The 54,902-nt window shown below is 62.1% G+C and carries 59 protein-coding genes (1 of these 59 running past the window's edge); 20 read left to right on the top strand and 39 right to left on the bottom strand.

From position 1 onward, the window contains the following. The coding region (locus AC0L3P_RS00005) for a hypothetical protein (protein ID WP_473300729.1) at positions 1-238 on the top strand (238 nt) is incomplete at its 5' end. 178 nt (positions 239-416) lie between these two features. On the opposite strand, the gene AC0L3P_RS00010 is transcribed toward AC0L3P_RS00005, so the two are convergent. The 6 genes from AC0L3P_RS00010 to AC0L3P_RS00035 form a co-directional block, all read right to left on the bottom strand. Further along, positions 417-911, bottom strand: coding sequence for a hypothetical protein (locus AC0L3P_RS00010; protein ID WP_473300730.1), 495 nt, complete (start codon positions 909-911; stop codon positions 417-419). A 177-nt stretch (positions 912-1,088) separates the two neighbouring features. Continuing rightward, positions 1,089-1,820: an aspartate/glutamate racemase family protein gene (locus AC0L3P_RS00015; RefSeq protein ID WP_473300880.1), complete on the bottom strand. Its 732-nt coding sequence runs from the start codon at positions 1,818-1,820 to the stop codon at positions 1,089-1,091. 4 nt (positions 1,821-1,824) lie between these two features. After that, the gene (locus AC0L3P_RS00020) at positions 1,825-2,703 is read right to left on the bottom strand and encodes an ABC transporter permease (protein WP_354208594.1); all 879 of its coding nucleotides are present in this window, start codon (positions 2,701-2,703) and stop codon (positions 1,825-1,827) included. A 3-nt stretch (positions 2,704-2,706) separates the two neighbouring features. Next, positions 2,707-3,666 (bottom strand): ABC transporter permease, encoded by a 960-nt coding sequence (locus AC0L3P_RS00025; RefSeq protein ID WP_275174672.1) that lies wholly within the window; start codon positions 3,664-3,666, stop codon positions 2,707-2,709. 4 nt (positions 3,667-3,670) lie between these two features. Continuing rightward, the gene (locus AC0L3P_RS00030) at positions 3,671-4,960 is read right to left on the bottom strand and encodes an ABC transporter substrate-binding protein (protein ID WP_275174673.1); all 1,290 of its coding nucleotides are present in this window, start codon (positions 4,958-4,960) and stop codon (positions 3,671-3,673) included. A 42-nt stretch (positions 4,961-5,002) separates the two neighbouring features. After that, positions 5,003-5,989 carry an ABC transporter ATP-binding protein gene (locus AC0L3P_RS00035; protein WP_275174674.1) on the bottom strand — a complete coding sequence of 329 codons (987 nt, stop codon included), beginning with the start codon at positions 5,987-5,989 and terminating at the stop codon, positions 5,003-5,005. 265 nt (positions 5,990-6,254) lie between these two features. On the opposite strand from AC0L3P_RS00035, the gene AC0L3P_RS00040 reads away from it, so the two are divergent. Beyond that, positions 6,255-6,962: a GntR family transcriptional regulator gene (locus tag AC0L3P_RS00040; RefSeq protein ID WP_473300731.1), complete on the top strand. Its 708-nt coding sequence runs from the start codon at positions 6,255-6,257 to the stop codon at positions 6,960-6,962. A 40-nt stretch (positions 6,963-7,002) separates the two neighbouring features. Here AC0L3P_RS00040 and AC0L3P_RS00045 read toward each other — a convergent pair whose 3' ends face one another. Both AC0L3P_RS00045 and AC0L3P_RS00050 read right to left on the bottom strand, forming a co-directional pair. Further along, the gene (locus AC0L3P_RS00045) at positions 7,003-7,932 is read right to left on the bottom strand and encodes a Bug family tripartite tricarboxylate transporter substrate binding protein (protein WP_473300732.1); all 930 of its coding nucleotides are present in this window, start codon (positions 7,930-7,932) and stop codon (positions 7,003-7,005) included. Positions 7,933-8,095: 163 nt separating this feature from the next. Next, a complete protein-coding gene (locus tag AC0L3P_RS00050; protein ID WP_473300733.1) occupies positions 8,096-8,908 on the bottom strand; it encodes a helix-turn-helix domain-containing protein in 813 nt (270 codons plus the stop codon). 324 nt (positions 8,909-9,232) lie between these two features. Between AC0L3P_RS00050 and AC0L3P_RS00055 the strand changes: the two genes are divergently transcribed. Beyond that, complete coding sequence (locus tag AC0L3P_RS00055) at positions 9,233-11,002, top strand: CYTH and CHAD domain-containing protein (protein ID WP_354255062.1); 1,770 nt, start codon at positions 9,233-9,235, stop codon at positions 11,000-11,002. Between the two features lie 120 nt (positions 11,003-11,122). On the opposite strand, the gene AC0L3P_RS00060 is transcribed toward AC0L3P_RS00055, so the two are convergent. From AC0L3P_RS00060 to AC0L3P_RS00085, 6 genes are all read right to left on the bottom strand, one after another. Continuing rightward, positions 11,123-11,749, bottom strand: coding sequence for a transglutaminase-like cysteine peptidase (locus AC0L3P_RS00060; RefSeq protein ID WP_027518711.1), 627 nt, complete (start codon positions 11,747-11,749; stop codon positions 11,123-11,125). A gap of 331 nt (positions 11,750-12,080) precedes the next feature. Beyond that, the gene (locus tag AC0L3P_RS00065; RefSeq protein ID WP_007602573.1) at positions 12,081-12,692 is read right to left on the bottom strand and encodes a PilZ domain-containing protein; all 612 of its coding nucleotides are present in this window, start codon (positions 12,690-12,692) and stop codon (positions 12,081-12,083) included. A 68-nt stretch (positions 12,693-12,760) separates the two neighbouring features. Continuing rightward, entirely contained in the window at positions 12,761-13,927 is a 1,167-nt protein-coding gene (locus AC0L3P_RS00070) for an MFS transporter (protein ID WP_473300734.1), read from the bottom strand. 52 nt (positions 13,928-13,979) lie between these two features. Continuing rightward, entirely contained in the window at positions 13,980-15,227 is a 1,248-nt protein-coding gene (locus AC0L3P_RS00075) for an MFS transporter (RefSeq protein WP_473300735.1), read from the bottom strand. Positions 15,228-15,442: 215 nt separating this feature from the next. Then, positions 15,443-15,874, bottom strand: coding sequence for a P-loop nucleotide/nucleoside kinase family protein (locus AC0L3P_RS00080; RefSeq protein ID WP_473300736.1), 432 nt, complete (start codon positions 15,872-15,874; stop codon positions 15,443-15,445). 98 nt (positions 15,875-15,972) lie between these two features. Beyond that, positions 15,973-16,911 carry an acyl-CoA desaturase gene (locus AC0L3P_RS00085; protein WP_473300737.1) on the bottom strand — a complete coding sequence of 313 codons (939 nt, stop codon included), beginning with the start codon at positions 16,909-16,911 and terminating at the stop codon, positions 15,973-15,975. Between the two features lie 170 nt (positions 16,912-17,081). Here AC0L3P_RS00085 and AC0L3P_RS00090 point away from each other — a divergent pair, with 170 nt between their 5' ends. The 4 genes from AC0L3P_RS00090 (at position 17,082) to AC0L3P_RS00105 (ending at position 21,686) form a co-directional block, all read left to right on the top strand. After that, complete coding sequence (locus AC0L3P_RS00090) at positions 17,082-18,233, top strand: zinc-binding dehydrogenase (RefSeq protein WP_473300738.1); 1,152 nt, start codon at positions 17,082-17,084, stop codon at positions 18,231-18,233. 101 nt (positions 18,234-18,334) lie between these two features. Further along, positions 18,335-18,775, top strand: a complete 441-nt coding sequence (locus tag AC0L3P_RS00095; RefSeq protein ID WP_473300739.1) for a VOC family protein — start codon at positions 18,335-18,337, stop codon at positions 18,773-18,775. A 116-nt stretch (positions 18,776-18,891) separates the two neighbouring features. Next, on the top strand, positions 18,892-19,404 hold the full coding sequence (locus tag AC0L3P_RS00100; RefSeq protein ID WP_275174685.1) for a hypothetical protein: 513 nt from the start codon (positions 18,892-18,894) through the stop codon (positions 19,402-19,404). 311 nt (positions 19,405-19,715) lie between these two features. Beyond that, positions 19,716-21,686, top strand: a complete 1,971-nt coding sequence (locus AC0L3P_RS00105; RefSeq protein WP_473300881.1) for a DEAD/DEAH box helicase — start codon at positions 19,716-19,718, stop codon at positions 21,684-21,686. 78 nt (positions 21,687-21,764) lie between these two features. On the opposite strand, the gene AC0L3P_RS00110 is transcribed toward AC0L3P_RS00105, so the two are convergent. Beyond that, on the bottom strand, positions 21,765-22,028 hold the full coding sequence (locus AC0L3P_RS00110) for a hypothetical protein (RefSeq protein WP_473300740.1): 264 nt from the start codon (positions 22,026-22,028) through the stop codon (positions 21,765-21,767). Positions 22,029-22,154: 126 nt separating this feature from the next. Next, positions 22,155-22,661 carry a GNAT family N-acetyltransferase gene (locus AC0L3P_RS00115; protein ID WP_354058496.1) on the bottom strand — a complete coding sequence of 169 codons (507 nt, stop codon included), beginning with the start codon at positions 22,659-22,661 and terminating at the stop codon, positions 22,155-22,157. A 146-nt stretch (positions 22,662-22,807) separates the two neighbouring features. On the opposite strand from AC0L3P_RS00115, the gene AC0L3P_RS00120 reads away from it, so the two are divergent. Continuing rightward, a complete protein-coding gene (locus AC0L3P_RS00120; RefSeq protein ID WP_275168393.1) occupies positions 22,808-23,194 on the top strand; it encodes a COG4315 family predicted lipoprotein in 387 nt (128 codons plus the stop codon). Positions 23,195-23,207: 13 nt separating this feature from the next. Here AC0L3P_RS00120 and AC0L3P_RS00125 read toward each other — a convergent pair whose 3' ends face one another. Then, positions 23,208-23,762, bottom strand: a complete 555-nt coding sequence (locus AC0L3P_RS00125) for a PAS domain-containing protein (RefSeq protein WP_354208608.1) — start codon at positions 23,760-23,762, stop codon at positions 23,208-23,210. Between the two features lie 465 nt (positions 23,763-24,227). On the opposite strand from AC0L3P_RS00125, the gene AC0L3P_RS00130 reads away from it, so the two are divergent. Together AC0L3P_RS00130 and AC0L3P_RS00135 are read left to right on the top strand one after the other, a co-directional pair. Beyond that, the gene (locus tag AC0L3P_RS00130) at positions 24,228-25,064 is read left to right on the top strand and encodes a rhomboid family intramembrane serine protease (protein ID WP_473300741.1); all 837 of its coding nucleotides are present in this window, start codon (positions 24,228-24,230) and stop codon (positions 25,062-25,064) included. Positions 25,065-25,253: 189 nt separating this feature from the next. Then, entirely contained in the window at positions 25,254-25,682 is a 429-nt protein-coding gene (locus tag AC0L3P_RS00135) for a CBS domain-containing protein (protein WP_275168390.1), read from the top strand. 17 nt (positions 25,683-25,699) lie between these two features. On the opposite strand, the gene AC0L3P_RS00140 is transcribed toward AC0L3P_RS00135, so the two are convergent. Then, positions 25,700-26,743 carry a patatin-like phospholipase family protein gene (locus tag AC0L3P_RS00140; protein ID WP_354058503.1) on the bottom strand — a complete coding sequence of 348 codons (1,044 nt, stop codon included), beginning with the start codon at positions 26,741-26,743 and terminating at the stop codon, positions 25,700-25,702. A gap of 240 nt (positions 26,744-26,983) precedes the next feature. On the opposite strand from AC0L3P_RS00140, the gene AC0L3P_RS00145 reads away from it, so the two are divergent. Both AC0L3P_RS00145 and AC0L3P_RS00150 read left to right on the top strand, forming a co-directional pair. Beyond that, positions 26,984-28,057 (top strand): hypothetical protein, encoded by a 1,074-nt coding sequence (locus tag AC0L3P_RS00145; protein ID WP_275168388.1) that lies wholly within the window; start codon positions 26,984-26,986, stop codon positions 28,055-28,057. A 391-nt stretch (positions 28,058-28,448) separates the two neighbouring features. Next, positions 28,449-28,643 carry a hypothetical protein gene (locus tag AC0L3P_RS00150; protein WP_473300742.1) on the top strand — a complete coding sequence of 65 codons (195 nt, stop codon included), beginning with the start codon at positions 28,449-28,451 and terminating at the stop codon, positions 28,641-28,643. A gap of 78 nt (positions 28,644-28,721) precedes the next feature. Here AC0L3P_RS00150 and AC0L3P_RS00155 read toward each other — a convergent pair whose 3' ends face one another. Continuing rightward, complete coding sequence (locus tag AC0L3P_RS00155; protein WP_473300743.1) at positions 28,722-29,714, bottom strand: zinc-dependent alcohol dehydrogenase family protein; 993 nt, start codon at positions 29,712-29,714, stop codon at positions 28,722-28,724. Positions 29,715-29,818: 104 nt separating this feature from the next. Here AC0L3P_RS00155 and AC0L3P_RS00160 point away from each other — a divergent pair, with 104 nt between their 5' ends. Together AC0L3P_RS00160 and AC0L3P_RS00165 are read left to right on the top strand one after the other, a co-directional pair. Continuing rightward, complete coding sequence (locus tag AC0L3P_RS00160) at positions 29,819-30,670, top strand: LysR family transcriptional regulator (RefSeq protein WP_473300744.1); 852 nt, start codon at positions 29,819-29,821, stop codon at positions 30,668-30,670. 693 nt (positions 30,671-31,363) lie between these two features. Beyond that, complete coding sequence (locus AC0L3P_RS00165) at positions 31,364-32,149, top strand: DUF4145 domain-containing protein (protein ID WP_473300745.1); 786 nt, start codon at positions 31,364-31,366, stop codon at positions 32,147-32,149. Positions 32,150-32,190: 41 nt separating this feature from the next. On the opposite strand, the gene AC0L3P_RS00170 is transcribed toward AC0L3P_RS00165, so the two are convergent. Continuing rightward, on the bottom strand, positions 32,191-32,757 hold the full coding sequence (locus AC0L3P_RS00170) for a hypothetical protein (RefSeq protein ID WP_473300746.1): 567 nt from the start codon (positions 32,755-32,757) through the stop codon (positions 32,191-32,193). Next, entirely contained in the window at positions 32,758-33,537 is a 780-nt protein-coding gene (locus tag AC0L3P_RS00175; RefSeq protein ID WP_473300747.1) for a hypothetical protein, read from the bottom strand. A gap of 299 nt (positions 33,538-33,836) precedes the next feature. Here AC0L3P_RS00175 and AC0L3P_RS00180 point away from each other — a divergent pair, with 299 nt between their 5' ends. Then, positions 33,837-35,705, top strand: a complete 1,869-nt coding sequence (locus AC0L3P_RS00180; protein WP_473300748.1) for an acyltransferase family protein — start codon at positions 33,837-33,839, stop codon at positions 35,703-35,705. A gap of 175 nt (positions 35,706-35,880) precedes the next feature. Here the strand turns inward: AC0L3P_RS00180 and AC0L3P_RS00185 are convergent, their stop codons facing one another. From AC0L3P_RS00185 to AC0L3P_RS00200, 4 genes are all read right to left on the bottom strand, one after another. Beyond that, positions 35,881-36,057, bottom strand: a complete 177-nt coding sequence (locus tag AC0L3P_RS00185) for a DUF3606 domain-containing protein (RefSeq protein ID WP_204512989.1) — start codon at positions 36,055-36,057, stop codon at positions 35,881-35,883. 185 nt (positions 36,058-36,242) lie between these two features. Continuing rightward, positions 36,243-37,133 carry a non-homologous end-joining DNA ligase gene (gene ligD, locus AC0L3P_RS00190; RefSeq protein ID WP_473300749.1) on the bottom strand — a complete coding sequence of 297 codons (891 nt, stop codon included), beginning with the start codon at positions 37,131-37,133 and terminating at the stop codon, positions 36,243-36,245. Between the two features lie 499 nt (positions 37,134-37,632). Further along, the gene (locus tag AC0L3P_RS00195) at positions 37,633-37,887 is read right to left on the bottom strand and encodes a hypothetical protein (protein WP_473300750.1); all 255 of its coding nucleotides are present in this window, start codon (positions 37,885-37,887) and stop codon (positions 37,633-37,635) included. 383 nt (positions 37,888-38,270) lie between these two features. Next, a complete protein-coding gene (locus AC0L3P_RS00200; protein WP_473300751.1) occupies positions 38,271-38,519 on the bottom strand; it encodes a hypothetical protein in 249 nt (82 codons plus the stop codon). Between the two features lie 316 nt (positions 38,520-38,835). Here AC0L3P_RS00200 and AC0L3P_RS00205 point away from each other — a divergent pair, with 316 nt between their 5' ends. Then, positions 38,836-39,180 (top strand): response regulator, encoded by a 345-nt coding sequence (locus AC0L3P_RS00205; protein ID WP_473300752.1) that lies wholly within the window; start codon positions 38,836-38,838, stop codon positions 39,178-39,180. Here AC0L3P_RS00205 and AC0L3P_RS00210 read toward each other — a convergent pair. Then, complete coding sequence (locus AC0L3P_RS00210; RefSeq protein ID WP_473300753.1) at positions 39,177-39,521, bottom strand: response regulator; 345 nt, start codon at positions 39,519-39,521, stop codon at positions 39,177-39,179. The genes AC0L3P_RS00205 and AC0L3P_RS00210 overlap by 4 nt on opposite strands. Positions 39,522-39,685: 164 nt before the next feature. Here AC0L3P_RS00210 and AC0L3P_RS00215 point away from each other — a divergent pair, with 164 nt between their 5' ends. Then, positions 39,686-39,931 (top strand): hypothetical protein, encoded by a 246-nt coding sequence (locus tag AC0L3P_RS00215; RefSeq protein WP_473300754.1) that lies wholly within the window; start codon positions 39,686-39,688, stop codon positions 39,929-39,931. A 226-nt stretch (positions 39,932-40,157) separates the two neighbouring features. On the opposite strand, the gene AC0L3P_RS00220 is transcribed toward AC0L3P_RS00215, so the two are convergent. Further along, positions 40,158-40,322 carry a hypothetical protein gene (locus AC0L3P_RS00220; RefSeq protein ID WP_473300755.1) on the bottom strand — a complete coding sequence of 55 codons (165 nt, stop codon included), beginning with the start codon at positions 40,320-40,322 and terminating at the stop codon, positions 40,158-40,160. Between the two features lie 232 nt (positions 40,323-40,554). On the opposite strand from AC0L3P_RS00220, the gene AC0L3P_RS00225 reads away from it, so the two are divergent. Then, positions 40,555-40,842, top strand: coding sequence for a hypothetical protein (locus AC0L3P_RS00225; RefSeq protein ID WP_473300756.1), 288 nt, complete (start codon positions 40,555-40,557; stop codon positions 40,840-40,842). A gap of 112 nt (positions 40,843-40,954) precedes the next feature. Here AC0L3P_RS00225 and AC0L3P_RS00230 read toward each other — a convergent pair whose 3' ends face one another. Beyond that, entirely contained in the window at positions 40,955-42,088 is a 1,134-nt protein-coding gene (locus tag AC0L3P_RS00230) for a sensor histidine kinase (RefSeq protein WP_473300757.1), read from the bottom strand. A 138-nt stretch (positions 42,089-42,226) separates the two neighbouring features. Here AC0L3P_RS00230 and AC0L3P_RS00235 point away from each other — a divergent pair, with 138 nt between their 5' ends. Continuing rightward, positions 42,227-42,604: a response regulator gene (locus tag AC0L3P_RS00235; protein WP_473300758.1), complete on the top strand. Its 378-nt coding sequence runs from the start codon at positions 42,227-42,229 to the stop codon at positions 42,602-42,604. Between the two features lie 47 nt (positions 42,605-42,651). Here AC0L3P_RS00235 and AC0L3P_RS00240 read toward each other — a convergent pair whose 3' ends face one another. From AC0L3P_RS00240 to AC0L3P_RS00280, 9 genes are all read right to left on the bottom strand, one after another. Next, entirely contained in the window at positions 42,652-43,251 is a 600-nt protein-coding gene (locus AC0L3P_RS00240) for a hypothetical protein (protein ID WP_473300759.1), read from the bottom strand. Continuing rightward, complete coding sequence (locus AC0L3P_RS00245; protein ID WP_473300760.1) at positions 43,248-43,442, bottom strand: hypothetical protein; 195 nt, start codon at positions 43,440-43,442, stop codon at positions 43,248-43,250. Before AC0L3P_RS00245 ends, AC0L3P_RS00240 begins: the two co-directional genes overlap by 4 nt. After that, positions 43,439-44,155, bottom strand: coding sequence for an HK97 family phage prohead protease (locus tag AC0L3P_RS00250; RefSeq protein ID WP_473300761.1), 717 nt, complete (start codon positions 44,153-44,155; stop codon positions 43,439-43,441). Before AC0L3P_RS00250 ends, AC0L3P_RS00245 begins: the two co-directional genes overlap by 4 nt. A gap of 2 nt (positions 44,156-44,157) precedes the next feature. After that, positions 44,158-44,448, bottom strand: coding sequence for a hypothetical protein (locus tag AC0L3P_RS00255; protein ID WP_473300762.1), 291 nt, complete (start codon positions 44,446-44,448; stop codon positions 44,158-44,160). Positions 44,449-44,779: 331 nt separating this feature from the next. After that, entirely contained in the window at positions 44,780-45,118 is a 339-nt protein-coding gene (locus tag AC0L3P_RS00260; RefSeq protein WP_473300763.1) for a hypothetical protein, read from the bottom strand. A gap of 221 nt (positions 45,119-45,339) precedes the next feature. Then, positions 45,340-47,571, bottom strand: coding sequence for an AAA family ATPase (locus AC0L3P_RS00265; RefSeq protein WP_473300764.1), 2,232 nt, complete (start codon positions 47,569-47,571; stop codon positions 45,340-45,342). Beyond that, the gene (locus tag AC0L3P_RS00270) at positions 47,568-47,918 is read right to left on the bottom strand and encodes a hypothetical protein (RefSeq protein ID WP_473300765.1); all 351 of its coding nucleotides are present in this window, start codon (positions 47,916-47,918) and stop codon (positions 47,568-47,570) included. Before AC0L3P_RS00270 ends, AC0L3P_RS00265 begins: the two co-directional genes overlap by 4 nt. A gap of 384 nt (positions 47,919-48,302) precedes the next feature. Beyond that, positions 48,303-48,608: a hypothetical protein gene (locus AC0L3P_RS00275; protein WP_473300766.1), complete on the bottom strand. Its 306-nt coding sequence runs from the start codon at positions 48,606-48,608 to the stop codon at positions 48,303-48,305. Positions 48,609-48,905: 297 nt separating this feature from the next. Next, positions 48,906-50,156: a site-specific integrase gene (locus tag AC0L3P_RS00280; RefSeq protein ID WP_473300767.1), complete on the bottom strand. Its 1,251-nt coding sequence runs from the start codon at positions 50,154-50,156 to the stop codon at positions 48,906-48,908. A 669-nt stretch (positions 50,157-50,825) separates the two neighbouring features. Here AC0L3P_RS00280 and AC0L3P_RS00285 point away from each other — a divergent pair. Continuing rightward, the gene (locus AC0L3P_RS00285; protein WP_473300768.1) at positions 50,826-53,288 is read left to right on the top strand and encodes a putative bifunctional diguanylate cyclase/phosphodiesterase; all 2,463 of its coding nucleotides are present in this window, start codon (positions 50,826-50,828) and stop codon (positions 53,286-53,288) included. On the opposite strand, the gene AC0L3P_RS00290 is transcribed toward AC0L3P_RS00285, so the two are convergent. Together AC0L3P_RS00290 and AC0L3P_RS00295 are read right to left on the bottom strand one after the other, a co-directional pair. After that, on the bottom strand, positions 53,274-54,542 hold the full coding sequence (locus AC0L3P_RS00290) for a serine hydrolase domain-containing protein (RefSeq protein ID WP_473300769.1): 1,269 nt from the start codon (positions 54,540-54,542) through the stop codon (positions 53,274-53,276). The two genes, AC0L3P_RS00285 and AC0L3P_RS00290, sit on opposite strands and share 15 nt — an antisense overlap. 63 nt (positions 54,543-54,605) lie before the next feature. Continuing rightward, positions 54,606-54,902, bottom strand: partial view of a nitroreductase family protein gene (locus AC0L3P_RS00295; RefSeq protein ID WP_473300770.1) — the 3' portion only. Its footprint extends 267 nt past the window's final position; only the last 297 of its 564 coding nucleotides appear in the window; its start codon lies beyond the right edge, outside the window; it ends in the stop codon at positions 54,606-54,608.

A 54,902-nucleotide genomic window follows, 5' to 3' on the forward strand; every position in this document is an offset into this window, starting at 1 on the left:
GGGTCACGGCGGCCATTGGCGCGGCGGCGGTTTCTGGCCGGGGATCGCCATCGGGGCGGGTATTGCCGGCGCGGGTTATTACGGCGGCTCTTACGGCTACGGCCAACCATATTACGGCAATCCGTATTACTATGGTACCGGCTACGACGATGGCGGCTATGGCGGCTGCTACGTCGTGCGGAAGCGCGTCATGACGCCGTCGGGCTGGCGCATCCGCCCCGTGGATGTTTGCGAATAGGCGGCGGCGCCCGTTAAAAAACAAGGCCGTTGACGCAATATACCGTCAACGACCTTGCCAGCCCCGGACATTGAAATCGGCTCACGCCATCCGGTAACGGCGAGCATCGCTTGGAATCATACGGGCGAATGTGATCCAGTTCACAAGTCCAAAAATTTAAGGCGGCAGCGCCGGCTGCTCAGCCGCGCGAGCGCTTGCGTGCACTGGCATTGACACGATGCCGTGCAGGTTTCCTGCGGGTAACCGAGGGAGTCTCCGCCTCGGTTGCTCGGGCGCTGGCAAAGGATTGCCGCAGGCCGTCGATGGACTCGTTGAGTGTCGTGACCTGCTCGGACAGACGCTTGGTGTCGGCCTGCTGGAATGCGAGCAAGCGTTTCACACTCTGGAGCTGGTCTTGCACGACCTGGAGCTGGTCAATCGATTCCTGCTGGGTTGCCTCCAGCCCCTTGGTCTTCTCGACCAGCTGCTCGGATGCTTGTGCGGTGCGAGCCTGAAGCTGCCGCGACGCCACCACCCGGTCGGTCTCAGGGGCTGAGCCGGTGTAGGCGCGCCAGATCGCGATCGAGGTCACGCCGGCAATCAGCAGCAGGAGCGCGGCGGCGGTCAGCGCTATGGGCTGGGCGCCAAGGCGAAGGAGGGGATGGGACCGTGTGTCCTCTGCGAGATCGATCATCGCTGACAAAACCCAAATTGAAACTTGGTGAGTGGCGAAGACCGGCAACCCTGAGGCCGCCGGGGCGTCCCGAAAGCGTTACGTGTCGGCAAGGAATGGGACCAAAAAGAGGCCAAGAGCAAAAAAACCAGCAATCAGGATGCCTTAGGGCATCCGAGCGCCCGTCAGAGGCAGAGATCAGGGCTGAAACGGCGAAAACGGACCTGAATAAGTCTTCGATCGGGGCGCCGCATAGGGTCCGAGCCGGGAGGTTTTCAGTCCGAGTCGCACCAGTGATTCCGCCAAGGTCACCGCGGCGGCGACGCCGTCGATCACGGGCAGGCCGTGCGTGGCGGCGAGTTCATTGGCGAGATCGGCCATGCCGGCGCAACCGAGCACGATGACCTCCGCGCGGTCGTCGCGGATCGCGGCTGTGATTTCCGTGGAGATTTTTGCGAGCGCATCCGGGTTACGCTCCTCCAGCGCGAGCACCGGCACCTCGGCGGCGCGGACGCGGGCGCAGCGTTCGGCGAGGCCGTATTTCCGCAAATTGTGCTCGATCGGCACGACGGAGACACCGAGCGTCGTCACCACGGCAAAGCGCGCGGCGATCAGGCTGGCCATGTGGAAGCCGGCCTCGCCAATGCCGATCACGGGTGCCTTTGCCGCGGCGCGCGCGGCGTCGAGGCCGGTGTCGTCGAAGCAGGCAATGATGTGCGCGTCCGCGCCGTCGCGGTCGGCCTCGCGGATGCAGCCGAGCATGCCGGGCACCGCGAACGCCTCGTCGTAAAATCCCTCGATCGAGACCGGGCCCATCGTGGGCTGGCGCGCATCGATCACGGTATTGGACAGGGCGACGCTTCGCGCCGCAGTGGCGATCTTCACCGTCATGGTCGCAGTGGTGTTGGGATTGACGACGTGAAGCCGCATCAGATCAGACAAGCCCTTTGCCAGCGTCCGAGCCTTTGGCCGCCTGCCGCTTGTTGAGCATGTGGATGGTGCCGAGCGCAAGCGCGATCACCGTGAACGAGACGGCCGAGATCACGGTGCCGAGCGCATAGATGTCCGGGTTCGTCACGGTGGTGGTGAGGCCCTGGAGATCGAGCGGCAGCGTGTTCACCGCCCCGATCGCCTGGCTGGAACGCGCGAGTTCGTCCCAGGACAGCGTGAAGCCGAACAGTCCAATGCCGATCACAGAGGGCAGGATGATCGGCAGCACGACATGACGGAAGGCCTGCCATGGCGTTGCTCCGAGATCGCGCGCGGCTTCCTCGAGCCTGGGATCGAACCGGTTGAAGATCGCGAACATGATGAGGAGGCCGAACGGCAGCGTCCAGGTCAGATGTGCGCCGAGGCCCGAGGTGAGCAGGCCCATCGAAGTCTCGAAATTCTCGTTGATGGTGCCCTTGATCAGATCGTCGATGATGCGGAATTCAAGCGAGATGCCGAGCGAGGTGATGATCGAGGGCACGATGAGGCTCGCGATCGCCGAGTAGAACAGGATGCTTTGCGCTTTGAACTTGCGGCGAAACGCCATGCCCGCGGCGACCGAGAGCACGACGGTGACGATCATCACGATGATGCCGAGCAGCAGCGAACGACGAAAGGCCGCACCGAGATCGACGATGCCGGTGCCCTGGAACAGTTTTGCGATCCAGAAAGTCGATACACCGTTCATCGGGAAGGTGAGGCCGCCCTGCGGCCCCTGGAACGACAGCACGTAGATCGCAATCATCGGGCCGTAGAGGAACAGCGTGTAGGCCGCGAAGAAGATCGCGAGCACGTAGAAAGAGCGCGGGCGTCCTTCCTTCATGCTCTAGAGCTCCTTCTTGATGTCGACGATGCGCGACATCATGGTGATGATCAGGAAGGTGATGACGAGCAGGATCACGGCGTTGGCCGCTGCTGCCGGGAATTGCAGCGCATTCACCCGCGTCTCGATGATCTTGCCGGCGGCCGCGATCTGCTGTCCGCCCATGACGCCGATGGTGATGAAGTCGCCCATCACGATGGTGATGACGAAGATCGAGCCGATCACGATGCCGGGCTTGGCGAGCGGGATGATGACGTTGACGAGCGTTTGGAAGCCGGTCGCGCCGGCGTCATAGGCGGCCTCGATCAGCGATTTGTCGATGCGCACCATCGAGTTGAAGATCGGTACCACCATGAAGAAGGTGAAGAGGTGAACCAGCGCCAGCACCACGGAGAATTCGGAGAACAGCAGCCACTCAACGGGATGGTTGATCAGCCCCGTCTTCACCAAGCCTGAGTTGACCAGGCCATTGCGGCCGAGCAGCGGAATCCAGGCGATCATGCGAATCACGTTGGAGGTCCAGAACGGGATCGTGCAGAGTAGCGACAGTCCCATTTGCCAGGTTTTCGACTTGACGTGAAAGGCGAGGAAGTAGGCGACCCAAAAGCCGATGAAGAGTGTGATGATCCACACGAGGAAGCAGAGCTTCAGCGTCTTCAGATAAGTCTTGGCGATCGTGCAGAGATCGGGGAGCTGCGCGATGCAGCCTTCAAATGTGTCGGTGTAGCCGCGGCCCGAGAAGGCCGGCAGCAACTGGTATTCGTTGTAATCCCAGAACGAGACGATGACGACGAAGACGAGCGGGATCAGGAAGAAGGCGAGGAACACCAGCATCATCGGCCCGGCCTGAAGCCAGGAGATGAAGGAGGGTGACAGCCGCGCCGCTTTGCTGCGGCGCGCCGTCTCCGATCCCCGGACCAGGTCCGGGGATGCCTGTTGCAGGATGTCCTCCGACGTGTCCATCAGATTACGCCGCGATGAACTCGTTCCACTTGCGGACCATGTAGTCGTTCTCATCCATCACGGCGTTCCAGCACGCGACGCCACCCATGCGGTCCTCGTAGGAACCGCCGTCGCGCACGGCGCCTGCTTTTTCGAGCAGCGAGCCGTCGGGCGCCTTGATGTCCTTCTCGGCCGCCTTGCCTTCCATCCAGTAGGCCCACTCGTAAGGCTCCATATGCGCCTTCGCGGTGGAGAGCACAGCCGAGTAGTAACCCTGGCGGTTGAGATAGGCGCCGGCATAGCCGGACAGGAACCAGTTGACGAACTCATAGGCCCATTCGAGCTTCGCACCCGAGACGCCCTTGGAGACGCAGAAGCCCGAGGCCCAGGAGCGATAGCCTTCCTTGAGCGGCTGGAAGGTGCAGGCAATTCCCATTGAGCGGACCTTCGTCACCGCCGGCGACCACATCGACTGGATGACGGTCTCGCCCGAGGCCATCAGGTTGACGCTCTCGTTGAAGTCTTTCCAGAAGGCGCGGAACTGACCGGCCTTCTTGGCCTCGGTCATCACCTTCATGGTGAGATCGATCTCTTCCTTGGTCATGTTGCCCTTGTCGGCATATTTGTACTTGCCGGAGGCTTCCACGACCATCGCGGCATCCATGATGCCGATCGAGGGGATGTTGAGGATCGAGGCCTTGCCCTTGAATTCGGGATTGAGCAGCTCCGACCACGAGCTGATCGGACGCTTGATGATGTCGGGACGAATGCCGAGCGTATCGGCGTTGTAGACGGTCGGGATCAGAGTGACGAATTCGGTCGCCGACGTCGCGAATTTCTTGGAGTCCTTGCCTTCGAGATAGAGCACCTTCCAAGGCGCAGTGCCCTGGCTGCCGATCTTCTTGCCGCCAGGCGTCTGGCCCTTGGTGAAGACGGGCGTGATGTTGTCGAATTCCTTGATCTTCCTGGCGTCGAGGGCAAGGATGTTGCCTGACGGGACGATCTTCTTCAGCGAAAAATATTCGGTGTCCAGCACGTCGAAGGAATTCGGCTGGGTCATCACGCGCTTGGTGACGTCGTCGGTGGTCGCGGTGATGTATTCGATCTTGATGCCGGTGTCCTTCAGGCACTGCTTGGAGATGTCGTCGCCCTCGTTCACCGCGGTGCCGAGATAGCGCAGCACCTTCGGCTCGGCCGACATGACATAGGGAAAGCCGGTGATGGCGCCGGAGCCAGCGGCAAGGCCGGCGAGACCCGCGGTGCTCTTGAGTAGCGTGCGGCGGCTAAGGCCCTTCTTCCTGGTCGTTTCGGTCATATCAGTCACTCCTCTGTTGCGCATTCCGGTGATTGATCGGCGCTATTGCAGACGTTGCGCCTTGGCGGGATCCCAGGTGGCCAGCACGCGATCGCCCGGCCGGAACTGGTGGACGTCGAAGGCGGCCTCGGGAAGGTGGGAGAACAGGGCGGTCCCATCTTCGAGCGTGAGTGAGACGGCGATGTAGGAGCCCTGGTACTCGGTCTGGGTCAGCAGCGCCGGCGCGCCGACCGCGCCGTCGGCAATCGGCACGATGCCGAGCTGATCGGCGCGCACGGCGATGAGTTTGCCTGCGTCGCTGAGGACGTTGTGACCGCCAATGAAGCGCGCCACGAATTCGGTGCGGGGATGATGGAAGATATCGCGGGCACTTCCCTGCTGTTCGATCCTGCCCTGGTTCATCACCACGATGTGGTCGGCGAGCGCCATCGCCTCTTCCTGGCCGTGCGTGACCTGGACGAAGCTGATGCCGAGTTCGCGCTGCAGCCGCTTCAATTCGCCCCGCATCTTCACCCGCAGGAACGGATCGAGTGCCGAGAGCGGCTCGTCGAGCAACAGGATCTGCGGTTCGGTGATCAGCGCGCGGGCGAGCGCGACGCGCTGCTGCTGGCCGCCGGAGAGCTGTGCGGGAAGCCGGGCCGCGTAGGGCGTCATCGCCACCAGCTCGAGCAACTCGCCGGCGCGCTTGTGCCGCGTCGCCCGGTCGATGCCGCGCATTTTCAGGGCAAACGCCACGTTGTCGATCACGGTGAGGTGCGGAAACAGCGCATAGGACTGGAACATCATCGCCGTGCCGCGCTTGGCGGGTTCGAGATCGGTCACGTTCTGCGGACCGAGGATGATGTCGCCCTCGCTGACGGCCTCGTGGCCGGCGATCATGCGCAAGGTCGAGGTCTTGCCGCAGCCGGAGGGGCCGAGCAGGCAACAATAGGTGCCGGCCGGGATCTTCAAATTGACGGTGTCGACCGCCAGCGTCGTGTCGTAGCGCTTGCTGACGGCGACCAGTTCGAGGGCGGCGGGAGTGGCCATGGCGTGTCCGGGGCGAGGGCGATGCTGCGCCTCTCTCCGCAAGGTCCATGCCAATCGCGCTTGAATCGTTCTCGGCCGGCCGAATTCCAAAACAGTGCAGCGGATTCAGATCGTTAGATCGAATCTCATGGACGTGGGCGGCTCGTGGCCTTCGCAGTTGCGTGCACACAAAAAAGGCGCGGATTGTATAAAGTTTCGCCTGTGATTGGATACAGCTGGTCGATTAGGATTCGACGCCATCTTCGATGATCGAGTCCTCACCCCCATGGCTGCCAAGTCCCGACCGAAATCCGACGCGCCAGATGCGAGCGATCGCGTCAGCCGCATCCGGGAAGGCGTGACTGCGGCGATCCTCGAACATCGCCTGCTGCCCGGCACGAAACTCGGCGAGGACGAGATCGGCGAGATCTACGGCGCAAGCCGAACGCTGGTGCGCACCGCGCTTCAACAGCTCGCGCATGAAGGCATCGTCAACATCGAGAAGAACCGCGGCGCCTTCGTCGCGCGGCCGACGCCTGCGGACGCCCGGGAAGTGTTCGAGGCGCGCCGCCTGATCGAGCCGACGATCGTCGATCACGCCGTTGACGCGGTGTCGCCGACCTGGATCGGGCGTCTCCAGCGGCATCTTGCCGAGGAACGCGAGGCGGAGCTGCGTGGCGATGCGCGTGCTTCGGTCCGCCTCTCCGGCGACTTCCACCGACTCGTCGCCGAGATGAGTGGCCACAGCATCTATCTCGGTTTTCTCAAGGAGCTGATTGCCCGCTCCTCGCTGATCATCCTGCTCTACCGCCGGCACGACACGCCGGCCTGCGGCACCGATCATCACGCCGGCATCGTCGCCGCGATCCGCAAATGCGACAGGGAAGCCGCGCGCGCGCAGATGTTGTCGCATCTGAACGAGATCGAGGCCGAGCTGTTCCTGAAGGATCCCGCCGCCGACGAGTTGCGGCTCGCGGACGTACTCGGGGCGTGAGCGCAACGAGACGTCCGCGCCCAGTTGGGCGCGGCCGCGGCTATTGCGGCTCCAATCCGAGAGTCTTGATCGACTCGAGCCAGACCGGCCCTTCCTTTTCGTAAAGCGCAATCGAGGATGCGCGGTCCATGGCCGGCTGGTCGACGCCGAAAGCATCGAGCAGCTTCTGCACGCGCTCCGTCTTGCCGCCTTCGACCATCAGCTTGGCGAGCATGTCGATCCGGTCTGCCGGCATCGCAGCGGGCGCCACCAGCGCGGTAAAGCTGGTGAGCTGGAAGACATTGCCGGTGACCCCTTGTTCGGTAAACGTCCTGGTCTCGGGCAGCTTCTTCATGCGCACCGGTGTCGGCACCGCAATCGGGCGGCCGACGCCGGTATCGAGCACCGGAAGCGCGGCCTGATAGCTGCCGACAGCCGCCTGGATCACCCCGGCGGCCAAATCCTGCCACATCGGCGCTTCGCCGCGGTAATGCACGATGGAAATGTCGAGACCGAATTGTCGGTTGAGCTCGGCGATCGCAATGTGCGCGAACGAGCCGATCCCGTACGAGCCGGCCGTGACCTTGTTGCCACGGGCGTACGCGACGAACTCTTCGATCGTCTTTGCATTCGTGGCGGAATGGACCACCAGCGGCAGATGCCCCGAAGGCGTCACCGCGACGATCGTGAAATCCTTGTCCGGATCATAGGCCAGCGATTTCAGCAGCAGCCGGTTACCGAGCAAGGTGGACGAGATCGTGTACATCAGCGTGTAACCGTCCGCCGGAGAATCCTTCACCGACTGTGCGGCCAGCGCACCGCTGGCTCCGGTTTTGTTTTCGACAATGACCGGCTGGCCAAGCTTCTGCGAGATGTAGTCGCCATAGGCGCGGGCGAAGGCATCGGTGATGCCGCCTGCCGGTGTGGAGACGACGATCCTGATTGCCCGGGTCGGCCAGGCTTCGGCCCAAGCCGTTTCAGAAGCGGCCATCGTCAGGCATGCAATCGCGGCAGCCCAAATTCTCGCGGATCTCCGCACTTCGGCCTCCCCTTTTCCCTGTGTCATTGGGCAGCCGGCAGCCACCGCAACGAGGTGTCACACGGGCGAGGAGGAGGGTCAAGAAATCAAAATATCGTTTCACTGTGTGAAATGATCATCGCCGACCTGCAGGAGAACCCGGCGCAGCAAGCTTGGCGCCGAGCGCCTCGGCAAGTGCGGAAGCGACCTTCTTCATCGGAGGTACGAAGCGCCGGACGCCGTCCTCCAGGCCGACCGCCTCGCGCAGCATCATCACGTTCATGCTGCCGAACAGACGATTCCGCAAAATCACGGGTACGCCAATCGCCCACACCGCGCCGCCGAAGACGCGGCGGCTGTAGGTCTCGTCCATGACCGCGAAGCCGGCGCCGCGGATCGTGCGCAGCACTTTGGCGAGCCTGCCGGGGTTGCGGGCCAGATCGTTCCAGGGCTCGGGACCGAGGGCAAGCCGCGCGGCAATGCGCTCCTGCTCGGCGGGCTCGCAAAAGGCGAGGTAGGCGCGCCCCATCGAGGTGCCGAGGACAGGAAAGCGAAAACCCGGCGGCCGGCTGAACAGCAGCGATCCATCCACCCGCGTCGTGTGGGCGATGACCATGGATTCCTGGTCGAGCACCGCGATGTCTGACGGCCAGTGGATCTGCTTGCGGAATTTGTTGAGGATGGGTTCGGCGATGCCGCCAATCCAGGTCGGCTCGTCATAGCCTGCGCTGAGCAGCAGAGCCCGTCCGGTCGGCGCGTAGCTGGCCGGCTCGGTACGGCGTACCACATAGCCTTCGTGCTCCAGCGTCTCGAGCATGCGGACGATCGTTGACTTGTTCAGCCCCGTCGCTTTGTGCAGCGAGCCGACGGTCGACTGCCGTTCCTGGTTGATCACCCGCAGGACTTCCAGGCCCCTGGACAACGCGATGACGGGACGGAACGACGTCATGGCAGCTCCTTATGATTGCGTGTGCCGCTGGCCATGAAGCAACCGCCGGAGAGACAGGGCAGCGCGTTCGACGCCAACGCCTTCACCGATTGCGGGAAGGCTGGAATGAGTCAAGCTCGCTGACGTGTTCATCTCGGTTTCGAGAAGGGCGGGATCCGCGGTCAAACCGATCGCTTGCTGCGCCGGCGGCAATTTAGTTCCTGTGGTCAAGCCGCTCGCAGCCTCGTGTGGACGGTCGGGCGCTGCGGCGTCACGTGACTAGTCCTCGCGAGCCGCACCAGCTATAGGAGGACGCTTCGTCATCGAACTGTCATGAACCTGTAAATGCTGAAGTCAGACGCAACGCCGGTTCGCAAGTTTCCGAGCGCGCGGGATGGGAATCCTGTTGCGAAGGACAACAAGAGAACGCAAGTCATCGCCGGCTTTTTGAGGCAGCGTGAACCCGCCGAGCTCGTCGCGGAACCTGTGATCGTCGAGGGCGCTGTGATTGATCAGACGCCATCGCAGGACGCGGAACCGGCAACGGAACCACTCCCGTCGAGCGGCGCCGCGCCTGCCGCCGGCGAGATCGAACTCAAGCTTCTCGTCGATGCCGATCGCATGGCGCATTTCAATGCCGCCCCCGTCATCGCGGCGAACGCGCGCAACAAGGGCACGCGCAAACATCTCAAGTCCGTCTATTACGACACGCCGGAGCGGACGTTACGTCGCAACGGCTTGAGCTTGCGCGTTCGTCGGAGCGGTGCGCGCTTCGTGCAAACCGTGAAGACCGATGTGGTGGACGATCCGCTCCGCCGCGGTGAGTGGGAGGCGAGCGTACCTTCGCTTGCGCCCGATCTCGCTTTGGCAATGTCTTTCATTCCGGAGAAGCTTCGCGGCCACCTGGAAGCGCAGCCGCTCGAAGCCGTCTTCACCGCCGATGTCCATCGCCATGCGCGGTTGATCGACCTGCCGTCAGGCACGGTCGAGATCGCCTTCGACCGGGGCGAGTTGACGGCCGGCGATCGTTCACTGCCGGTGAGCGAGATCGAGTTGGAACTCAAGAGCGGCAGCGGCAGCACGATCTACGAGATCGCGTTGCGGCTTGCAGAGCACGGCCTCGTGAAGCCCTCCATCCGCTCCAAATCGGCACGCGGCTTCGACCTCGCCGCCGACAGGCCGCCCGCCGCGCGACGTCCGCGAAAACTTCGTCTCGATCCGTCAGTGACACTGGACGAGGCGTTCGCGACCATCCTGCGCTCCTGCTTCCTCCATCTGCTTCAGTCGCTGCCGGCGGCCGAAGACGGTCGCAATCCGGAAGGCGTGCATCAACTTCGCGTCTCGCTGCGCCGGCTTCGATCGGCGCTGGACCTGATGCGGTCGGTCGGCGCGCTCAGCAATCTCGATGCGCTGCGGTCGGAAGCCAGGTGGCTGGCGCAAGACCTCTCCGCCGCGCGCGACTGGGACGTGTTCCGGATCGAGACCTTGCCGACGATCGCAAAGGCCTGTCCGTCGGTCGCGGGCTTCGATGCGTTGGGCCGGGCCGCGGCCGGGCGTCAGTCCGACGCCTATCGCAAGGCGCATGACGCGCTCGAAGATCGCCGCTGCGCCATATTCCTGCTCGGCCTCGGCAGCTGGATCGAGACGCGGGGCTGGCGCAACGACGTCGCCGCTGAGGATCTCGGCCAACTCGCCGAACCCGCCGTCAATTTCGCGCAGCGCATTCTGTCGGAGCAATATGCGAAGGTGCTCAGGCGCGGCCGCCGCTTCAAGTCGCTTTCCGCCGAAGGTCTGCACCGCGTGCGGCTGGCGACCAAGCGGCTGCGCTATCTCAGCGAGTTTCTGCTGCCGCTGTTCGTGGACCGCAAATTCGCGCGAAAATTCTCGCGCAGGCTCGCCGGTTTGCAGGAGCAGCTCGGCGCCTTCAACGACATGGCGGTGACTGCATCATTGCTGGACCGGCTTGGTGCCGAGCCCGAGGGTGCCATCGCTGCGGCGGCGATCGCCGGCTGGCAGGCGCGGGCGTCGATCGGAGTGCAGCCTGCCTTGCAAAGCACGTGGCGCGATTTCACCGCCGCGCGCGTGCCCTGGTCGCGGCAGACGCCGCAGGACTGAGCGAAGTACATCCTTGAAAAGTTGCGGCCAGCCATTGGGGGATGGCTGGCCGCGCGCGAACCGGTCTGGGACGGGGAGGGGTGGGGATGTGACCGGGTCGCGTATCTCTTTCGTTTGTCTCTACTGATCTCTCGCGCTGGCGGTGGAGACCGCCGGCTTGGTGTCGCCGAGCGAGACCCAGACGTTGGGATCGCTCTGCGACTGGCGCTTGACGAAGCGATAGCCGGTCTCCGTCCAGGCAACGACGTTCTCGTTCTGATTGTCGAGAACGAACTCGCCCTTGTCGGTCTTCACCGTCAGCACCGCGTGTCCTTCGCCCTTCTTGTCACGCACGACGGTGATGAGCAGGGCCTCGCGCGGCCATCCGGCATCGATCAGCATCTTGCGCTTCAACAGCACGTAGTCTTCACAGTCGCCGTAACCGTCGGACGGCAGCGACCACTTTTCGATCACGCCCCAGTGCTCCTGGTCGGTCAAAGGCTTGACGGTCTCGTTGACCCAGCGATTGACCTTGACGAGGTCGCGCCATGCAGCCTGCGACATCACGATGTCGCGCGCTTGCGTCGGTGCGCCCTGGCACTGAGCGGCATTATCCGCACAGAACTCGACCCAGCCGATCGGCGCACGCGTGGTGTCGCCGAGGCTTGCGTAGAGCAGACGGCCTTCGCCGGCCTGCGCTGCCGCGCTCATTCCGAAGAGCATGGCGGCCAGCGCCATTCCCTTCCCCTGTCCCCTGAAATCAAACATTGCGGCCCCCGTTTCTTGTTGGGACCACATTGCGCAGGGAGCTTTTGAGTTGCCGCTAAGTCAGCCAAGTCAAGTCGAGACGAATGCAAGTAAAACACGCGGCAAATTCGATCTATACTTGAGTCAAACTTGAATAAAATTCGATATGACTGCAATTGATTCAAATTTTATCGATTAACGCGGAAACGTTGGCGGAACCGTTGTTTGCACGCACCCGCAGCCTCCGCGTTAACCCGCGCGAGGCCGGTCACGACCCATGAAAAAGGCGGCGTCCGCATCGCGGAGGCCGCCTTCAGGGCTGGAAATGCAGTGGTTTTGGTGCCTTCGCGCTTTACCGCGCGGTAACGCTCTCTTCGAGAGTTTCAATTGGCTGCGAATGCATGAACTCGAGCGCGAAGCCGTCTTCGAGGTTTCGGACCACGCGACCCTGCACCCGGCCGAGCAGAACCGTCGATTTCAGCGGGGGGCGGTTCTCGGCGGCGATGGCCGCGCCCGACAGCGAGAGGTCGATGATGCGGCAGGTCATCTTGGTGCCGTCCTCGAGCGTCAGCACCGCGATCGGGTTGCGCGGCACGATACGATCGTGGCGGCGGTCTTCCGGCAAATTGAGGATGTCGCGGTTGGCGAGCCAGGTCAGCTGTGCCGCGAGCTTGTCGCGCTTTCGCGGCGTGGCGCCGACCGTCATGGCGAAGCCATTGTCGATGATGCGGGTGATCTTGCCCTCGACGCGGCCGATATGGTCGAGATAGGCGACCACGCGGTCGCCGACATTGCCGATGCCGGGGGCCAGCAGCGCCAGCCCGCCCGGCGACATGTTGATCACCTGGCAGGGAAATTCACGGCGGTCCGGCAGCATGTAGCGGCCGAGCAGGTGAACCTTCACCCGCTGGAAACGCCGACGTTCCTCGGCGGCCGGAAGGAATTTTTTGTGCGCCAACGCCATTTTCACAACCCGACCCCCCGCCTGGCGGAGTCCGGGACGACCCTAAGGTGCACAGGGTTAATGCCCCGTTAGGATCGGGCGCGGCGATGACGAACAGCCACAATGCGTTCGAAAAGCCACATCAGTGGCGGGCAGGCCAGCACCGTCAGCGCGCCGAGGTCGAGCGCGACCGCGGCAGTGCCGGCCGATTTGGCGAGCCGGCCCGCCACCGCCGGCCCCAGCATCATCGCGGCATAGAAGAGAGTGTAGAACACGCCCATCCCGATCGCCCTGGTTTCCGGCACGAGCACGCGGGCGGTCAGGCTCATGATCGGCCCGGCCGGATGGCCGCCGATCAGGCCGATCAGGACCAGGATCGTGATCACGGCGTCGGACCGGGTCAGCCAGGCCAACAGCCCGGCCACCACCAGGCTGGCCGCGATCGCCAGCATGAAGGGGCGTTTGAAACGATCGGCGAGATAGCCGCCCGCCGGCACCGAGATCACCGACAGCCACATCACGAGACTGATCGCCGATCCCGCCGCGGCAATGCTCCAGCCGCGCTCGGCGAGCAGCGAGGGGCCGAACGAGAAGATCATGGCGAAGCCGACATTATAGAGGCCCCAGATCGCACCCGCGACGATCACCGCCAGAAGCGCGAGCGGATCAAGCCGCCCGGAGCCGGCCGCGCTGGCGCTTGCTCCGGGCGGCGATTGGTAGAATGTGATCAGCACAATGCCGATCGCGGTCAGCGCGCCCGCCACGAGGAACACGGCGCCCGCGCCATAAGCGGTGCCGATTGCCGGCAGCACCAGCAGCGAGATCGCAACGCCTGCCGGCCAGGAGTTGACGAAGATCGCCATCGCGGTGGCGATCTCCTTCCCCGCAAACCAGTCGGTGCCCATCTTGGTGAGTTGCACGGTCAGCAGCACGCCGCCGGCGCCGGAGGCGAGCCGGCCCGCCATCTGCCAGCCCCAGACGTCGGTGGTGGCCATGACGAGGCTGCCCGCCGTCATCAGCAGCAGCGCCACGATCGTGGTGGGCTTGTCGCCGAGGGTGCGGCCGATCGCGCCGCCCGGCAGCGCCAGCACGATGCCCGGTGTGAAATAGAGTCCGATCAGGATGCCGATATCGGCGAGCCCGACGCCGAAGCTCTGCTGCAGCAGCGGCGCGACCGCGGCCACGCTCTGGAACTGGAACGCGATGGTGAGGCGAACGACGAACAGGATCGCAAGTATGCCCCAGCGATTGCGCAACGCTTCATCTCCCCAAACCCTGTATCAAGCGTGCGGTGGGGAGACGCCGGAGTCAACCGGCCGTCTTCCTCGTCGCGCGCCCATAGAGAAGACATAGCAGCGCCAGCAGCACCGCGGCCGAGAGCCCGAGCGACCAGTGAATGCCGATCGCCGCACCGAACAGTCCGACGGTGATGCCGCTGAAGGCCCGCATGCCGAGCCCGGCCATGTTGTAGAGGCCGACGACGCGGCCGCGAATGTCGGACGGCGCGTTCAACTGCACCAGCGCCTGCGCCATGGTGTTGAACGACAGCTCGAAGAAGCCTGCAAAGAACAACAGCACGATCGCGACCGGGTAGATCCGCACCGAGGCGAAGCCGAGCAGCGCCACGCTCCACAGCATCGCGAGCATGATCGCGGTGCGCGGCGTGCCCTTGAGCCGTCCCCAGGATTCCAGCGCGATGCCGGCGAGCAGCGCGCCGGCAGCATCAGCCGCGAGCAGCACGCTATAGGAGATTCCAGGATCGCCGTGGCCGAGATCGCCGGCAAAGCCCGGCATCTGGGCGTGATAGGCATTGCCGATCATGAAGGAGGTGAGGCCGGCAAGCCACGTCATCGCCGTCAGCACCGGCTGCGTGCCGATGGCGCGGATGGTCAGCATGATGTCGGCAAGGCCGCGCACCGCGAAGCGCCGCACGGCCACGCTGCTGTCGCGCACCGGCGCCCAGAACAGCCACAGCAGCATCGGCAGATAAAACAGCGTGTTGAAGATGATGCCATGCGAGGTGCCGAGCGTGAGCATGATGATGCCGCCGACGGCAGGTCCGACCAGAATGCCGAGATAGCGCGCCATCGCATTCAGCCGCACCGCGCTCGGAAGATCGGCGGGGCCGACGAGATCATAGAGCAGCAGCTGGTTCGGCGTCTGCCACAACACGCCGGCGCAGCCATGGATCACCAGCAGCAGCATGGCGTGCCACATCTCGATCGTATCGGTGATGAAGAAGAAGCCCCATCCAGCCGAGGCAACGATGAACAGCAACATGCCGCACTGGATGATGCGGCGCGGATCGACCCGATCGGCCAGTCCGCCAACCGCGACCGAGAACAGCAGGAACGGCAGCCAGTGCGACAGCACCGCAAAGCCCGCCAGCGCAGGCGAATGGAATTTCTGGAACACCACCCAATAGCTGATCACGTGCTCGATATTGTCGGCCATCATCGCCAGCACGTAAGCGATGAACTGCAGGCGGTACGGCACCGACTTCATCGCCGCGAACGAGCCGGAAGCGACCACGGGATTTTGGGGGAGGGGGTTCAAGAGGGCACCTGATTGCGACTTTCGCGCCGTGCCTACACGTTCAACTGCAAGTGCTCAAGACAGTGGGGTGTGCCTGGAGGTCAGCCATGCATCGCTGCCACACACTCCACCGTGATCGACAACCGCTTTGCGGTTGCGCCGGGATGACGGTTGTGAGTGGCGAGCGCTGTAGCCCGGATGAGCGCAGCGATATCCGGGTCTCTCGTTCGAGCGCCCTAACCGATCTTGCCGCGAACATAGGCTTGCGCCTGCTCGACGAGATCATTGAGCGAGCCATCGGCAGTATCGAGGACAAGATGCTCTCGATCCCACGGCTCATAGTGCCGATTCACTATTTCGTCCCAGCTGGGCAGTTCAGGACCGTTGATGTCGGAGCGTCGGCCTTCCGCTCGCCGCCGGTGAACAGCCAAGTCACCGCAGACCAATTCGATCTCGACGAGATGTGCCGAGTTATGCAAAGCGGTCTCTCGCCAACCGTCGCGGCTTGCCTGCACGGGATTCACGCAGTCCACAATAACGGCGCCGCCGAGTCTAAGGCTTTCAGCCGCGAGTGCTTTGCCAATTGTGTAGCCCAACGCATCGACGGCGAGGTCTGCATTCCGCAAAGTTTGTTCAATGGCGTCGATCCCGAAGATAAGTCGCCGCAAGCCGCATCGCCAGCTCGCGGGAGACCGTCGTCTTTCCCGTGCCCGGAAGCCCACCAAACACGATCAAGACCGGTGGTAGAAAGCTCGTCGCCTGGTAGTCACGCAGCATCGGCTGCTCCCTCGCGCAGCTCCGCCTCCGTCAGCCGCCGCAAGCCGGGCCGCTCTGGCAGATTGTGCGGCGTCCTGACATTCCAGACGAGCCCGACAGCCTCAAACGACCGGATCAACCACCAGCCTGGATCGATCTGTCCGGGCAGCAGCCCCATTTTCGCGGAACCGGGATAGGCATGATGGTTGTTGTGCCAGTTCTCCCCCATACTGATCAGCGCTGCAAGGCGGACATTGTAACCTTGGACGGCGACGCCATCGATGATCCAGACCTGATTGCCATTGGTATGGGAAAAGTGGCCGACCAGCCAGTGTCCGGTCACGCAGACGCTGACTCGCACACAAATGCCCCAGACCAGCCATTCGGGTCCGCCGATCGCAAGGAAGAGCACGGCCCATGGCAATTGTTGCAACATCCATGTGCGCTCAACGAAGGCGTAGAACCGATCATTGGCGAGCCGCGGCTCAAGCGTGAAGCCGGGTGGATGGCGCAACACCAGCCGGCAATGCAATTGCCACCACGCGTCCCGCAAGAAGCCGGCACGATGGCAGGAATAGTCATGGCATTCGGGCTGGCGTTGTGCCCAGTCGCGGAAGTCGTGCAGCCCGATCATGCCGAACGGACCGGCCATGCCGACAAGCGTGCCGAGATAGACCAGGATATATTCGAGCCAGAGCGGACAGTCAAAGCTCGCATGGATCAGCTTGCGATGCATTCCGACGGAATGTCCGCAGCAGAGCGTGATGGCGCTGGCTGCGATGAAGAGGCCGAACGCCGACCATGAGAAGCAGACGGGTCCAAGTACGACCGCAGCCGTGGTCATGCCCGTCAGCCAGAGCGATTTTCCCGGCGCCCATCGCACAACACCGTCGAGTGGATTGGTATCGGATGTGACGATAATTCGTTCGGAGCCGGGTTGTACGTCCATGGTCTGATCCCGACCTGAGTTCGAAGCAGCTTGGCCTCGGCGTGCGCAGCCTGCGGACACAACCGCGGGGTGTCAACGCTCGCCTTGGTATTTCCAACGTCGCACGGCTGACATAGGCTGATGGCAGCCCGCATCGCCAATCATAAAGCGCGGATCTCGAGGAAACAGCCATGGACCAAATCCGCGTCTGCACTCACGCAGGGCCGGGCAGCGACCCCGTCATCCGCACCGTGCCGTGGCCGAAGGTTGGCAAAAAGGCCGCGCTGATCAAGGTCGGCGCGTGCGGTGTCTGCGGCACGGACCTGCACATCCTGAAAGGACATTGGCCGAAGCCGCTGCCGTGGCCATTCACGCTCGGCCATGAGATCGGCGGAATCATCGTCGAATGCGGTGACGAATTCACCGAGGACTTTATGAGCAAGTCGCTCAAGGTCGGCTCGAAGGTGATGATCCCGCCGCTGATGCCCTGCGGCCGCTGCTATTACTGCATCCATTATCCCCTGACCGCCAACAAATGCCTGACGCCGGTCTATTACGGCCGCTATCTCGGCTTCGACAAAGCGCCTCACATGTGGGGCGGCTGGGCCGAATATGTCTATGTCGATCTCGATATGCTGCCGGGCACCAAGATCTACAAATTGCCTGACGACATGTCGCTGCGGCTGGGTGCGCTGTCGGAGCCGCTGACCTCCTGCATCCGCGCCTTCAATCGCGCCAGCCGTGCAGGCGGTTTTTCCTGGGGCGACACGGTGGTGATCCAGGGCTCGGGCCCGATCGGCATTCTCGCGGTCGCCGCCGCGCAGGAGATGGGGGCCGGGCGCGTGATCTGCGTCGGTGCGCCGGAGGAGCCGCGGCTCAAGCTCGCGCGCGAGTTCGGCGCGGAGGCGACGGTGAACATCGACGAACTGAAGTCACCGCAAGACCGCATCGCCCGCGTGCGCGAGATCGTCGGCGGCTTCGGCGCCGATCTGGTGATGGATTGCTCGGGCCACCCCTCAGCCGGCCCCGAAGGCATCGAGATGCTGCGCGACGGCGGCACCTATGTCGAGATGGGCCAGTTCACCGACGCCGGCTCGATCGAGACCTCCTGGCACCGCATCTGCACCAAGGATCTCAACGTGCTGGGCTCCTGGGGTTTCATCGGCAACGATCTGCCGCTCGGCGTCGAGATGCTCCATCGCACGGCGGACAAATATCCCTGGCTGAAAATGCAGACGATCTATCCGTTCACGGAAGACGGCGTCGCACAGGCGGTCAGGGATGCGATGGCGATGAAGACGGTGAAGTCGACCATCGTGCCATGGCCGGAATTGGTGGAATGAGAAACTGGTAGCCCGGATGGAGCGCAGCGCAATCCGGGATTCTCGCCTGTGGCTCCCCGCATTCCGCTGCGCTCCATGCGGGCTACGAGTCGGAGCTTGGAATGAAGGACGGCATGACAAACGAACAAACAACCGAACCAACCCATCGCACCCGCTCGCCCTTCCGCGCCATCCGTGCGATCGATTACACTGTCGTCTTCGTGCGCGACATGGCGGCGATGCGGCGGTTCTACGAGGAGGTTCTCGCGTTTCCGCTGCTGCGGGAGCTGTCCCCGAACTGGATCGAGTACGGCTTGGGCAGCAATACTCTGGCGCTGGCGAAGCCGGGCCGAACCGCGGGCGATGCGCCGATGCCGCACGGCAGCGCCTCGCTGCAACTGGCTTTCAGGTTGTCCGCGGTCGAAGTCGATGCGTGTGCCGACGAACTCGCACGCCACGGCGTGGCGCTGCTCTCACCGCCGACAAACCAGTCGTTCGGGCATCGGACGCTGTTCTTCCGCGATCCCGACGGCAATCTCTCGGAGGTCTATGCGGAGATCTGAAACGCGGGAGCGGCGGGCCTGCGCACGAAAAGTTCCCTCGAAAATCCGCGCGTTATTCACGCCGGGGGTGAAACTTAGGCCCGGGTTGCGGCTTTCAGTTCACGGGAGAGTTCATCGTGAAGCGGATCCTGAAACCCGTCACTTACATCCTGGCCGCCATCTACTTCCTGGTGGATGCGGTCTTCATGGCCGTGGCGAGGCCGATCTCGCGCTGGATCGGGCGGCATCTCCAATTGAAGCGATTGCGCGGCTGGATCAGATCGCTGTCGCCTTATTGCTCGCTCGCCTTGTTTTCCGTACCCGTGATCATCCTGGAGCCGGTCAAGCCCGTCGCGGCCTATCTCGCGGCGACCGGCCAGGTCGTGAGCGGGGCGGTGACTTTCATCGTCGGCGAGCTGCTCAAGCTCGTGCTGGTCGAGCGCCTGTTTCAGCTCACGCGTGACAAGCTGATGCGGATTCCGGCTTTTGCCTGGGTCTATGGCAAGTTCACAGACGTCAAGGCATGGCTGCAGGCAACCGAAGCCTGGCGTGCCGTTCGCGCCCTAGGCCGCGCGGCGAAGGACGCCGTTGCGCGGGCCAGAGCCAGGCTGGTCGGCGGATTCGGCAGGCTGGTGACCTCCAGGGATTAGGGCCTGCGCGTGGCTCCTCCCTGCGAGCTTGCGAACTGGGCGGTGGCTTTGATGCCAGATCCCGCTATATGCAGCAAAACGGCCCGAAAACGCTGGATGTAGTGGGTCGAGCTGACCGGTAAGCTTGTTCTCGGCATCACCAAAGCCATGCGTCATAGGCATGGTGATTTGCCCGCACTTGGCGTAAAGAGCGTCCAAATCAAATCACCACGCGTGCGGTCGAATCATTTGCCGCCTACGCAGCTTCAGGTCGCGCGGCTCGACGTTCCGCGCCTGGACCAACCAAGGTTTATCCCGTGTCTTTTCCGACCATGAGTCCGCCGCTCGCCCGAGCTTTGGCCGAGCGCAACTACGATCGTCCGACCCCCGTTCAGCTCGCCGTGCTCACGGACGAGGCCGCTGACCGCGACCTGCTGGTTTCGGCCCAGACCGGCTCCGGCAAGACGCTGGCTTATGGGTTGGCCATGGCCAAGGACCTGTTGGGCGACGCTGAGCGGTTCGAGCGGGCGGGTGCACCGCTTGCCCTGATCGTGGCGCCGACCCGCGAGCTTGCCCTGCAGGTCCATCGCGAGCTGGCGTGGCTGTACGAGCATGCGAGCGGGCGCGTCGTCTCCTGCGTCGGCGGCATGGATCCCAGGCGCGAGCAGCGCGAGCTTGCGGCCGGCGCTCACATCGTCGTGGGCACGCCTGGCCGGTTGTGCGATCATTTGCGCCGCGGCCGTCTCGACATCTCGGAATTGAAGGTGGTCGTTCTCGACGAGGCCGACGAGATGCTCAATCTCGGCTTTCGCGAGGACATGGAGTTCATCCTCAAGACCACGCCGGACACGCGCCGCACCCTGATGTTCTCGGCGACGTTCCCGCGCGGCATCGTCGCGCTCGCCAAGCAGTACCAGCAGCGGGCGTTCCGGATCGAGGTTGCAGGCGACGAAGGCGGTCACGCCGACATCGAGTACCGCGCCATCCGGATCGCGCCCGGCGATGCCGAGCACGCCGTCGTCAACGTGCTGCGCTTCTACGAGGCGCCGAGCGCGCTTGTATTCTGCAGCACGCGCGATGGCGTCCGGCATTTGCAGGCGGCGCTGCTGGAGCGCGGCTTCTCCGTGGTCGCCCTGTCAGGTGAATTGACGCAGAACGAGCGAACCACGGCGCTGCAGTCGCTGCGGGACGGGCGCTCGCGCGTCTGCGTGGCGACCGACGTCGCCGCCCGCGGCATCGATCTGCCGAGCCTCGATCTCGTCATTCATGCCGACCTGCCCAACGACGCCGAGGTCATGCAGCATCGCTCGGGCCGCACCGGCCGCGCGGGCCGCAAGGGGACCAGCGTCATGCTGGTGCCGCCCGTGCGGCGGCGGCGTGCGGAAATGCTGCTGAACGTCTCGGGAATCGATGCGGTCTGGGGGACGGCGCCGCAGCCGGATGAGATCCGCAAGCTCGATCATGAGCGCATGAAGGACGTGCTGTTCACGGAGGAGACCACCGCGGACGATCTGGCGCTGGCGCAGGCGCTCTTGGCCGAGCGGTCGGCCGAGGAGATCGCCGCGTCACTCGCACGGCTCTATCGCGCGCGGCTGCCGTCGCCCGAAGACATCCTCGATCCCGGCGAGCGAGCTGGCCGGCCGCGCGACGATCGCGGTCGCAACGATACGCGCACGCCGCGCGACGATTTTCGTACGCCGCGCGACGCTTCGCGTGGCGACGATCGGCCCGAAAGGGTTCGACCCAAATCGGGAAAATCGTCGTCGAAACATGGCATGGCGGATGGCAGCGTCTGGTTCCGGGCCAACATCGGACGGAAAAAGAATGCGGAAGCGCGCTGGCTGTTGCCGATGATCTGTCGCCGAGGCGGCATCGACAAGGGCGATATCGGCGCGATCAAGATCATGGACACCACGACCGAGTTCGAAATTTCCGAGCGGGTCGCGGAATCCTTCGCCGTGAAGATCAAGCGTCCGGACAAGGAAGACAATATCCGCCTCGAGCCGATGACGGATGCGCCGCAGCGGCAGGCGCCTTCGGAAGAGCGGTCCCACGCGCCGCGGCGCGACAGCCGCGACAACGGTCATCTTGAACGTCGCGACGATCGCCCGCGCGACAAGAGCGAATTCAAGCCACGTGGCAAGCCGCACGGCGAGCGCCCTGCGAAATTCGACGACGCTCCGGCGTTCGCGAAGAAAAAGAAGCATAAGACCAAGCCGGGCCATTCCGAACCTTCGGTCACGCCGTGGTCTGAAAAGGGCGCGCCGAGCAAGAAGCCGAAGAAGAAAAAGCATCGCGGTTGAGGGGGGGCGCTGTTCGGCAGGGACAGCAATGATGCCGCCGGATTGCACCGGCGACATCATCTGAAAAGTCAGATGGGCTCAGCGGCCACCGCCGCCGGCATCACGCATCGACGAGCTGTAGCGGGGATCGGTCTGCTTCATGTAGGTGGGCGAGGTGTCGTGAGTGACGCTGACGCGGCTTCTGCCGCTCGGCGTTGGCTGCTCGATCGCGATGCCGCAGCCCTCGAAGAAAGCGGAATCGCAGCCATAGGTCCGGAATTGCGCCGCGTTGGCGCTGGTTGCGCTGAACGCGGCCGTCGTCGCCAATGCAAGCAAAGCAACTTTCGACAATGTGAGTTTCATGGAAATTCTCCAGTCTCGTTTCGGCGAGACCAGATCGGCCCGCACAGTTCTTCGACGAGAGCTGATCGAACCCGGTTCGAGGGAATAGCTTCACGCCAGCGTGAACTGCGCCGGGGAGCAGGGACGTTACGTCGCAGCGAGATCGCGCAGCATGTAGGTTGCGTTGTCGCCGTAGGACGCGAGCTTTGCCCGCAGCTCCGCATCCGCCGTGACCGGCCGAAAGCCGAGGCGCTGCCACAGTGGCCGCGTGGCGTAGACCGACACCAGTGCGAGAGTCGCAATGCCGGAGGCGCGCGCCAGCGCTTCGATATCGGCAACATAGTCGCGCGCAACGCCGCCGCGAAAGCCGGGCAGCACGGCGACGTCGTGCAAATAGAGGCAATCCGCATCGCCAGGCAGTTGTTCGAGGAAGCCGTCGAGCGGCGGAATCCGGTGCTGCATCCACGGATGCGCGAGACCGTAGCCGACGATCCCGTCGTCCGCGACAAGCACGCGGCAGCCATCGGGATAGAGCCGTATCTTTTCCGCGAACACCTCAAGGCTTTCAGGCAGATCGGGATGGATCCGCGCTGCGATCTTGCTGATCGCCGGCAGATCGGAGGCGCGCGCGAGACGCCAATGCGGCGTGCTCATGTCGGTCCGTCGTTCCGTTTCCATCATCCCAGTTTATTCCGATGCGCCGATGCGTGCAGCGAAAAATATCTTTGCCGACATCTCAGGAATACGGCGTCTCGCGCGGCGTCCTACCCATGCAAGCCCATTGCATGACAGGAGATACCATGACGTCCTCGATCCGCCTCGCGCTCACGCTCGCAATATCGCTCGCGATGGTTCCCGCTGCTTTCGCGGCGCCGCCGACCAAGACTGGCAAGACCGACAAGGGTAATGTGCTCACCGACGCCAAGGGCATGTCGCTCTATACTTTCGACAAGGATGCGGACGGCAAATCGGCCTGCAATGGTCCGTGCGCGACCAACTGGCCGGTGCTGAAGGCCGAGGCGAGCGATGCCGCCGCCGACGGCTACACCGTGATCACGCGCGACGACGGCTCGAAGCAATGGGCCTACAAGGGCAAGCCGCTCTACACCTTCGCCAAGGACACCAAGCCCGGCGACGTCACCGGCGACGGCTTTCTGAACGGCGCGTGGCATCTGGCGATGCCGTGAGCGGGGTGCACTGCTAGCGCAGCCCCTCATAGACCATCAACCCGCGTGCGATCTGCAGCTTGCGGATCGCGCGCGGCAGCAGTTTTTCCGGCTGGTGCAGATAGCGCCAGGAGGTGAGGGCGAACGGACCAAGCGCGCCGCATTCGTCGTCGAACGGCGCGAGCACGCCTGTCACGCTGACCGGTGTATGCGGGCGGGCGTTGAACGGCAGGAGCAGCAGCTCGAGATACGCCTTGCTGCCGTCCTCGCGCGCGGCGGTGACGCCGGCGATTGCGCCGAGGCTCTCGTCGGCGACGATGGTCGTGATCTCCTCGATGTCGCGGCGGCTGGCTTCGTTGAACAGTGCCGCAAAGCTCGAATCCTTGAGGTCGCACCCTGCGAGCGCGCAGACGCGCGTGCCGGCGACGCGGAACGGGAAGCCGAGATTGGGCTCGCAGGACAGCACGAAGATGTCACCGAGCAGGCCGCGCACGGCGGCCGGATCGATATCCGCCCGGTCTGGCGCCCGCGCAGTGCCGCGCTTCTCGTCCCAATATGCGAAGAACTCGCGGCTCGACGGATGTTTCATGACTGAACGCTTACCCCGGGGCGCAACCTCGCGGGACAAACCTGTCCCGCTTCAGTGCAGCCGCGATCCCTGTGTTGTTGTGCAGGAGGGGCTTTGCAGCGTCCATGCCGCAGCGGCGTTTTCGGCGCCTCTGGCGCTGCCTTTGCGTCGTTAACGTTAAATTAACTATGCGCTTTCCGTGCGCCGCCCCGCTGCTATGGTGACCGCGGTCGCAAGCCTCGCCGCTTTTCTCCAGGTTCTCGGCGAGGCCTGTACACAGGCGTCAAACAGTTTGGTCACCGGCCGCGGGGAGGGGTGGGGATACTCCCGTCTCTCTGGGTACCGGAAGTCCGACACGGATAGGCAGGGCTTTCCCAGGGCCCTGCCTTTTCCTTTTGTGCACTTGCGCAGGGCGGGCAAAGACGACTATCTCCAAGGCCTGTCGTTAGGACTGTCGCTCCGATCGCGCCTGAAAGCGAAGCTGCCTTGGATTCCCCGCCAAATTCTCCGCCGCAAGGTCCTCCGTCGCAAGATGCTTCGCTGGGGGTGCCGGCCGTCGTTGAGGAGGCTCCGCGCGAGCCGATCCTGACGCTGCCCTTGGCGCTGACCGCCTATATCCTCCTGCTCGCGGTGATCCATCTGCGGGTGCTGCTGCCGCCGGAGCTCGAGAACTGGACCATCGACGTCTTCGGCTTCATCCCCAAGCGCTACGATTCCTCGCTACTCAATCTGGAGATTCCCGGCGGTGCCGGCGCCAAGGTCTGGACCTTCGTCACCTATTCGCTGCTGCACGCCAATCTCACCCATCTCGGCTTCAACGTGCTGTGGCTGTTGCCGTTCGGCAGCGCGCTGGCGCGGCGCTTTGGCCCGATCAGGTTCTTCCTGTTCCTCGCGGTGACGGCGGCGGCCGGCGCGCTCGCCCATCTCGTGACCCATGAGCACGCGGTGGCGCCGATGATCGGCGCCTCGGCGTCGGTATCTGGCGCGATGGCAGCGGCGATCCGCTTCGCCTTCGTTCGCGGCAGCTTCCTGTCGTTCAGCCGATCGGATGCCGATACCGCCGCAAGAGTTCCGGCGCTGCCGCTGTCGCGCGCGTTGCGCGACGGGCGAGTGCTCGGCTTCCTCGCGGTTTGGTTTGGCGTCAACATCGTCTTTGGCGTCGGCGCGATCGGCGTCGATAGCGAGACCACGAGCGTTGCCTGGCAGGCGCATATCGGCGGCTTCCTTGCCGGCCTCTTGCTGTTCACGCTGTTCGATCCCGTGCCGCGCGTGCGAAGCGATGCTGCGGATGCGTCATCACAGGACATTTCAGACCGTATTTGAAGCGGCGCTTGCGGCGCCGCCCGAATTCATCCATCATTCCCGAGAAGAATGTTCCGAAGCGACAGGCCGTTCGCGGCGATGCTTCGCAAAGCGCACGAGCGTGAAACCGGCGCTGAAACTGTTAGTTGAAGACTCGAAGAACAAGTCCGGACCGCGAACAGCGGACGGTTCCGATTCAGGGAGGCGACAATGACGGTACGTTCGATTCTCAACACCAAGGGCCACCAGATCATGAGCGTCGAGCCGGACGCGAAGCTGGCGGTCGCGGTCAAACTGCTCGGTGAGAAGAAGATCGGCGCTGTGCTGGTGATGAACCAGAGCCGGCTGGAAGGCATCCTGTCGGAGCGCGACATTGTGCGAGTGATCGGCGAACGCGGCGCCGGCGCGCTGGAGGAGCCGGTCTCTCAGGTCATGACCCGCAAGGTCGTCACCTGCAAGGAGACCGACACGGTCGCCGAGCTCATGGAGATGATGACCACCGGCAAGTTCCGCCATCTACCCGTGGTCGACAGCGGCAAGGTGGTCGGCTTGATCTCGATCGGCGACATCGTCAAGCGCCGGGTGCAGGAATACGAGTCCGAGCAGGAAGCCCTGCGCGACTACATCAAGACTGCCTGATCAGCAAGACGGCCTGATCAGTCCTGCTGCTGGTCGGCTTTGGGCGCGGTGCCCTCGGGCGCCGGCGCCAGCTCGTGGATTGCCTCCTGGATGGACTCCAGCGCGCGCTCGGCAGCGCGGGTGCCCAAGGCGATGAGGTCCTCGGAGCGGTGGAAATCGAACCAGCCGAATTGGCCGATCCGCGGAGTGATCAGCATATCGGGCGGATCGCCGGCGAGGCGGGCGCGGGTGATGCGGTCCTGCATGATGTTGAAGGCGTCGACCATCACCGAAGAGAGGCCGGGCCGTGCGCTGCCGCCGCCGAAGAACTCGCGCTTCACCGTCTTCTCGGGCGAGAAGAATCTCGGGAAGCGCCGCTTTGACGTCGGCTCTTCGGCCACGGGGATCACCGGTTCAGGTATCGCGCCGTGCGAATAGACCGTCGTCGAATAGGTGAAGATGTCGCTGGAAAGATTTGCGGCGATGACGATTTCCGCGCCGAGCGCGCGCGCGGCCGAGACCGGCACCGGGTTCACCAATGCGCCGTCGACCAGCCAGCGATCGCCGATCAGGACTGGAGAGAAGATGCCGGGCAGCGCATAGGAGGCGCGCATCGCGTCGACCACGCGGCCGCGCGTCAGCCAGATCTCGTGTCCGGTACGGACCTCGGTCGCGACGGCGGCGAACTTGACCGGGAGATCCTCGATCTGGCTCTGGCCGCAGGCAGCCTCGAGCCGGGTCGCCAGCTTCTCCCCGCCGATCAGGCCGGAGCCGTTGAGGCGGATGTCGAGGTAGCCAAGGATGTTGCGCATCCCTTGCAGGCTGCGGCCCCATTCTTCCAGCGTATCGAGCCGGCCGGCCGCATAGAGGCCGCCGACCACCGCGCCGATCGAGGTGCCGACCACGACGTCAGGCACGATTCCGTTGGCAAGCAGGGTCCGGATAATGCCGATATGAGCGAAGCCGCGCGCGGCGCCGCCGCCAAGCGCAAGGCCGATCACCGGCCGGCGGATGCTGCCCAGGCCGACTTTCTCGGCGACCTTATCGCTGTTCGAACCCCGCCCCTTCAATATGTCCAGCACCGAAACTCTCCTACGCCGGGACCCGCCATCAGACTAGGCACCGTACTCGCGCTCCGCCAGAACCGGGCCGAAGCATGGTTTATGCCGGTTTGGGAAGCGCACGGGGCAGGAGTATGGCGAGGGACGGATGCCCCTGGGATAATCACGCAGGCGTCAACCGGGTTCCAAAACCGGATCGCCCGTATTTCTCGGGGGTGCAGAGGCTTGAATTTGCCGCGTTTTCGGTGAAAAGCAGGTGGCATGACTCTCGGGGGTGACGGCATCATCGGATGGCGGCGCAGCGCATCGCTGCTGCCGGCCCTTGTCCTTGCTGCCTGCCTCTATACTCTTGGCCAAAATGCTGCGCAGGCGCAGCTTTTCTCCGATCGTCCACCGCCGGTGCCGCCCGCGTCGGTGCCTGATCCCGGCGGTGCCGTCAGTCTGGCGCCGCCCTCCGGCCCGGGTGCTGGACCGCCGAGCCTGCCGCCGACCCTGTTGCAGCCGACCACGCCCAGCATGCCGCCGCCCGCGGTCACGACCGTGCCGTCCGCCGCGCCGCTCAACGCGGCCGTGCCCGGACAGGGCGTGCTGTCGCTGACGGCGAAATACGGCAAGGACACCCCGCCGATCACCAGCGGCCTGGTCTGGCGCGTGTTTGCCGATCGTCCCGACGAGAACGGCACCTTCAAGCTGATCCGCGAGGATCGCAATGCTACGCCAAACATCGTGCTGCCGCCCGGCAATTACGTCGTGCACGTCGCCTTTGGCCTGGTCAGCGCGGTGCGCACCGTCAGCCTGAAGGCCGAGACCGATCGCGAATCCTTCGTGCTGCCCGCCGGCGGCCTGCGCATCGAGGGCCGCGTCGGCACCAGTCGCATCCCGCAGAACCAGATCTCGTTCGCGATCTACAAGGGCAGCCAGTTCGAATCCGGCGAGCGCGCCTCTCTGGTGCCGAACGTCGCAGCCGGCGACGTCGTGCTGCTGCCGGAGGGTACCTACTACATCATCTCGAATTACGGCGACGCCAATTCGGTGGTGCGCTCGGACATCCGCGTCCAGGTCAGCAAGCTCACCGACGTCACCATCACCCACCGCGCCGCCGTCATCACGCTCAAGCTCGTCAGCGACAGGGGCGGCGAGGCGCTCGCCAACACCGCCTGGTCGGTGCTGACCCCGGGCGGCGACGTGATCAAGGAATCGATCGGCGCCTTCCCGCGCGTCGTGCTCTCCGAAGGCGAATACCGCGCCATCGCCAAGAACGAGGGCAAGGTCTACGAGCGCGGCTTCAACGTCGTCAACGGCGTCGACGGCGAAGTGGAAGTCGTCGCACGGTAATGCTTGAGCGGTGATGCCGCATGCGGCCCGAAGCTGGTCTTCGTGCCCAGTGAACACTTCTCATTCAGCGCACGGATCTCCCTTATCTTATTACCGCCAGTCCCATGACGTGTGCGAAGGCGAATGCTCTCCGCTACACCGTTTGGTGTTGCGACTTGAATAGCTTTGTCAGCGCTACCAGGCAGGACCGATCAACACCGGCACCGCCGGCTTATTCCAGCCGCGCCGCGACTTCCTCAAAGCCGGTGCAAGATACCTATTTCCGATAATCAATTTCATTCGCTTTCCATCCTGCTGGGTTATATGTCGGGCATCCCTCTCATGGGGGAGGCCGGAGCAGGCTCGTGCGTCTGCGAGACCGGCAAGGAGCAGGGGGACCAAGCTCGTCGGCATGTTCGAAGTGATCCTCACCAGGCGTAAGCGGTTCGGCTGGCGGTGGCAGGTGTGCGACCAATCCGGCAAGAAATTTGCCGATGGCTTCGAGCGCACCCGGCCGTCCGCCAAATATCATGGCGAGCGCGCATTGTTCTTTTTGTTGTCGCAGGCCCATCTGAGCAATCGCTTGGCGACGTCCAGCGAGGACTAGTCGCAGCTGCGCGTGCGGGTCTCCGCAGCCCGGCTTGCGCTTCGTCCATCCGGCAACGAGACTTCTCTGCCAGCGCCGTCAGATATCCACGACGAGCTTGCCCCGCGTCGCGTGATCGCGGATCAGCGCATAGGCGTCATCGACACTCTCCAGCGTGAAGTGCCGCGGATCCAGTAGCGGCAAGAGCTTGCCCGCCTCAACCAGGCGCGTGGCCTCCAACATGATCTCTCCGTGATGCGCGCGGCCTTCGCCTGACAGCAGTGGCAGCAGCGTGAACACGCCGGAATAGGTGGCGGCGCGGAACGAGAGCGGCGCAAGCCCATGCGTACCCCATCCGAGCGCGCTCACGACATGGCCGAAGCGGCGTACGGCTTCGAACGAGGCGTCGAGGACCTTGCCGCCGACGGTGTCGTAGACGACGGCGAAGCCGCGGCCGCCCGTATGCTCTGCAACATAAGTCGCGATGGCGGTATCGCGATCGATGAAGGTCGCGCCAAAACCTTCGATGGTGGCGCGCTGCGATGCCGAGCCGGTCGCGAACACATCTGCTCCGAACGCGCGCGCGATCTGGATCGCGATGTGGCCGACGCCGCCTGCGCCGCCATGGATCAACACCTTCTGGCCGGCCTTCAGCGCCGCGCGGTCAATCAGTCCTTCCCAGGCCGTGATGAAGATGAGGGGCAGGGCGGCTGCCTCCCGCATGCTGACATTGGCAGGCTTCAGCGCCAGCAGGTCGGCGTCGACAGCGGCGAATTCGGCGAGCGATCCCTGTACACCGCCGACGCCTCCCGTCATGCCATAGACCTCGTCGCCCGGCTTGAACCGCGAGACGTCATGTCCGGTCTGCTCGATCACTCCGGCGAGATCCAGTCCGAGAATCGCAGGCAGCGGATGGCGCGCATGCGCCGCGGCGCCGGCGTGGATCTTGGTGTCGAGCGGATTGATCCCGCTCGCGCGGATTCGCACCAGCACCTCGCGCGGACCGATCTCGGGCCTCGAGATCGTTGAGAGGCGCTGGGGCGCGTTGTGGGCCTCCAGGACGGCCGCGCGCATGGTCGATTGTTTCGTCATGATCGTCTTGCTCCGTTGGTGGCCTCCAATATGCTCATGAACTTTTGCATGGGAAGGAATGAGAATGTACGATTGCCGTGCGTTTTTGTATGAGGAGGCTTCCGGTGGACTGGAGCGATCTGCGCATCTTCCTGGCGATTGCGCGCGAAGGCACTCTCGGCGCGGCCGCGCGCAAGATCGGCCAGACCCAGCCGACGATGGGACGGCGACTTCGCGCGCTCGAACAGTCGCTCGGCCAAACGCTGTTCCAGCGCACGGCAGATGGTTTCGTCCTGACCGACGAGGGCACGGCTGTGCTGCGCCATGCCGAGCGGATCGAAGAGGAGGCGCTCGCCTTGGAGCGGCGTGCGTCCGGTGCGGAGACGCAGCTCGATGGCTTGCTGCGTCTGTCGTCGTCGGACTGGTTCGGGACGGTAATACTCTCGCCGGTGATTGCCGCCTTCGGCAAGCGCCATCCCAAGGTGACCGTCGAGCTTCTGACCGATGCGCGCCTCTACAGCCTGCCGCGCCGCGAGGCTGATCTCGTGTTCCGCATCAAACCGTTTAGCGAGCCTGAAGTGATCTCCCGAAAGCTGCTCCACATTCCCTACGCACTCTACGGCAAGAAAGGCTGCAAGCCGCCACGCGCAGGCGACGGAAGCGGTGTCCGCGTTGTGACCATGAATACCGAATTCGCCGACATGCCCGATGCTCTGTGGCTGAAGCGCACGCTGCCGAATATGGAAATCGCCTCGCGCAGCAACAACAGGCAGGCGCAGGCGGAGCTTTGCGCGAGCGGCGGCGGGCTCGCGGTGCTGCCGCGCCCGCTCGGCGACCGCGACCGCCGGCTGGTCGCGCTCGACATCGGCGCGACGCCACCCGGCCGCGACACTTTTGTGGGTTATCATCGCGATCTCAAGCGCCTCACCCGCCTGCGCGCGCTGCTCGATCTCGTGATCGAGCGATTGGCAGGGTGATGGCTCCTGACACGCTGCCGTAGCCCGGGTGAGCGAAGCGATACCCGGGACAGCCCGTGGTAGGAATCCCGGATATCGCTTCGCTCATCCGGGCTGCAAGACCTTGCGGTGCCTGTCGGGCAAAACACCCAAGCTGTCAGTCAACGCACGCCGGCAAAAATATTCCACTTTACCGAAATTCGGAAACGGCGTATGTGTCGCCTACTCCGGCCCAAGGAAGAGGGGCGTATCGCGATCGTCACGAACGCGGGCCGGACGGCGGTGGACGCAGGCCACATCGGCGCGAAGGGCTTCGCAGGGCGGGCAACCGTGAGCGAAAGTGTCGCGCACACGACCGGTGTGATCGGCGTACGGCAAAATCGTGTGGTCCTGGCGCCCGGGGTCTGTGCGCCAAGCGTTGCGGTGATGTTGCGGCCCGACCGGGGCGCGTGTATCAGCCATCCGCAAGGCGACGGGGGCAATAGTGCATCGCTCCCCGGGGAGAGCGCGACATAAGCCGTAAAACCACTGCGCAGGGAAGGTTTAGAGGCAAAAACGACAGACATATCAATGCAGTGCGGACGTTGTGTTTACATTTGTGTCGCGATCCGATGACGGGTCGGCTTATAATATTATATGCATTACTATAGAGCGCCGTGGATCGAGGGTGAGGCTGACACCTGATTCTGAGGTCAGCGAACGGGGGGCATTGCTGTGGCTAAAGAGGTTGCGCCGCAACTGGGTTTGAACTCGTTCTCATGCCCGCATTGTGGGGCGTTAGCTCACCAGCACTGGCTTGAAGTTCACGTCAAAGGTTTCGAACGGGGCAAGAAGCCCTTCGTTTACGACCGAGCGAAAGTGGATTCGGTCGACCTTGAACAGGGCGAGGACCAAGAGGACCGCACCAGATTCCTCGCGTTCAAGAAGCGTTTCCATAAGAACGAAGTCACTTACCAAGCTCACAAATACGGCAAAGATTGCAATTGGGAGATGGTCAACGTCGAAATGAGCCTCTGCCACAGTTGTGACGGGTTCGCTATCTGGGTCAAAGGGGCAATAGCTTGGCCGGCGCACACGGTGCAGATCGAACCGCATCCGGACATCCCGGCGCTCATCAAGGACGATTTTCTAGAAGCCGCCAGCATCGTTCAATTGTCGCCGCGCGGATCGGCAGCTCTCTCGCGGATGATCATCCAAAAACTGATGGTCGAGCTGGGCGAGAAGGGTGACAACATCAATGATGACATTGGCTCGCTGGTGCTGAAGGGTTTGGAAATTGAGATCCAGCAAGCTCTCGATGTCGTGCGCGTTGTCGGCAACAACGCAGTTCATCCCGGCAAGATCGATCTAAAAGATGACACCGGCATTGCGTTGGCTCTCCTTCAACTCATTAACTTGGTCGTCGAGCGGAGAATCGCGACACAGAAGCGCATCGGTGAGCTGTTTGCAAATCTTCCGCCGGGCGCACTTGAGCAAATCAAGCTGAGAGACGGCGCGTAGTCAGGAGGGGATGCAGTGGAGCCATTCCGAGGAGTGCAGACTTACTCTTTCGGCCCCAGTTGTTTTGACGCTCGCTTCAGGGCGAAGTTCAGGAAAAGGGCCTGCCTGACAAATTCGTTCGTTTCGGTGTCCGACAGCGTGAACACCGCCCCATGCACAGCCGTATTCCGAGCTTGCCGCAGCGTCGAATGAAGCTCCAATACTTCCGGGGTTATGAGGCCCCGCTTGAGTAACATCCTGAGGACGGTGTTAGGGTCTCGCGTTTTCACCTTCAGCTTCTCAGCACACTCGGCGATCAAAAGTTCGGTTACGCGGTAGGCCTGGAGAATATTAACCAGCGGATTGTCAGGCTTGATGTCGGGAGGCGGTGCCGGCAATGGAAGGATCGGGTCTGATTCGCCCGGTGGCTGCTCAGGCGTTTCCTTAATCAGCTCAGCACCCTTGGACAGTAATTTATCGAACTTGACGGTCGCGCCGCCGAAGCTCAGTTCAAGGATGCGTTCGGCCAGAGATCCAAGCTGCTTCCTCACCGAAATAATAATGATGAGAATGACAGTGGGCCAGGCCAGGTGCCCGATCACCGCGGCGATAAATTGAAGCCAATCCATTCAAATCATCCAACGAAAAATGTATTCGAGGGCTTGAGCGAAGTGCTTCTTGCCGAACTCCATCAATGCCGCTTTTGCCGCGGCGATGGTTGTTTCCTTGACCGTTCCGGAAAAGCGCCGTGCCAATGTTTGCAGCCGCTCTATGCCCTGCCGTACATAACCAGCACTAATCGAGGGCGACTCGAACTTGTTCAGTGTGTTTTGCAAGCCTTCGAGAACGAAGTCGCGTTCTTGCGGAAGTGTGGCATTGTATCCGTTGTCGGCGCGCACCTCATCGATAACGGCCTGTAGCGAGTTGATCGCCTTCTCTACGCTGGGATCACTGCGGTCAATCTCGAGCGGTTCCCATTCAGAGTCCGGATTGTCGAAATCCTCAGGCTTAATGCCAAGGTTTTCGTAGGCGTTATCTACTCCGTAGAGCGCCGGTACGAGCCAGTCATCCGTCCTACCGGCGGCATGGTAGACAGCGAACGGCAGATCGTCGTCGGCAACCAGCTCATCAAACCTCTCGCTGAAGCCTTCGGATTTGAAATAGATCGGCGGTCCAAAGCGGTCATATTTGACCGCAATCATTCCCTTCGCTTCCAGCCACGAAACAGCACGCGACCACAATAGACCTTTGCCCAGAAGACCCTGAGGTTCGGGATTGCCGTCATCCTCTTTCGGGTAATTCGACGCAATCTTGTACTCGGTCATCGGGCCAGGCGCCCGCTCAAGCACAGCGGCTATCGCCAGGGCGTAATAGACCGGCGCACGCTCAACGTATTCGGCCTTGTCCATAGATTCGCCCGTCCCCTGCAATTAGGACGAGCATAGTCGGCCGTGATACAATTAGGCAATATGCGAATATTGAGGGCGACTTCGGCGCGTTGATCGCAGGCGTGGGTGTCGGACCGACCTCGCCCTGATCGAAGCCGCAGCCGCTGCACGCTGGTCTGTGCAGAGGGTCAGCGGCAGCTTGCGCAGATCCTCGCCGTAGGCAACCATGACTGATCTATCGCCCGCGTCGTCTGGAATGGCCGACCTCAACCCGACGAGACTTGCAGTGTCCGCGCGGAAACTCTCCTGGATTTCCTGACTTGACCCAGTCTCCCGAACGATATCGGCCGGACATTGATGGTCTACGAGCTGTCGCAGTGATGCTGGTCGTGTACTTCCACGCGTTCCCGGACGTAATCCCGGGCGGCTTCATCGGCGTCGATATCTTTTTCGTCATCTCCGGTTTTCTAATCACTGGCATCATTGCGCGTGAACTGGAGCAAAAACGCTTCAATCTCTTGACCTTTTACCACCGCCGGGTCAGGCGGATTTTCCCGGCTCTCCTCATCGTGCTCGGTGTGAGCCTGATACTAGGCTGGCTGTGGCTGCTGCCGACGGCCTATGCGCAACTCGGGAGCGACGTTTTCGCCAGCGCTGCCTTTTTTGCAAACATTTCGCTGCTTCTGCAATCGGGGTATTTCGATTTTCAATCGGCGCGAAAGCCGCTGTTACATCTCTGGTCTCTCGGCATCGAGGAACAATTTTACCTGTTCTGGCCGTTGATCATGGTCCTAGCCTTCCGCCTCCGGCTAAGCCTCTTGGCCACAGCCGGCCTGATTGCATTGGCTTCTTTCGTGCTGAATGTAGCGCTTATCGGGATAAAGCCCGTCGCGACGTTCTATCTCCCATTTACGCGGATTTGGGAGCTATTGACCGGGGCTGCGCTTGCGTGCGGATGGAGCTATTTTAGCCAGACCCACCGAGCCAGCAATGTGCGCGCGGTTGCGGGGCTCACTCTTATTGCGGCTGCTGTTTGTAGGCTGGACACGTACAGCGCCTTTCCCGGCTGGTGGGCCGTGTTACCGGTAGCCGGCAGCATGTTGCTGTTGTCGGCGCCAGCGGCGTGGTGCTGCCGCCTTGTTCTAGCCAGCCGCCCGATGATCTGGATCGGATTGATCAGTTACCCACTCTATCTGTGGCACTGGCCGTTATTGGTATTTTTTGCCGTCATCAAATTCGCTCCGCTCACACTGCTAGAGCGTGGACTGATTGTAGGGCTGAGTTTTGTGCTGGCATGGCTCACCTATCGATTTGTCGAAATGCCGCTTCGGTTTGGTCATCCAAATCGGATCAAAATAGCCGCCCTAAGCGCCGCGATGCTACTGATCGCGGCTGGCGGCGGCATCGTTGCACAAGAACATGGATTTGTTTTTCGGTTGCCAGCGGATATTCGGGCGATGGCGAATGTGCCAACTCAGGCCGCGCAATGGCGCGTCAATGAATGCCTGATCGATGTCAGCCAACGGATGTCGTTCTCTGACAACTGTGTTGATCGAGATCGACGGCCGCTTATCTTGGTCTGGGGTGATTCGACAGCCGGCGCGCTAATGCCCGGACTACGCAAGGCCCAGGAAAGCCACGACTTCGGGATTGCACAGTTCACATCCAGTTCATGCAGTCCGATACTCAACATCGACGTGGCCGGCGTACCTAACTGCCGCGCTATCAATGACAAAGTGCTGTTGCTCGCTCACGAAATCAAACCAGATATCGTGCTCCTGCACGGCACCTGGGACAGATATCTCGATGCCGCAGCCGAGACCGTGAAAGCGCTGACGAAACAAACTAAGGCGCGGGTCATTGTGCTAGGGTCGGTGCCATGGTGGAAACGAGGACTGCCTAACGAGTTTTTGCGATACTACATGCTGCATCATCGTCTGATCCCGGAAAGATCCAGTCGCGCGGAAACGGACTACTCCGGTGCGGAATTAAGTCAGAGGGTGGTACCGCTTGGCGCTGAGTTCATTTCCGCGTGGGACGTGATGTGCAACGCAGACGGCTGCCTCACTCGTGTCGGCGATGCCTCCGAGGATATTACTGCCAGTGATCAGGTGCACCTGACCGAAAAAGGGTCAGTGTTTTTGGTCCAATCCATCTTAGATCGCGTACTTAAGGACGGCAAAAATTGACGCCAACTCGTCCTTGGAGTTCAAGGTGAAACGATTGAGAAGGCCTGCCTGAATCATCGGCTTCGTTATTCGCGACGCGCGCAAGCGGCGAATGCAGATGGGACAGTTGGGGGTCATGGCATGAAAAAGCGCGCGGGCCTTGCTCCAAAGATCGCAAGCATACCGCGCGCCTCGGTTACACCGCCAATTGTTTGCGAACGGCGGCGGCCGAATTGCCTACTTTGTCGACGGCCTTCTGCAGCTCGTCCCTAGAGACACCAAGCGCCTTGGTCCAATACTTGACCTCGAAGTCTTCGTGCATGTTGATCTTGCTACGGTCGCGTTGGTCCCGTTTGGTGAGACTGTCGCTCATCTTCCTCCTCCATCGCCTGTACAAGCGGCTCATCATCGAGAACGGCCAGCAGGTCATTGATCGTGTTTTCGGCGTCCCTCGGCCCCGGCTCGACATAGCGAGCCAGGATGGCCTGGGCTTCTTTTACCGCTCGGGTTACGCGATCCGGCATGCCGGTACTCCACTCACTGGTGGAGAAAACGCCGTCAGGAACGCCGCGTTCCTTTGCTAAGCCCCTTGAATGAGCTGGCCCGGAGCAGGCCTTCGGAGGTGATGTCCCGGTATTCGATGTCGGCGTAGAACTTTGGCTCGACCCAGGTCGCCTTTGGTTTCCTAACGGGCTTGGTGAGCTTCTGCTTCGGGCTGACGACGGTATCGAGAGCCTTGCGAATCTCCGCCGACTTCGTCCGGCTCCAGCCCGTGCCGACCTTGCCCATGTACCGCAGCTCTTTCCCGTCCTGCTTGCCGAGATAGAGCGCGGCGACGCCGGACGGGTCCTTGACGAAACCAACGACGGGGAATTTTTCGCGCTGCACTGTCTTGATCTTCTGCCAAGCCTCAACCCGGTCCGACCGGTAAGGCGCATCAACCCGCTTAGAGACGATGCCCTCGTAGTTCAACTTGCTCGCCGCCTCGAACAGCGCCTGTCCGTCGCCCTCATGGTGCTCACTGTAGAAGATCGGTGCTTCTAGCCCGTTCTCATCGATCAGCTGCTTCAGCAGCTCCTTGCGGGCAAGCTGAGCCATCTTGCGAAGGTCCTTACCGTCCAGCCATAGGAGATCGAAAGCGAAGAAAACGAGGCGGTCCTGGTCGCCTCTGCCGAGGTCCGCCTGGAGTTCGGAGAAGTTGGTGCGTTCTTCGTGGATGACGACCACCTCACCATCAACAATGGCTTGGCCTTCGAGGTCGAAGGCGCCGGCAATGACCGAGAACCTGTCGATCCAGTTATGGCCGTTCCTGGTGAAGGCCTTACGGTCGTCGCCGTCGATGTGGAGCTGGATGCGGTAGCCGTCGTATTTGACTTCGTGAATCCACTGGGCCCCCGAAGGAGCTTTCATCTTCAGGGTCGCAAGCTGGGGGCCGATAAAGCCCGGCATGGAAGCTCGCGGCTTCTTGGCCGGTGCTCGGGTACGCTTTGCCACTAACGCAACACTCACAAAAAGCCCGCCGTCGGTGGGGGGAGCCGACGGCGGGGCAGTCTACTTACCTTACTTAGGACTCTCCAACCGCGAGGCTCATGCGCCGTTCCCAGGCGTTTTAACATACAACCGCAATTGAGATTCCAGGTTGTATTTTCAACGTCAACGAGAACGGCCGCCGAACGGTTAGCGAACGCGGTGTGATACAGCGTTCTTCAGGAGGAACGCTCTCAGTACTGAGGCCTCTTCAAAAGCTCCGGCAACCGGGAGATTGCCTTTGCAATCCTTCTCGCCTCGTCTCGGGTAAGGAATTGCTCGGCATATTGGTACGGGCGCCGGTGAAGGTCTTCGCGGTGGGGCACGGAGCAGACGGAGAAGCCGTTTGCGTCCTTCACGCGGAAACATTGCTCCTCCTCCACCATCACCCACGGCGCCGGAAACCGCCGAAGGTTATCCATCACATCCTTCGGCTTGCCGGAGTGCCTCTTATCGGCTTGCCGGACGCATAGGTCGGGCTTTCCTTTGCAGCCCGCACCTGCCGGTCCCGCTCAGCGCACAGGTCGTCAACCTTGCTCAGCATACGCTGAAGCAGGGTCTCAGCCGAGGCGGTCGATAACCCCGCCCGTTGAAGCTGGAGGATTTCCTTGCGCTGGCGGCTGACCTGCGAGCGCATGCGCTCTATTTCCGAGCGGAGATATTCGAGTGTGGGCATGGGCCAACCTGGGATTTCTCCCAGAGATAGAACAAATAGAGAACGATGAGTCAATACGGCTGTTCGTCCGCTACTGCCGCGTAAGGGTGCGTAGCTCGGCTGCCAACTCAGCTCTAAGCTCGTCCTCCAGCTCTCGGATGTGCTTCGCGGTTGGCCCGTCCGGAAACTCTTTCATGAGTTGGCGACAGTGCGCCAGCTTCCGCTGGATTGCTGAGACATCCCGATGATCTTCCATCTTGGGGAAATCCTCTGCCCGACTTACCTCTTGTAAAGCAGCAGGCCCTGTTCGCGAGCTTGCCGACGCACCGAGCTAACGCGGCGCCCGAGCACCTGGGCCGCCTCAGCTGCGGTGGACCGTTCTCTGGCCAGCAGGAGTAGTCGAGCTAATTCGTGCTGCGTCCAAGCGGGCTTAGCTCCAGGCGATTCTTCAATGCTGTCCATGTCGCAAGGTGGCGCCTGATGGTTAACAAAGTAATACTTGACCGTGCTTCAACGCCGGTCGCCGACGCCGAGCGGAATTCGTAACGCTTACCAGCGGCGGTGCCGCCAGCCGTAATGATGGCCTCGGCCTCTGCCCCAACCGTAGTGATGACCACGCCCGCCGTGATGACCCCACCCGTGGCCACCGCCATGTCCGTGGCCGCCCTTAACTTCAATAGGAACGGATTGAGACGCGCCCAGTGCGTCCGGCGTGGCAGCCGGGATTGCCGAGGCAGAGGTTGCCTGAGCTAGCGTACCCACACATGCGACAAGGCCGACAAGAAACCATTTCATCGCAGACGCCTCCAGGTTGAACTCGGAATTTCCGCCGCATGTCCAACAATGATGACGGGAAAAAGTTGCAATTGGAAACTGGAGGAAAGTGCAGCTTCGGAGTCGTCGGCTAACACCGCTTCTTAGGCCGGAACCTAAGCCATTAGCATATGTTAACTCGCGAAGGCGGTTTGCATGACCCATACAGTTCTTGTAGTCGATGACGATGCCGCCGTGCTCGACGTGCTCGCGTGCATGCTCGAAGATCTTGGTTGTCACGTCGTGTGCGCACATAGCGGCGATGAAGCTCTGGAAAAGCTGTCGCGCCAGAAGAACATTTCGATCTTGATCACCGACATCAATATGCCCGGCATGGATGGTCATGAACTGGCCGAGCGAGCGACGCGCATTCGTCCGACGCTGAAAGTTCTTCAGCTATCGGGCCGCGAGCGAAGGCGGGATGGCTTTCCGTTGCTTAGGAAGCCGTTCTCTGAAGAAGATCTAGCGCGCGTGATGCAGCAAACTACCGGCGTGTGTTAGCGCAGCAAAATCGCTAAGCAGCGTTGAAGTTCCTCAATTTTGAACGGCTTTTGAAGAACCTGATAATCCTCAAAGCCTTGAGGCACGCCGTCCGCCCCATATCCGCTCGCAAAGGCAAACGGAACGCCTTTGCCTTGCAGCGCTACTGCGATGGGGACAGAACTGTGGTCGCCAAGCTGTATGTCGAGAATGGCGGCATCAACGCCGGGCGCAGAAGCGAGCAACAGCCCACTCTGCAAGTCGCTCGCTTCACCAGCAACGCTATGGCCCAGCTCGGCCAGCATGTCCGCCAGCATCATGCGTATGAGCGCTTCATCCTCGATCAGAAGCACAGACGCCATAACGCAACCACCCCAGCTGAGCACTTCTCCCGGCCCTGGGATGCTGCACAAATCCAGGGCCGCACGCACGCTTGATACCCTATCAGTTCCGCTCTTCGGAACACAAGTTCCCTTATTGCGTTGCTAATAGAGTGCAGTCTACGCACTCAGAAGCGAGGTCAAGCATGTCTGAACGTCGCACCCCGATAGTTCACGGGAAGTCATTCAAGGATCGGCTTCTCGAAGAGGCAGCCAGGTGCCGGGAATCGGCCGAACAATTGCCGCTGAGTACGGAGCGCGAGAATCTGATCAAGCGCGGCCAGCAAGCTGAAGCGGCAGCCCAAATGGACGATTGGCTCGCTGCCGCAAATCGACCGGCCCCGGCCTCGCTGCGTCAGCTTAAAAACCAAATCAAAAAGATCGCTTCGTGAAATTGTTAACTGAATACCTTGAACGAGCGCTTCAGCTAGAACAGTTGGCATTGGACGAGGCCGAGACAGGTTTTAAAGACCAATTGTTGACCCAGGCACAAGCCTACCGAAAGCTTGCGGCCAAACGAGCAGCGGAATACGGGCTTCCACCGCCGAGTAGTCCCCCTGATCCGATCGGCTCCATCTGAACAATGGATGGCCCCGGTGCGCCGACCCACAGAGAATCTTACTCTTCCTCTTCAAGTCGGGCGAGCAGACGCGCAACCGTTTCCAGTCTCCGCGCAGGAGCAGTGGCATCGCCACCTTCGCAGATTGCCTTGCCGATCTCATCTTGCAGGGAATGTTCTAGCGCTTGCAAAAGCTGAATGACTTTGAGCTGTTCAGAGGTCATATATAGCGCTCCGTCCTAGGCAGGCGGGAGCGCAATTGGTCTCTCGGGCATCGACGCCCACAGGCAGAGCCTCGGTCGATGATGCTAGTTAACTAACTGAGTATAAAGATGTTCCGGTTAGGCAAGCTCAGGCCCGCAGTGAACGCGCCGCTGATTGGACGGTTCGCGTCCTCTTAGTATCAGGTTCTAAGTTTGGCCCACGGCTGTCCGATGCCGATGAAAGCGAGTGTCAATGACCGTTTTCTCTGGCTCCGTATTCGTCATGGACGTCGACGGCAAAGCTGCGTTCGCCTTCGAAGCAAAGAATTTCTCAGAAGCTTTCGAGTTATGCAAAGAGGACTGGGTTCGTGAAGACCTGACCACCATGACATCGAACGGCGTGCCACTTTGCTCGTCGACGGCGAAGTTGACGGTTCGCAGAGCTGGCGAAGCGGAGATTGTCATCTATCGAGACGCCGCTTTCAAAGCTCAGACAGAAGACTTGGTCCTCGCATATCTCGTGGATTTAGATCGAGCGTAGCCCGCGATTGGTCACGCGTGGCCCTAACATTCCGAGTTCTGGTAAGCAGCGCGAGCGGACATCACCAGTGTCAGTCGCGAGGTCCGAGATGGGCTAGAAGCCGCCGCCAATATCAATTGGCCGCGCGGACAATTTCGAATGCGGTATGTCCTGGGCGCGACGATACGGTCATTGTTGCATTTAGCCGTTGCACGAATGCTTTCACAACTTGCATGCCGAAGCCCTTACTCTGATTGATGTCGAATCCCGCGGGTAATCCTCGTCCCTGATCGGACACTTTCAAAATCCATCCTCCCGCGCTTGTTCTGAAGCTTATGTCAACCGACCCACGTTCACCCGGCGCATATGCATACTTGAAACTATTCGTGGCCAATTCCGCCACCAGAAGACCTAATCCACTCGCGACATCCGACCGAAGTCGGGCATTCTCCGCGTCAACATCAACCGCGGTAATCTGAGCGGGCGCGGTGTGTTTGAGGCTTTCGCAGAGCCTGCGCAGGAAAGTATCGATCTCGATCTCTTCCTGACTGCCTGTCAGATGCAGCTGCTTGTGAACGGTCGCAATGGCGAGCACGCGATTGCTGGCCATATCGAGTTGAGCCCTCGCTTCGTCGCTCGGTGCGCTGCGGCTTTGAAGCGCGAGGATCGACTGAACGAGTTGCAATGAGTTCATGAGTCGATGATCGCCTTCGCGCATCAACGTCTCTTTTTCCCTGACCAGGTCCTCGGCTTCGACTCTTGCGAGATGTTCGGCAGCGTTGATCCGGCGAAGTTCGAGCAGCTTCATCACCTGATTGGCCATCAATCGCAAAAAGGCCTTCTGGGTCTCGTCAAGCTCACGCGGCTTGTAGTCGAGCACGCAGACGGTTCCGAGTGGGAAGCCTTCGGGCGTCTCAAGGAGTGCGCCAGCATAAAAACGCAGATGCGGGTCGCCCGTAACCAACGGGTTATCGGCGAAACGGCGGTCCAGCGTGGTGTCAGGTACGACAAATAGGCCGGGTTGCAGGATCGCATGTGCGCAAATCGAGCTGTCGAGCGGCGTTTCGCGGACGCCCAGTCCGACCTCCGCCTTGAACCATTGGCGGCCCTGGTCGATCAGGTTGATCACGGAAATCGGTGTACCGCAGACGGCGGACGCGACCTTCACGACCTCGTCGAAATCGGCCTCTCGCGGGGTGTCGAGGATGGCATAGCGCCGAAGGGCGCCAAGACGAGATTCTTCGGCCCTGTGCAGGTCAGCTTTCAAGGATATCTCTGATTTTACTGCCTAATCCGCTACCGTGCACTTCACGGTCGTCAATGTCTATCTGTTTTCGAATAAGGGAGGTATGCGAGGAACCATCCTAGATAGGCCCGCGTATCCTGTCATGGAGACATTTATTCAGTGAAATCAGATAATGCGCGGCCCGTTGTCCTCATTGTAGAGGACGAGCTTCTGATCCGCATGGACGCGGTCGATATGCTCAAGTCCGCCGGGGTTGAAGTTGTCGAAGCTGCAAGTGCCGATGAAGCCATCGCCATTCTCGAACGCCGAGCCGACATCACGATTGTCTTTACCGACATACACATGCCCGGTTCGATGGATGGCCTCAAACTCGCTGATGCCGTTAGGGGCCGCTGGCCGCCTATCGCGATCATTGCGACGTCTGGAAAGGCGAAGGTCAATAAAGACGACTTGCCCACGGGCAGTCGGTTTATCTCCAAGCCATACAGCGCCGGCGAAGTCGTAGCGACGGTCCGGGAGATGAGCGGTTTCCTTTAATCGCCGCGGATCAATCTTCGAGACAAGCTCTCCGCCCTGCAGGGTAGTCACAACCACCCCGGCCGCGGCTTGGTGCTGGCGACCATCGATGGCACCATCGGCGGCACTGGCGACTGGCGCAGAGCCGGACCGCGGGCGGCGATTATTGCGGCCCTGCAGGCATCCTGCGCCGCGGCGATCGTCGGATCTGGATTGACGTAAGCCTTTGGTGAAATGCCCATCGATTTTGGTTCGTGCCGATATGCGGATTCTAGCCGGTCGGTCTCGGCGTTGAACATGGCGTGGCCGCCGTGGAGGTAGAGCGCGAGTCCGTTCTTTACCTCAGCGGACAGATCGCAGCGGTCGTTGCTGAAATCCTCCAACTTCGTTCCGGTGACGGCGGTGCCGGTGACTGTAAGCGTGGCGAGCAGCGAGGTTGCGATCGAGCGGATGGTGATCTCGCTGGCATCAGCAGGCGCCATTCGCAGCGCGGTTTCGTTGGCGGAGGCTTTGCTGGCGGCCTCGTTGATCGCGTCGTTGATCTCGGCGGCAATGCGAGCGAACGATGTCGCGCTCGTGCCGCTGGTGCGGGCTCGCAGGTGCTGCCTGAGCGCTTGCGTGCCGGTGATCTCGGGGCTGGCGACGGGCTTGCGGCTGAACATGGTCATTGCGGTGCTCCCTGGAGCTTGAGGCCCATGCGGCGCGCCAGCGCCGCGAGCTGTTGATCAGTCGCGGTGAACTGGCGCCCGAGCGAGAATTGCTTTAATTGGTCGAGCGACATGCCGGCGACCGCCGCGACCTCGTCGCTAAGATAGAGCGCGGCGCGGGCTTGAATGCGGCCGATGTCGGCGGGGCTCATGGTCCGTCTCCGGTCGGCAGACGTGCGACAAGGCGCGAGAATTCGCTGCGGCGGGGCTTCAGGACCGCTGCCGGCAGCCTGCCGTGAATGTAGGCCGGCGCGATGCCGATCGACGGACGCGGCGCGGGTGCCGGCGTGGCCTGGAGCGCACCGGCAGCGTAAGCGTCGAGATGCTTGCGCAGCCGGGTGATGGCCGCGACGGCAGTATCGTGCGTGAGGTCGAGCGTCGTGACATCGCGACGGCTGGTGACGATGGCGGCAGCGTTCGCGGGCTGCGGCGTCAAAGAAATCTCGGTGACGACGGCGCGGTGGATGAGCGTGTAAAATGCGAAACTGCCTTCGTTGACGATCTCAGCCTCAGACACGGTCGCCGCGATCGAGAATGCCGGCATGCAGCGGGCTTCCTGGTCGTCGACCTGCGCCTTGACCAAGAGCCGGCCATCGGAGCTGTAGGTGAGACCGAGAATCTTGCCGGCCGACTTGTTGGGATTGTGCCGCACCAGGAGCGGCAGCTGGTCGAGAGCGGGCCAACTCAGCGAGCTGCGCGCGAAGCTCATCCGTTCGCTATCGACATCCGGCGTCGCAGCGATGCCTTCGATGATCTGCGGAACGGTGACGCGCGAGAGCAGAGCCATCGCCGGTCGCTCGCTCGTCGCAACGTTGTGCCGCTTGGCAAGCTCTGCGAGGCGTTGCTTCAGCTCGAACCCACGCATCACTATTTCCGTTTCCGTGTCGCCTGGAGCTGCTCGCGGACAGCCTGCAGCCGCCGTGTCAGCTCCAGAATCGCGGCGCTCTCGCGTTCGAAGGCAGGTCCGCCGAGCGGCCCGGCGGCTTTGATCTGGTCGACCATCAACGGGAAACGTTCCGTGAGCGGAATATTTGGTCTGACGTTCGGCGTTGAGGTCAACCGCATGCCTTTGAAGATTCCGTCGCGCTTGTCATGGATCTCGGCAGGCCCGCCGTTGGCAATGACGAACGAACCGCGTTGCGGAACTTGCTTGCGCATCGCCATCATTGTCCTCCGCCGTGTGGTGATGAGGCCGGGCCCGGTGGTCGGGCAACGTCGCGTCCGTCGCGAACCACCTTAACCGCGCGAATATTATCACGGCTGTGGCGAGATCAAGCGAACTCGGTGCACGATGGGCGTGATACGCGCGCTGTACTGCAACAATTGCCTGGGAGAAACTGTCGGATGAGCAGGACGCCCTGCACTGTGAGAGGAGCGGATGCGGAGACGGTCCCCCCCAAGGCCGGTAACTGAGTGCTGAGAATCGACTGTCGTGACAGCGGTTCGCGACACTTTGGAGAACACAGAGCGAGTGCGGCGTTGATATCTCTCAGCTATCAGCCCGCGTAACGTCATTGCTAAGGGAATGACCCGCTGGAACGCTAATGACAGTCACTTGTCCGACGACGCTTTGAACGGCTCCAGACAATTGCAACGGGATCATCTTTGCCAACAGTGCGGTAAACGCCTTGGGGTGTCTGTCGGCGAGGTAAAAAAGATAACCAGTTAAACCATCCGCTCCGGCGCCATCGCTGCCGTGGGCTTCCGCAGCGGCGATGATGGCCTGACGCAGATCGCGTGTGATCCGATTTGCCTGGCCTTTGACGCGAGGTCGCGGCCGGAGATTGGCTATCCGCTTGCGTCTTAGTTCGTCGCTTGCGGTCGGCATGGCGTGCCAGCGTAGTTTTTAGAGTCACTAGACCGATCAGTCCAGCTTACGCCGCTCCGGGCGGACGTCCAACCCCACCCAATCCACGCGCTCCCGCCTTTAGATCGGGCCTCCGGACAACGGACACCCCTATAGGGGTGTGTCCGTGTCTGTCCGGAAAGGGCCTTCGGACAATGTCCGGACATGTCCGCATTTGTCCGATTGTCCGGCGGTAACCTAATTCACTCGTAAGCGATCCAGACCAATCCATTCCATATGCCAATGCGGTGCATGGCATCGAGATCGCCCATGGCACGGCGGAAGGCTTTTTTTGCGCTTTCGTCGGTTCCGCCCGGTGACAGGCCCCCCTTGATACAAGCCTCGCGCCATTGCTCGACCCTCACCACCCTGACTCCGTGGGGAAATTCGCTAGAGGCCGGTGCTGGCCGGCCGACGTCTACGATGACGCGCTCCAGCATTTCCATGGCCTTACGCTGCGCTTTGGTTAGTTTCGCCCGGCTGGCCGCTTTGCCAGCATCAAGCAAATCGTCCGCGAGAATCGCCGTCGTGATGTCATCGCCGTCTTCGTCCTTCCCGAGCGTGATTGTCGTCAGCTTGAACCGGGTTAGTACACCCCCAGCGCCATCGTTGATCATAGTGATGATGGCGGTCCGGATGTTTTCTTCGACGGAAATCTGAACCATCAAGTCGACGTCGCCGAGGTGGGCGTTGGAGCCGCGGGCGCCGCGACTTTCGTCTTTGCCGGTGTGACCAACCAGGCTGATGTGCACTGCCACCTGTTCATGTACGCGACGCAGATTTGCCGCCGCGATATTCTGATCCATCGCTTTGTTCTCGTCGCCGCCGCCCGCCGCAAGGCCCTTGTTGAAGGTGTCGATGATGATCAGGCCAACCGATTGGCCGAAATGCGCTTCCGCAGTTCGGATGGTGTCGACGATGATCTGCACACAGCCGGGGTGGATCATATCGATAACTTGGCTGGCGACCGCGATGGGCAAGCCAGAAGGTCCCGCCATCGCCATCATGCGCCGCTTCGCCAGTTGACCTCGCTCCAGCGCGAAATAGACCACGCCAACTCGTTGCTTGGCGCGATAGCCGCGCCAGTCCGCGCCGATAGCGGCATGCATGGCGGCACTGGCAAGCAGCGCTGACTTGCCGCTGCCGGGCGGGCCTACAAAGCTGGACGTCTCGCCGATCGCCAACACCCCCTTGAAGATCCAGCTCTTGGCGATGGCCTTGCCAAAATTGTCGTAATAGTCGAGCGGGATGCCCGCCGGTGGTGGTGGCGTCGGGTTTTCTGGCTTGGGGTCGTCGGGCTTCGGGTCGTCCGCCGCCGGCCCATTGTCCCGCGCGGGCGAACTATCCACCTCAACCGCATCGGCAATGAGTGTGGCGGCGTCGCCGCCTTCTGCAACACAGTCGACCACGTCCCAGCTTTCCGCCATGCCGGCCGGGATCTGCACGATTGACACTTTGCAGCCGAACGACAGCAGCACCGCGGTGACATGGCGTGCGAAGTCCTGTCCGGGCTTGTCGTTGTCCGGCCAGATGATAACCGTCTTGCCTTTAAGCGGAGTCCAATCGGTCTTCGCGACCGCATTGGCCCCACCCATGACCGAGGTCGCTGCAAAGCCCAGACCGGCCAATGCCTCCGCCTTGGCTTCACCTTCGGCCAAGATGATGGTGTCGGCCTGCGCAATCTCCGGCAACCGATACAACGGACGCGGGTCTGGCATCTTGCCCTTCCAGCGCCGAATGCCGTCAATCATTTCGAAACTATACGTCCTGAAGGTTTTCCCCGCGCGCGTCCCATTAGGTTCGTATCGACACGCTTGGGCGATGATGGTGCGATCAATACTGAGATAGGTGAAGCTCCTCACCGGAGCACCAAGCTCGACCGCGTGTTGGCGCTGGTCGGCAAACGTCTTCATAGTGGTCGCAATCTGTTCCTGCGGCGTCGATCGAGAGGTAGGCCTGACGATCATGATCGGATCACCGAGGAAATCGTGCGCGATCTCGACCAGGGCCAGCGGGAATTCCTTGCTGGTGAAACCCCTGTAGGCGCAGAAGAGCCCGATCAGATCGTTGCCGCCTACGCCGGTCGAGTGGTCATTCCACTTGCCGACGCGAGGCCCGGCCAGCTCGATCGAGAGTGACGTTCCCGGCTCGCCGAGCACGCTGCCGATGCGGGCCTCGCCATTTCTGAACACCGCGCTGGGAAAAAACCACCTGACAAAATCGTCAGCAACTGCGTTGAGCCGCTCACGGATATCCTCGACATCGATCCTTTGACGGCGAGATGTGTTCTGAGGGCGCGCTCCGTTGAGATCGATCGTGACCTTCGGCTTTGGCTCTGTGCACTCGCCTTTGAAGTCCTGCTCCAGGCGAAAACACAATTCCTTTTCCGCTGGGGATAAGTCGCGCTGGTCCGGAGCGGTGTTAAGATCGATCATGCGACATCTCCCCCGGACGATCCGGCGGTTGGCCGCACTGGTCGTCGAAATGGAATGACATTGCTGACGTCCTCAACATCGAAACCGATGTCGAATCCTTCAGCGGCGGAAGCGAGCGTGGCCGTCATCACCTGACGGCGTCCGGACAAATGCGTTGCGGTGATCGTCATCTGAGGCGGCACGCCCAGTTCGATCAGCGCACAGGCGGCGTCTTTAAGCGGCCGATCGCTGGCGCTAAGCTGCAGACATCCGAAGAACGCATCGAACAAGTCGCTATAGCGCTGGGCAATGTCCGGCTGGATGGTGATGTCAATATGCGGGGGCGCGTTGTCGTTGGGATTCCTCATGGTGAAGCCCTCCGCACGCTACCAATGGATGATCTAAGCCGTCCGTCGCCGGGATCTTTGGAGCGACCGACCCAACCAGAGCAATGACGTTGCCGAGCACGGCGCGCGCGACGGCGTGGGCGGCGCATGCAGCCGGCGCCTGACATGGTCAGCGAACACCGGCAGAAGGAGGCCATTACTTCGTGCGGCCGTTGGGATCTCGCGTAGGCGAGGCCGATGAGACGATGGAAACTTTGGTCGGATAGCATGAGCGCGAACCTCTGTTTTGGTGAGGCTGCGCGGCGGGCACTATGGACCAATCAGCGGGCGTGGCGGGGCCCTATCTTATGACCCATGATTGATGCCGCTGGTCGTCGCGCAGTGCCTGCTGCGCGACCGATTTTGCTAGGTGGTGACTCCTTCAGCACGACGCGCAGACGGCTTCACCTCGGCAGATGCGGTTGCGGCCTCGCGCTCGGCACGCCATTCGGCGGCTGCTTCAAACGTAATCAGAATTCGCGTGCCGCATTTCATCTCGCGCGGCGTCAGGCCCTTGTTCTGCCTTTTCATCTTGAAGAACATGCTTTGGGAAAGCCCGTGTGCTTTGCAGAATTCCGGAATGCTCAGCGCAAGGCGGGCCGGCGATTGCAAGTTGCTGTTGGGTTTTGTGCTGTTACCGGTCTTCTTGCCGGTGACCTCTGGACGGGCCATCGCGGTACTCCCTCGAAGCAGTTACATATGAAGCTATAGCTTGAGGAAGTTTCAGCTCCTGTCAAACCTGCATCGTGAAGATTCATGTTCACTATCAACAGTTTAGGCAATTTCCTATTTTCCTAACTGGTTCGATTGACTGGCAAATCTTCGACGCCGAAAGCTTAAACCGAAGCTGGAAATTTATTTTCGGCGACCTGGCCCGGCGTTGCTTAACTTAATGAGTTACGCAACAGAACGCATCGGCGACCCGCATCCACTGGCATGGTCGGGGCAGAAGTGAATCGCGGTCGCCGATCAGCTCGCCAGTGCGAGGACGTTGTCGCCGCTCGGCACCGCCGGCTGCAACAAAGCCGCGCGGGAAATCTCGTCGGAGTGCTCGGTGATGAACCGGCTGTAGTGCTTTTCGATCATCACAGTTGACGTATTATGCAGACTTGCAACCACCCGGATCGGAACGCAGTTCAATAATTGCCGCACGATCGAAGAATGCCTAAGTGCGTAGATTGTGACGATTGCAGGATCGAGTCCAATCGTCAGGACCACTCGGTCGATCTGACGGTGATAAGCCTGGCCGGGATTTTCGGGCCACACAGTGCCGTCGCTCTGCAGCAATAGCGGTGCGTCGTCGGCACGACCCTGCGCCGCTTCTCTCAGCATTACCGCAAGCTGCGGAGTGATCGGCACCGAGTAACGCTCGGCTTTCTTTGCGCTTCGGTTTTTTCCGCCGCCCTTCGAGGACTTTGGCATCGAGAGCTTCGGCTTGGTGGGATGGTCGTGCAGATCCGCAACGCGCAGTCGCACCGCCTGGCTCGGACGCGCGCCAGTGACTGCGAGCGTCTCAGTCAACAGGCCGAGCTTGCCGTCGAGCGCGTAAGCTGTCGCGACGAACGCGCGCACCTTGTCGTCGCTAAGAATAACGTTGCGCACCTCGGTGGCGTCCGGAAGCCCCGCAAGCCCCATTTGCCATGCCACTTGATTCGTGATGCGCTGATCGTGCTGCGCTGCCAGCGCCAGCGCCGCGCAGACACAACGGCAGAGCCGGTTGATGGTTGACGCCGCCATGGTGCCGATCAAACCGTCGCGCCAGGCCTTCAGCTCTTTCGACGTGAGCAACGCCACCGGCTTCGATAGCAGGGCGTTTGTGAGATGAAGTCTAGGATGCTCGCTATTGTAGGCGTTTGCATTTCGCGCAATCAGATCGCCCCTGTACGCCGTCAGCGCACCATCCACAGTGATCGGTGCCGCTTCAGTGCGGCCGTCATCACCGCGCGCCAGTTTCTTTGCTGCGTCCTGCGCCTGATGGAAGGTCAGCACGTTCCTGGAGTCGGCATCTTCGAAATCGTCGGCGAGCGCAAAGCCCTTCGTCCAGTAGGCGCCGTGCCCATCGCTGGCCTTAAGCACCCATGTGCCATTGGTCTTGTTGCGTCGATACATCAGCGCGATTCCGCGCGCGAGCGTCGGGCCCGGATAAGGTGCGCGACGAACTTTCAAACGCAGCCGCGCGCTGCGGCTTTCCAGTGCGCTGAAGCTGACCTTGCGTGCCATTGATCTTGTCCCTGTCTCTCGCGATGTGTCGCGAAGCCGTAGGCGAATGCCTGCGAAAAGCCTGCGCCAACATAGGCGCGATAATTGCGGACGATCAATGGCTTAGGTACTCTCTACAGGGCTGCATAAAGCTTCACAGGACTTATGGTTTTCCCCTGCGCAGGGAAGGCCGGATGTTTAGGCTTCACCTGTATGCCGCTGTGCAATGTTCTAACGACAATTTCGCACAGTGGACCGCGGGTGCCAGCCGGCACCCGGTCTTCCCTGCGCCCTCTTTCCATTGAGGGTGAGAGGACGAAGCAAAGCTCGGGCGAACACGCCGCGAGGATGCGAAGGTGTGCCTACAAGCGAGATGTGAATTTAAGAGCGACGCTCTTGCCTACGCTCCGTCATTGCGAGCGCAGCGAAGCAATCCAGAGTCTTTCCGCGTGGGCAGTCTGGATTGCGTCGCTGCGCTCGCAATGACGATGCAGCGGTGCGCCAAAGCTTCGGTCTCACGCGCCTCCTACGCAACGCCTTCGCACAACCGTCATAGTCTCTAACGCCCACTAACCAACGCCCGACTTTAAACTGTCATAATCGCTGAACGGAACCCGCACTCGCGCGCTCTTTACACGCCGTTAAGCGCGGCTGCATTGGATGCGACGGGAAAGTGCGTTGGGGACTGCCATGAGTGCCGCGAAGAAAGTGTCGGGAAAACCGGCCGCCGAAATGTTCGACGACATCCCGGTGCTTCAGCGCAAATGGCGTGCCGCGTTGAAGCCGGGCGAGCGGCTGCCGCGCTACGAGGACGTGATGCTCGGCAGCCTGGGACGGCTCGCCGACCACATCGCGCTGCTCAAGGGCGATGGCGCGCTCGAACTGTCGCGCAGCGGACGCTACGTGCAGAAATGGCTCGGCGAAGAGCGTTGGGACATCCCGGTCGCCGCGCTCTCGCCCGATTGCGCCACCGCGCTGTCGGAAGCCGCGGCGAGCGCGCTCGCCAAAGGCCGGCCGCACCAGGCGAGCGCCCATTGCGTGCGCGACGGCATGGTCAGGACCTACGATGTGCTGGCGCTGCCGACCGCCTCGCGCTGGGGCGCGACGCTGGTCGGCGCCTACATCAACGAACGCGGCGCGCAATACAATCTCCTGGACGCGATCTTCGCGTCGACCGACGACGCGGTGGTCTCGCTGGCGACGCTGCGCGACGCGGGTGGCGAGCCGTTCGATCTCCAGATCGTGCACCACAACAGGAGTGCGGGCCTGCTGCTGAAGGCCGAAGGCGCGGGCCTGTTGTGGCGCCGGATCGGCGAGGGAGACACGTTGCTGGCCTCGGTTGAAGTCTTGGAATTCCTGCTCAAGGCCGTCTCCGGCGGTCGCGGCGAGCAGCTCGAGATCGAGAGCGATGGACGGCATCTCCGGCTGAGCGCCACCGCGTTCGCCGACGTGGTCTCGCTGACGATTTCGGATGTTACTGTGTTGAAGCGGCGCGACGCCTCGTTCCGCCTGCTGTTCGACAACAACCCGATGCCGATGTGGGTGTTCGACGCCGCGAGCAAGCAGTTTCTCAGCGTCAACGACGCCGCGGTCCAGCATTACGGCTACAGCCGCGCCACCTTCCTGCGTATGAAACTGCACGAGATCTGGCCGCAGGACGAGTGGGACAGCCATGCCGAGGCGCTCGAACGCATCGGCGACGCCTATCACTCCTCGCGCAACTGGCGGCATCTGCGTGCCGACGGCAGCGAGATCGAGGTGCTGACCTTCGGCCGCCGCGTCGCCTTCGACGATCGCGACGGCTATCTGGTCGCGGTGGTCGACATCACCGAACGGCGCAAGGCCGAGGCGCGGATCGCCCACATGGCACACCATGACGGGCTCACCGATCTGCCGAACCGCGAATATTTCCAGGAGCGCCTGAAGCAGGCGCTCGACCAGGCCGCCGGAAAACGGGTCGGCGTGCTCTACATCGATCTCGACCTGTTCAAGAACATCAACGATTCCTTCGGTCATCCGGTAGGCGATCGCCTGTTGAAGGAGGTTGCGGCCCGTTTGAGCACCGCGGTCCGCGGCGCCAATCTCGCGGCCCGGCTCGGCGGCGACGAGTTCGCGGTGATCCTGGCAGCCGACGTCTCGCCCAACGAGGCCAGCGCCTGCGCGAGCTTGCTGATCGACATGCTGAAGGCGTCCTATGAGATCGATGGGCAGGAGATGGTGATCGGCGCCAGCATCGGCATCGCGCTGTCGCCGGGCGACGGTACGACGTCGGAAGAGTTGATGCGCAACGCCGACATGGCGCTGTACAGGGCGAAGTCGGACGGCGGTGGCGTGCATCATTTCTTCGAGCGCGAGATGGATCTGCAGGCGCAGAAGCGCCGTGACATGGAGCTCGATCTGCGCCGCGCGTTTGCCAATGGCGAATTCGAGCTGCACTACCAGCCGCTGGTATCGATCGCCTCCGACCGCATCTCCGGCTTCGAGTCGCTGCTGCGCTGGCATCACCCCGATAAGGGCATGATCTCGCCGGCGGAGTTCATTCCGGTCGCCGAGGACATCGGCCTGATCGCCCAGCTCGGTGAGTGGGTGCTGCGCGAGGCCTGCTCTGAAGCGGTGAAATGGCCTGTCGACGTCAAGGTCGCGGTCAATCTGTCGCCGGCGCAGTTCCGCAGCCGCAATCTGGTTCAGGTCGTGATCTCGGCCCTGGCGCAGTCCGGTCTGTCGCCGAAGCGGCTCGAGCTAGAGATCACCGAGTCGATCTTCCTGGCCGAGACCGATGCCAATCTCGCCATCCTGCATCAGTTGCGCGAGCTCGGCGTCAGCATCTCCATGGATGATTTCGGCACCGGCTATTCCAGCCTCAGCTATCTCCGCAGCTTCCCCTTCGACAAGATCAAGATCGACCGCTCCTTCGTCAAGGATCTGGCAGGGCGGCCCGATTGCGTCGCGATCGTTCGCGCGATCTCGGGGCTTGGCCGCAGCCTCAACATCACCACGACCGCGGAAGGTGTCGAGACCGAGGATCAGCTCGCGTGGTTGCGCGCCGAAGGCTGTAACGAAGTCCAGGGCTTCTTGTTCAGCGCGGCGCGGCCCGCCGCCGAGATCGCAAGGCTGCTCGCCGATTTCGGCCAGCGCGCGTCACGGGCGGCGTAGCTCGGGCGGATAGCAATCGTAGACCAGCGCCTTGAAGGCGGGCGTGATGCGGCTGCGCTCGTTCTGGGTCTGCTGCATCAGCAGGTAGACCATGTCGAGCTTGGGATCGACGCCGAAATAGGTGCCGCTGCCGCTGTCCCATTTCAACTCGCCGAGCGAGCCCGGCGGCGGCGGTTTGGCATTGCCGGCATCGGTCCGCACCGCGAGGCCATAGCCATAGCCGAAGCCGTCGCCCGGAAAATAGAAGTAATCGCGTCCGACGCCCGAGCCCGGCCCGACGTGATCGGTCGTCATGGCCTTGAACGCGGCGGGGCTCAGATAACGCTTGCCGTCGAACTCGCCGCCATTGAGCAGCATCTGCGAGAAGCGCTGATAGTCGGTGATCGTCGAGAGCAGCCCGCCGCCGCCGGACTGCCATTCGGGATGATCGAGGCGGTCGCGCTCGCCGGCGAGCAGGATGTTGTCGTTCGGCAGCGGCCGCGCCATCCGCGCGAGCTCGTCCTCGGTCGCCAGCGCGAACTTGGTGCTGCTCATGCCGAGCGGATCGAAGATGCGCTGCTTGAGGAATTCGTGCAGCGTCTGGCCCGAGATGATCTCGATGACACTGCCGAGCACGTCGGTGGAATGACCGTAGCGCCACAGCGTTCCCGGTTGCCGCGCCAGCGGCAGCTTTGCGATACGTTGGGCGAATTCCCTGTTGTTGAACTGACCTTCGAAGATGTTGGCGGCCTTGTAGGCCTGCTCGACCCATTTGCCGCCGATATAATCGTAGCTGATGCCGGAGGTGTGCCGCAGCAGATCTTCGATGTTGACGGGACGGACCGGGGCGACGAGATCCAGATGCAAGGTGCCGTCGGGGTTGGTGACCTCCAGGCCCACCTTGGTGTCGGCAAAGAGGGGAATGTATTTCGACACGGGGTCGGTGAGCGCGAGCTTGCCCTCGTCGATCAGCATCATCGCGCCAAGGCACGTGACCGGCTTGGTCATGGAGTGGATGGCGAAGATCGTATCGGGCGTCATCGCGAGGCCCGTCCTGGTGTCGCGCACGCCGAAAGTCTTCAGATAGACCGGCGTGCCGTGCTGCTGGACCAGCACCACGGCGCCCGGCAGCCGGCCGCTCGTCACCTCGTTGTCGAAATACGCTGTGATGCGGTCGAGTCCGTCGGACGACGGAGCAGGGAGGTCTGCAGCGCGCGCCCGCGCCATCGTGCCGGCCAGCAGCGCGGCTCCGACCAGAAATTCACGACGCTTCATCCGGGCTTCCTCCCTGGCCGGGATCAAAGCCGCAAGACGTCGAAGGCGTCAACACGCCTTCGATTAAAATCGCGTCACGATTTCAGAAAGGATCGGTCGCGGACGGTCTTCGCTCGGCTTGGTCGGCTTCCCGATATGGACGAAGCCGGCGAGTTTCTCGTCCGGCTTGAGGCCGAGGCCATCCAGCACGTCGCGATCGAACGAGAACCAGCCGGTCAGCCAGCAGGCGCCGTAGCCGAGCGCGGTCGCGGCCGTGACGATGTTCATGACGCTGGCGCCGGCCGACAATTCCTGCTCGAAGGCCGGCACCTTCGGATGCGGCTTGGTGAAGCTGACGATGCCGATCACCAGCGGCGCATC

This window comes from Bradyrhizobium sp. WSM4874, from assembly GCF_055811835.1.

Excerpts from the sequence above, each read along its gene's own strand:
- AC0L3P_RS00280 (WP_473300767.1), bottom strand. The coding sequence starts at position 50,156 with ATGGCACGCAAGGTCAGCTTCAGCGCACTGGAAAGCCGCAGCGCGCGG.
- AC0L3P_RS00135 (WP_275168390.1), top strand. The coding sequence starts at position 25,254 with ATGACGGTACGTTCGATTCTCAACACCAAGGGCCACCAGATCATGAGC.
- AC0L3P_RS00220 (WP_473300755.1), bottom strand. The coding sequence starts at position 40,322 with ATGACCTCTGAACAGCTCAAAGTCATTCAGCTTTTGCAAGCGCTAGAA.
- AC0L3P_RS00275 (WP_473300766.1), bottom strand. The coding sequence starts at position 48,608 with ATGGCCCGTCCAGAGGTCACCGGCAAGAAGACCGGTAACAGCACAAAA.
- AC0L3P_RS00285 (WP_473300768.1), top strand. The coding sequence starts at position 50,826 with ATGAGTGCCGCGAAGAAAGTGTCGGGAAAACCGGCCGCCGAAATGTTC.
- AC0L3P_RS00035 (WP_275174674.1), bottom strand. The coding sequence starts at position 5,989 with ATGGCCACTCCCGCCGCCCTCGAACTGGTCGCCGTCAGCAAGCGCTAC.
- AC0L3P_RS00040 (WP_473300731.1), top strand. The coding sequence starts at position 6,255 with ATGGCTGCCAAGTCCCGACCGAAATCCGACGCGCCAGATGCGAGCGAT.
- AC0L3P_RS00025 (WP_275174672.1), bottom strand. The coding sequence starts at position 3,666 with ATGGACACGTCGGAGGACATCCTGCAACAGGCATCCCCGGACCTGGTC.
- AC0L3P_RS00115 (WP_354058496.1), bottom strand. The coding sequence starts at position 22,661 with ATGAGCACGCCGCATTGGCGTCTCGCGCGCGCCTCCGATCTGCCGGCG.
- AC0L3P_RS00110 (WP_473300740.1), bottom strand. The coding sequence starts at position 22,028 with ATGAAACTCACATTGTCGAAAGTTGCTTTGCTTGCATTGGCGACGACG.
- AC0L3P_RS00090 (WP_473300738.1), top strand. The coding sequence starts at position 17,082 with ATGGACCAAATCCGCGTCTGCACTCACGCAGGGCCGGGCAGCGACCCC.
- AC0L3P_RS00010 (WP_473300730.1), bottom strand. The coding sequence starts at position 911 with ATGATCGATCTCGCAGAGGACACACGGTCCCATCCCCTCCTTCGCCTT.
- AC0L3P_RS00065 (WP_007602573.1), bottom strand. The coding sequence starts at position 12,692 with ATGGCGTTGGCGCACAAAAAATTCCTTCCGGCCGCCGAGGAACGTCGG.
- AC0L3P_RS00260 (WP_473300763.1), bottom strand. The coding sequence starts at position 45,118 with ATGCCGACCGCAAGCGACGAACTAAGACGCAAGCGGATAGCCAATCTC.
- AC0L3P_RS00155 (WP_473300743.1), bottom strand. The coding sequence starts at position 29,714 with ATGACGAAACAATCGACCATGCGCGCGGCCGTCCTGGAGGCCCACAAC.
- AC0L3P_RS00145 (WP_275168388.1), top strand. The coding sequence starts at position 26,984 with ATGACTCTCGGGGGTGACGGCATCATCGGATGGCGGCGCAGCGCATCG.
- AC0L3P_RS00240 (WP_473300759.1), bottom strand. The coding sequence starts at position 43,251 with ATGACCATGTTCAGCCGCAAGCCCGTCGCCAGCCCCGAGATCACCGGC.
- AC0L3P_RS00290 (WP_473300769.1), bottom strand. The coding sequence starts at position 54,542 with ATGAAGCGTCGTGAATTTCTGGTCGGAGCCGCGCTGCTGGCCGGCACG.
- AC0L3P_RS00085 (WP_473300737.1), bottom strand. The coding sequence starts at position 16,911 with ATGGACGTACAACCCGGCTCCGAACGAATTATCGTCACATCCGATACC.
- AC0L3P_RS00045 (WP_473300732.1), bottom strand. The coding sequence starts at position 7,932 with ATGGCCGCTTCTGAAACGGCTTGGGCCGAAGCCTGGCCGACCCGGGCA.
- AC0L3P_RS00255 (WP_473300762.1), bottom strand. The coding sequence starts at position 44,448 with ATGCGCAAGCAAGTTCCGCAACGCGGTTCGTTCGTCATTGCCAACGGC.
- AC0L3P_RS00095 (WP_473300739.1), top strand. The coding sequence starts at position 18,335 with ATGAAGGACGGCATGACAAACGAACAAACAACCGAACCAACCCATCGC.
- AC0L3P_RS00015 (WP_473300880.1), bottom strand. The coding sequence starts at position 1,820 with ATGCGGCTTCACGTCGTCAATCCCAACACCACTGCGACCATGACGGTG.
- AC0L3P_RS00030 (WP_275174673.1), bottom strand. The coding sequence starts at position 4,960 with ATGACCGAAACGACCAGGAAGAAGGGCCTTAGCCGCCGCACGCTACTC.
- ligD (WP_473300749.1), bottom strand. The coding sequence starts at position 37,133 with ATGCCGGGCTTTATCGGCCCCCAGCTTGCGACCCTGAAGATGAAAGCT.
- AC0L3P_RS00225 (WP_473300756.1), top strand. The coding sequence starts at position 40,555 with ATGACCGTTTTCTCTGGCTCCGTATTCGTCATGGACGTCGACGGCAAA.
- AC0L3P_RS00250 (WP_473300761.1), bottom strand. The coding sequence starts at position 44,155 with ATGCGTGGGTTCGAGCTGAAGCAACGCCTCGCAGAGCTTGCCAAGCGG.
- AC0L3P_RS00120 (WP_275168393.1), top strand. The coding sequence starts at position 22,808 with ATGACGTCCTCGATCCGCCTCGCGCTCACGCTCGCAATATCGCTCGCG.
- AC0L3P_RS00210 (WP_473300753.1), bottom strand. The coding sequence starts at position 39,521 with ATGGCGTCTGTGCTTCTGATCGAGGATGAAGCGCTCATACGCATGATG.
- AC0L3P_RS00060 (WP_027518711.1), bottom strand. The coding sequence starts at position 11,749 with ATGTTTGATTTCAGGGGACAGGGGAAGGGAATGGCGCTGGCCGCCATG.
- AC0L3P_RS00170 (WP_473300746.1), bottom strand. The coding sequence starts at position 32,757 with ATGGATTGGCTTCAATTTATCGCCGCGGTGATCGGGCACCTGGCCTGG.
- AC0L3P_RS00150 (WP_473300742.1), top strand. The coding sequence starts at position 28,449 with ATGTTCGAAGTGATCCTCACCAGGCGTAAGCGGTTCGGCTGGCGGTGG.
- AC0L3P_RS00265 (WP_473300764.1), bottom strand. The coding sequence starts at position 47,571 with ATGATCGATCTTAACACCGCTCCGGACCAGCGCGACTTATCCCCAGCG.
- AC0L3P_RS00050 (WP_473300733.1), bottom strand. The coding sequence starts at position 8,908 with ATGACGTCGTTCCGTCCCGTCATCGCGTTGTCCAGGGGCCTGGAAGTC.
- AC0L3P_RS00270 (WP_473300765.1), bottom strand. The coding sequence starts at position 47,918 with ATGAGGAATCCCAACGACAACGCGCCCCCGCATATTGACATCACCATC.
- AC0L3P_RS00105 (WP_473300881.1), top strand. The coding sequence starts at position 19,716 with ATGAGTCCGCCGCTCGCCCGAGCTTTGGCCGAGCGCAACTACGATCGT.
- AC0L3P_RS00175 (WP_473300747.1), bottom strand. The coding sequence starts at position 33,537 with ATGGACAAGGCCGAATACGTTGAGCGTGCGCCGGTCTATTACGCCCTG.
- AC0L3P_RS00215 (WP_473300754.1), top strand. The coding sequence starts at position 39,686 with ATGTCTGAACGTCGCACCCCGATAGTTCACGGGAAGTCATTCAAGGAT.
- AC0L3P_RS00195 (WP_473300750.1), bottom strand. The coding sequence starts at position 37,887 with ATGCCCACACTCGAATATCTCCGCTCGGAAATAGAGCGCATGCGCTCG.
- AC0L3P_RS00185 (WP_204512989.1), bottom strand. The coding sequence starts at position 36,057 with ATGAGCGACAGTCTCACCAAACGGGACCAACGCGACCGTAGCAAGATC.
- AC0L3P_RS00125 (WP_354208608.1), bottom strand. The coding sequence starts at position 23,762 with ATGAAACATCCGTCGAGCCGCGAGTTCTTCGCATATTGGGACGAGAAG.
- AC0L3P_RS00245 (WP_473300760.1), bottom strand. The coding sequence starts at position 43,442 with ATGAGCCCCGCCGACATCGGCCGCATTCAAGCCCGCGCCGCGCTCTAT.
- AC0L3P_RS00205 (WP_473300752.1), top strand. The coding sequence starts at position 38,836 with ATGACCCATACAGTTCTTGTAGTCGATGACGATGCCGCCGTGCTCGAC.
- AC0L3P_RS00020 (WP_354208594.1), bottom strand. The coding sequence starts at position 2,703 with ATGAAGGAAGGACGCCCGCGCTCTTTCTACGTGCTCGCGATCTTCTTC.
- AC0L3P_RS00055 (WP_354255062.1), top strand. The coding sequence starts at position 9,233 with ATGCTGAAGTCAGACGCAACGCCGGTTCGCAAGTTTCCGAGCGCGCGG.
- AC0L3P_RS00200 (WP_473300751.1), bottom strand. The coding sequence starts at position 38,519 with ATGGCGGTGGCCACGGGTGGGGTCATCACGGCGGGCGTGGTCATCACT.